At 71.4% G+C, this 56,157-nt stretch carries 53 protein-coding genes and 1 riboswitch (1 of these 54 cut by a window edge); of the genes, 32 read left to right on the top strand and 21 right to left on the bottom strand.

The features are described from left to right. The 7 genes from ACFU9P_RS24110 to ACFU9P_RS24080 form a co-directional block, all read left to right on the top strand. On the top strand, window positions 1-73 hold the final stretch of the coding sequence (locus ACFU9P_RS24110) for a small basic family protein (protein ID WP_023543062.1). The gene continues 260 nt to the left of window position 1, outside the view; only the last 73 of its 333 coding nucleotides appear in the window; its start codon lies beyond the left edge, outside the window; the stop codon is at window positions 71-73. A 56-nt stretch (window positions 74-129) separates the two neighbouring features. Then, entirely contained in the window at window positions 130-876 is a 747-nt protein-coding gene (locus ACFU9P_RS24105; protein WP_384084260.1) for a DUF881 domain-containing protein, read from the top strand. Between the two features lie 148 nt (window positions 877-1,024). Further along, complete coding sequence (locus ACFU9P_RS24100; RefSeq protein ID WP_376384558.1) at window positions 1,025-1,846, top strand: FHA domain-containing protein; 822 nt, start codon at window positions 1,025-1,027, stop codon at window positions 1,844-1,846. Between the two features lie 16 nt (window positions 1,847-1,862). Then, on the top strand, window positions 1,863-2,600 hold the full coding sequence (locus ACFU9P_RS24095; protein WP_376384429.1) for a MerR family transcriptional regulator: 738 nt from the start codon (window positions 1,863-1,865) through the stop codon (window positions 2,598-2,600). Between the two features lie 53 nt (window positions 2,601-2,653). Then, window positions 2,654-3,127 carry a bifunctional nuclease family protein gene (locus tag ACFU9P_RS24090; RefSeq protein WP_006123076.1) on the top strand — a complete coding sequence of 158 codons (474 nt, stop codon included), beginning with the start codon at window positions 2,654-2,656 and terminating at the stop codon, window positions 3,125-3,127. 182 nt (window positions 3,128-3,309) lie between these two features. Next, window positions 3,310-3,879, top strand: a complete 570-nt coding sequence (locus ACFU9P_RS24085) for a MerR family transcriptional regulator (protein ID WP_376384432.1) — start codon at window positions 3,310-3,312, stop codon at window positions 3,877-3,879. Window positions 3,880-3,928: 49 nt separating this feature from the next. Next, on the top strand, window positions 3,929-5,413 hold the full coding sequence (locus ACFU9P_RS24080; protein WP_376384434.1) for a DNA polymerase IV: 1,485 nt from the start codon (window positions 3,929-3,931) through the stop codon (window positions 5,411-5,413). Here the strand turns inward: ACFU9P_RS24080 and ACFU9P_RS24075 are convergent. Continuing rightward, window positions 5,302-5,706 carry a PRC-barrel domain-containing protein gene (locus ACFU9P_RS24075; protein WP_376384437.1) on the bottom strand — a complete coding sequence of 135 codons (405 nt, stop codon included), beginning with the start codon at window positions 5,704-5,706 and terminating at the stop codon, window positions 5,302-5,304. The genes ACFU9P_RS24080 and ACFU9P_RS24075 overlap by 112 nt on opposite strands. A gap of 111 nt (window positions 5,707-5,817) precedes the next feature. Next, window positions 5,818-5,916, top strand: a riboswitch (glycine riboswitch). A 176-nt stretch (window positions 5,917-6,092) separates the two neighbouring features. Between ACFU9P_RS24075 and gcvP the strand changes: the two genes are divergently transcribed. Beyond that, on the top strand, window positions 6,093-8,978 hold the full coding sequence (gene gcvP, locus ACFU9P_RS24070) for an aminomethyl-transferring glycine dehydrogenase (protein WP_384084221.1): 2,886 nt from the start codon (window positions 6,093-6,095) through the stop codon (window positions 8,976-8,978). Between the two features lie 134 nt (window positions 8,979-9,112). Here the strand turns inward: gcvP and ACFU9P_RS24065 are convergent, their stop codons facing one another. Together ACFU9P_RS24065 and ACFU9P_RS24060 are read right to left on the bottom strand one after the other, a co-directional pair. Beyond that, window positions 9,113-9,319, bottom strand: coding sequence for a DUF5999 family protein (locus ACFU9P_RS24065; RefSeq protein ID WP_376384443.1), 207 nt, complete (start codon window positions 9,317-9,319; stop codon window positions 9,113-9,115). Window positions 9,320-9,646: 327 nt separating this feature from the next. Beyond that, window positions 9,647-10,255, bottom strand: coding sequence for a hypothetical protein (locus tag ACFU9P_RS24060; RefSeq protein ID WP_046508511.1), 609 nt, complete (start codon window positions 10,253-10,255; stop codon window positions 9,647-9,649). 501 nt (window positions 10,256-10,756) lie between these two features. On the opposite strand from ACFU9P_RS24060, the gene ACFU9P_RS24055 reads away from it, so the two are divergent. Next, window positions 10,757-12,292 (top strand): glutamate--cysteine ligase, encoded by a 1,536-nt coding sequence (locus ACFU9P_RS24055; protein WP_376384448.1) that lies wholly within the window; start codon window positions 10,757-10,759, stop codon window positions 12,290-12,292. Window positions 12,293-12,436: 144 nt separating this feature from the next. Here ACFU9P_RS24055 and ACFU9P_RS24050 read toward each other — a convergent pair whose 3' ends face one another. Then, the gene (locus ACFU9P_RS24050) at window positions 12,437-14,206 is read right to left on the bottom strand and encodes a substrate-binding domain-containing protein (protein ID WP_384084216.1); all 1,770 of its coding nucleotides are present in this window, start codon (window positions 14,204-14,206) and stop codon (window positions 12,437-12,439) included. A gap of 97 nt (window positions 14,207-14,303) precedes the next feature. Here ACFU9P_RS24050 and ACFU9P_RS24045 point away from each other — a divergent pair, with 97 nt between their 5' ends. Then, window positions 14,304-15,116 carry a CPBP family intramembrane glutamic endopeptidase gene (locus ACFU9P_RS24045; RefSeq protein WP_376384561.1) on the top strand — a complete coding sequence of 271 codons (813 nt, stop codon included), beginning with the start codon at window positions 14,304-14,306 and terminating at the stop codon, window positions 15,114-15,116. Window positions 15,117-15,168: 52 nt separating this feature from the next. Here the strand turns inward: ACFU9P_RS24045 and ACFU9P_RS24040 are convergent, their stop codons facing one another. From ACFU9P_RS24040 to ACFU9P_RS24030, 3 genes are all read right to left on the bottom strand, one after another. Beyond that, entirely contained in the window at window positions 15,169-15,993 is an 825-nt protein-coding gene (locus ACFU9P_RS24040; RefSeq protein WP_384084213.1) for a PhzF family phenazine biosynthesis protein, read from the bottom strand. Between the two features lie 160 nt (window positions 15,994-16,153). Beyond that, complete coding sequence (locus tag ACFU9P_RS24035) at window positions 16,154-18,565, bottom strand: AAA family ATPase (RefSeq protein ID WP_384084211.1); 2,412 nt, start codon at window positions 18,563-18,565, stop codon at window positions 16,154-16,156. Window positions 18,566-18,570: 5 nt separating this feature from the next. Next, complete coding sequence (locus ACFU9P_RS24030; protein WP_376384458.1) at window positions 18,571-19,023, bottom strand: hypothetical protein; 453 nt, start codon at window positions 19,021-19,023, stop codon at window positions 18,571-18,573. 360 nt (window positions 19,024-19,383) lie between these two features. Here ACFU9P_RS24030 and ACFU9P_RS24025 point away from each other — a divergent pair, with 360 nt between their 5' ends. Beyond that, a complete protein-coding gene (locus ACFU9P_RS24025) occupies window positions 19,384-19,806 on the top strand; it encodes a PadR family transcriptional regulator (protein ID WP_384084207.1) in 423 nt (140 codons plus the stop codon). A 130-nt stretch (window positions 19,807-19,936) separates the two neighbouring features. On the opposite strand, the gene ACFU9P_RS24020 is transcribed toward ACFU9P_RS24025, so the two are convergent. Next, complete coding sequence (locus ACFU9P_RS24020; RefSeq protein ID WP_384084257.1) at window positions 19,937-20,131, bottom strand: hypothetical protein; 195 nt, start codon at window positions 20,129-20,131, stop codon at window positions 19,937-19,939. A gap of 291 nt (window positions 20,132-20,422) precedes the next feature. Here ACFU9P_RS24020 and ACFU9P_RS24015 point away from each other — a divergent pair, with 291 nt between their 5' ends. From ACFU9P_RS24015 to ACFU9P_RS24005, 3 genes are all read left to right on the top strand, one after another. Further along, window positions 20,423-20,974, top strand: a complete 552-nt coding sequence (locus tag ACFU9P_RS24015) for a Clp protease N-terminal domain-containing protein (protein WP_384084204.1) — start codon at window positions 20,423-20,425, stop codon at window positions 20,972-20,974. A gap of 196 nt (window positions 20,975-21,170) precedes the next feature. After that, window positions 21,171-22,247, top strand: coding sequence for a DMT family transporter (locus tag ACFU9P_RS24010; protein WP_384084201.1), 1,077 nt, complete (start codon window positions 21,171-21,173; stop codon window positions 22,245-22,247). Between the two features lie 256 nt (window positions 22,248-22,503). After that, on the top strand, window positions 22,504-23,439 hold the full coding sequence (locus tag ACFU9P_RS24005; RefSeq protein ID WP_384084254.1) for a DMT family transporter: 936 nt from the start codon (window positions 22,504-22,506) through the stop codon (window positions 23,437-23,439). Window positions 23,440-23,580: 141 nt separating this feature from the next. Here the strand turns inward: ACFU9P_RS24005 and ACFU9P_RS24000 are convergent, their stop codons facing one another. Beyond that, a complete protein-coding gene (locus ACFU9P_RS24000; protein ID WP_384084198.1) occupies window positions 23,581-24,327 on the bottom strand; it encodes a pyridoxamine 5'-phosphate oxidase family protein in 747 nt (248 codons plus the stop codon). 35 nt (window positions 24,328-24,362) lie between these two features. Here ACFU9P_RS24000 and ACFU9P_RS23995 point away from each other — a divergent pair, with 35 nt between their 5' ends. Next, entirely contained in the window at window positions 24,363-25,694 is a 1,332-nt protein-coding gene (locus ACFU9P_RS23995) for an aminotransferase class I/II-fold pyridoxal phosphate-dependent enzyme (RefSeq protein WP_384084195.1), read from the top strand. Between the two features lie 30 nt (window positions 25,695-25,724). Here the strand turns inward: ACFU9P_RS23995 and ACFU9P_RS23990 are convergent, their stop codons facing one another. After that, complete coding sequence (locus ACFU9P_RS23990) at window positions 25,725-26,756, bottom strand: DMT family transporter (protein WP_384084192.1); 1,032 nt, start codon at window positions 26,754-26,756, stop codon at window positions 25,725-25,727. 73 nt (window positions 26,757-26,829) lie between these two features. On the opposite strand from ACFU9P_RS23990, the gene ACFU9P_RS23985 reads away from it, so the two are divergent. Further along, a complete protein-coding gene (locus tag ACFU9P_RS23985; protein WP_384084189.1) occupies window positions 26,830-27,735 on the top strand; it encodes a LysR substrate-binding domain-containing protein in 906 nt (301 codons plus the stop codon). A 105-nt stretch (window positions 27,736-27,840) separates the two neighbouring features. Here the strand turns inward: ACFU9P_RS23985 and ACFU9P_RS23980 are convergent, their stop codons facing one another. Beyond that, entirely contained in the window at window positions 27,841-28,344 is a 504-nt protein-coding gene (locus tag ACFU9P_RS23980) for a Rieske (2Fe-2S) protein (protein ID WP_384084186.1), read from the bottom strand. 74 nt (window positions 28,345-28,418) lie between these two features. Next, window positions 28,419-30,602: a prolyl oligopeptidase family serine peptidase gene (locus tag ACFU9P_RS23975; protein WP_384084183.1), complete on the bottom strand. Its 2,184-nt coding sequence runs from the start codon at window positions 30,600-30,602 to the stop codon at window positions 28,419-28,421. A 221-nt stretch (window positions 30,603-30,823) separates the two neighbouring features. Between ACFU9P_RS23975 and ACFU9P_RS23970 the strand changes: the two genes are divergently transcribed. From ACFU9P_RS23970 to ACFU9P_RS23940, 7 genes are all read left to right on the top strand, one after another. Then, complete coding sequence (locus tag ACFU9P_RS23970; protein ID WP_384084180.1) at window positions 30,824-31,684, top strand: HipA family kinase; 861 nt, start codon at window positions 30,824-30,826, stop codon at window positions 31,682-31,684. After that, window positions 31,681-32,064, top strand: a complete 384-nt coding sequence (locus ACFU9P_RS23965; protein ID WP_217309819.1) for a DUF3037 domain-containing protein — start codon at window positions 31,681-31,683, stop codon at window positions 32,062-32,064. The genes ACFU9P_RS23970 and ACFU9P_RS23965 overlap by 4 nt, the downstream gene beginning before the upstream one ends. Window positions 32,065-32,384: 320 nt before the next feature. Then, complete coding sequence (fabG, locus tag ACFU9P_RS23960) at window positions 32,385-33,146, top strand: 3-oxoacyl-ACP reductase FabG (RefSeq protein WP_376384489.1); 762 nt, start codon at window positions 32,385-32,387, stop codon at window positions 33,144-33,146. 17 nt (window positions 33,147-33,163) lie between these two features. Continuing rightward, window positions 33,164-33,988 (top strand): SDR family oxidoreductase, encoded by an 825-nt coding sequence (locus ACFU9P_RS23955; protein ID WP_384084176.1) that lies wholly within the window; start codon window positions 33,164-33,166, stop codon window positions 33,986-33,988. Between the two features lie 171 nt (window positions 33,989-34,159). Continuing rightward, window positions 34,160-35,740 (top strand): ABC transporter substrate-binding protein, encoded by a 1,581-nt coding sequence (locus ACFU9P_RS23950; protein ID WP_376384495.1) that lies wholly within the window; start codon window positions 34,160-34,162, stop codon window positions 35,738-35,740. Window positions 35,741-35,831: 91 nt separating this feature from the next. Beyond that, a complete protein-coding gene (locus ACFU9P_RS23945) occupies window positions 35,832-36,515 on the top strand; it encodes a uracil-DNA glycosylase (RefSeq protein ID WP_376384498.1) in 684 nt (227 codons plus the stop codon). Between the two features lie 178 nt (window positions 36,516-36,693). Continuing rightward, window positions 36,694-37,134 carry a hypothetical protein gene (locus tag ACFU9P_RS23940; protein WP_376384564.1) on the top strand — a complete coding sequence of 147 codons (441 nt, stop codon included), beginning with the start codon at window positions 36,694-36,696 and terminating at the stop codon, window positions 37,132-37,134. Between the two features lie 118 nt (window positions 37,135-37,252). On the opposite strand, the gene ACFU9P_RS23935 is transcribed toward ACFU9P_RS23940, so the two are convergent. From ACFU9P_RS23935 to ACFU9P_RS23925, 3 genes are all read right to left on the bottom strand, one after another. Further along, on the bottom strand, window positions 37,253-37,759 hold the full coding sequence (locus tag ACFU9P_RS23935) for a hypothetical protein (protein ID WP_384084171.1): 507 nt from the start codon (window positions 37,757-37,759) through the stop codon (window positions 37,253-37,255). 207 nt (window positions 37,760-37,966) lie between these two features. Next, a complete protein-coding gene (locus ACFU9P_RS23930) occupies window positions 37,967-38,503 on the bottom strand; it encodes a DinB family protein (RefSeq protein WP_384084168.1) in 537 nt (178 codons plus the stop codon). A gap of 32 nt (window positions 38,504-38,535) precedes the next feature. Further along, complete coding sequence (locus ACFU9P_RS23925; RefSeq protein WP_384084165.1) at window positions 38,536-39,198, bottom strand: TetR/AcrR family transcriptional regulator; 663 nt, start codon at window positions 39,196-39,198, stop codon at window positions 38,536-38,538. A gap of 116 nt (window positions 39,199-39,314) precedes the next feature. Here ACFU9P_RS23925 and ACFU9P_RS23920 point away from each other — a divergent pair, with 116 nt between their 5' ends. Together ACFU9P_RS23920 and ACFU9P_RS23915 are read left to right on the top strand one after the other, a co-directional pair. Next, window positions 39,315-40,565: an FAD-dependent monooxygenase gene (locus ACFU9P_RS23920; protein ID WP_384084162.1), complete on the top strand. Its 1,251-nt coding sequence runs from the start codon at window positions 39,315-39,317 to the stop codon at window positions 40,563-40,565. A gap of 27 nt (window positions 40,566-40,592) precedes the next feature. Then, the gene (locus ACFU9P_RS23915) at window positions 40,593-41,510 is read left to right on the top strand and encodes a Gfo/Idh/MocA family protein (protein WP_376384513.1); all 918 of its coding nucleotides are present in this window, start codon (window positions 40,593-40,595) and stop codon (window positions 41,508-41,510) included. On the opposite strand, the gene lnt is transcribed toward ACFU9P_RS23915, so the two are convergent. Together lnt and ACFU9P_RS23905 are read right to left on the bottom strand one after the other, a co-directional pair. Continuing rightward, entirely contained in the window at window positions 41,422-43,050 is a 1,629-nt protein-coding gene (lnt, locus tag ACFU9P_RS23910; RefSeq protein WP_384084158.1) for an apolipoprotein N-acyltransferase, read from the bottom strand. The two genes, ACFU9P_RS23915 and lnt, sit on opposite strands and share 89 nt — an antisense overlap. Window positions 43,051-43,205: 155 nt before the next feature. Beyond that, window positions 43,206-43,643 (bottom strand): nuclear transport factor 2 family protein, encoded by a 438-nt coding sequence (locus tag ACFU9P_RS23905; RefSeq protein ID WP_376384520.1) that lies wholly within the window; start codon window positions 43,641-43,643, stop codon window positions 43,206-43,208. Between the two features lie 191 nt (window positions 43,644-43,834). Here ACFU9P_RS23905 and ACFU9P_RS23900 point away from each other — a divergent pair, with 191 nt between their 5' ends. The 3 genes from ACFU9P_RS23900 to ACFU9P_RS23890 all read left to right on the top strand — a co-directional run bounded on the left by ACFU9P_RS23900 (window position 43,835) and on the right by ACFU9P_RS23890 (window position 46,320). After that, window positions 43,835-44,767 (top strand): RimK family alpha-L-glutamate ligase, encoded by a 933-nt coding sequence (locus ACFU9P_RS23900; RefSeq protein ID WP_384084155.1) that lies wholly within the window; start codon window positions 43,835-43,837, stop codon window positions 44,765-44,767. Next, window positions 44,764-45,621, top strand: a complete 858-nt coding sequence (locus ACFU9P_RS23895; protein WP_384084152.1) for a RimK family alpha-L-glutamate ligase — start codon at window positions 44,764-44,766, stop codon at window positions 45,619-45,621. The genes ACFU9P_RS23900 and ACFU9P_RS23895 overlap by 4 nt, the downstream gene beginning before the upstream one ends. A gap of 75 nt (window positions 45,622-45,696) precedes the next feature. Next, window positions 45,697-46,320, top strand: coding sequence for a GNAT family N-acetyltransferase (locus ACFU9P_RS23890; RefSeq protein ID WP_384084149.1), 624 nt, complete (start codon window positions 45,697-45,699; stop codon window positions 46,318-46,320). A 2-nt stretch (window positions 46,321-46,322) separates the two neighbouring features. Here ACFU9P_RS23890 and ACFU9P_RS23885 read toward each other — a convergent pair whose 3' ends face one another. Together ACFU9P_RS23885 and ACFU9P_RS23880 are read right to left on the bottom strand one after the other, a co-directional pair. Further along, window positions 46,323-46,505 (bottom strand): hypothetical protein, encoded by a 183-nt coding sequence (locus tag ACFU9P_RS23885; RefSeq protein WP_376384532.1) that lies wholly within the window; start codon window positions 46,503-46,505, stop codon window positions 46,323-46,325. Window positions 46,506-46,689: 184 nt separating this feature from the next. Beyond that, complete coding sequence (locus tag ACFU9P_RS23880) at window positions 46,690-47,565, bottom strand: undecaprenyl-diphosphate phosphatase (RefSeq protein ID WP_376384535.1); 876 nt, start codon at window positions 47,563-47,565, stop codon at window positions 46,690-46,692. Window positions 47,566-47,891: 326 nt separating this feature from the next. Between ACFU9P_RS23880 and ACFU9P_RS23875 the strand changes: the two genes are divergently transcribed. The 3 genes from ACFU9P_RS23875 to meaB are packed head-to-tail and all read left to right on the top strand — an operon-like array spanning window position 47,892 to window position 53,018. Beyond that, the gene (locus ACFU9P_RS23875) at window positions 47,892-49,766 is read left to right on the top strand and encodes a methylmalonyl-CoA mutase family protein (protein ID WP_384084144.1); all 1,875 of its coding nucleotides are present in this window, start codon (window positions 47,892-47,894) and stop codon (window positions 49,764-49,766) included. Beyond that, a complete protein-coding gene (scpA, locus tag ACFU9P_RS23870; protein WP_384084142.1) occupies window positions 49,766-52,012 on the top strand; it encodes a methylmalonyl-CoA mutase in 2,247 nt (748 codons plus the stop codon). The genes ACFU9P_RS23875 and scpA overlap by 1 nt, the downstream gene beginning before the upstream one ends. Window positions 52,013-52,016: 4 nt before the next feature. Then, window positions 52,017-53,018 (top strand): methylmalonyl Co-A mutase-associated GTPase MeaB, encoded by a 1,002-nt coding sequence (gene meaB, locus ACFU9P_RS23865; RefSeq protein WP_384084250.1) that lies wholly within the window; start codon window positions 52,017-52,019, stop codon window positions 53,016-53,018. Window positions 53,019-53,100: 82 nt separating this feature from the next. Here the strand turns inward: meaB and ACFU9P_RS23860 are convergent, their stop codons facing one another. After that, window positions 53,101-54,141, bottom strand: a complete 1,041-nt coding sequence (locus ACFU9P_RS23860; RefSeq protein ID WP_384084139.1) for an alcohol dehydrogenase catalytic domain-containing protein — start codon at window positions 54,139-54,141, stop codon at window positions 53,101-53,103. Between the two features lie 258 nt (window positions 54,142-54,399). Here ACFU9P_RS23860 and ACFU9P_RS23855 point away from each other — a divergent pair, with 258 nt between their 5' ends. Continuing rightward, a complete protein-coding gene (locus ACFU9P_RS23855; protein ID WP_384084136.1) occupies window positions 54,400-55,107 on the top strand; it encodes an RraA family protein in 708 nt (235 codons plus the stop codon). A 35-nt stretch (window positions 55,108-55,142) separates the two neighbouring features. On the opposite strand, the gene ACFU9P_RS23850 is transcribed toward ACFU9P_RS23855, so the two are convergent. Further along, window positions 55,143-56,006: a spermidine synthase gene (locus ACFU9P_RS23850; protein ID WP_384084133.1), complete on the bottom strand. Its 864-nt coding sequence runs from the start codon at window positions 56,004-56,006 to the stop codon at window positions 55,143-55,145. Window positions 56,007-56,157 lie beyond the last annotated feature (151 nt).

Here is a 56,157-nt window from a genome sequence, read left to right as displayed (position 1 = left end):
GGTGGTCGTCGTGTTCGGTATCCGGATCTTCTCCAACGCTGCCGCGATCCGCCGGCATGTCTTCCGGGCGTGACGCCAATGACCAGTGTGGAGACACCCAAGGACGCGAACGGTACGGCCGGTACGGGCATGCCGCCGGTGCCGGAGCCCGAACAGCTCACCGGCCGTCAGCGGTTGGCGGCGGGGCTGTGGCCGCCCCGGGTCACCCGGGCCCAACTGACCGTCGCGGGCCTGCTGTTCGTGCTCGGACTCGGGCTCGCGATCCAGGTCACGTCCAACAACGACGACAGCGCGCTGCGCGGCGCCCGCCAGGAGGACCTGGTCCGCATCCTCGACGAACTGGACGACCGCACCCAGCGGCTGGAGGACGAGAAGCAACGGCTCGACGACCAGCGCACCGAGCTGGAGAACAGCTCGGACCAGGCCGAGGAGGCCCGTAGACAGACGCTGGAGAAGGCCCAGCAGCTCGGTGTCCTGGCCGGTACGGTCGCCGCCCAGGGACCCGGTATCAGCCTGACGATCAGCGATCCGAACAGCGCGGTCGAGCCGGACATGCTGCTCGACACGATCCAGGAGCTGCGGGCGGCCGGCGCAGAAGCCATCCAGGTGGACGGCGTCCGGGTGGTCGCGGACACCTACTTCTCGGGTGCGGGCGGCGATGTCGAGGTGGACGGACGGCCGGTGACGGCGCCGTACGAGTTCAAGGTCATCGGCCGGCCGCAGGATCTGGAGCCCGCCCTCAACATTCCCGGCGGAGTGGTCCAGACGCTGGAGAAGGAGCAGGCCACGGCCACGGTGACACGGGCTGAGAAGATCGTTGTGGATGCCTTGCGACCGGCGGAGCGGCCTGACTACGCTCGGTCGTCGTCGGGGTGAGCCGGCGGGGCATGGCGGCAGTCGGACGCGGGCATGAGCTTGCGGGGGGTCGGCGCACGATCAGCGTGGTGTGTGGTGGAAACTGTCCGGTGGATACGGACGTTGTCAAGATGTCCGGGTCGGCAGGTGTGTTCATTCAGGGTTCGTCCTGCCCCACGGGCGGGTCTGTTTCGGTCAAGGGGAATCGCCCGTGAAGTTGTTTGGGAAGTTGTTCGGCAAGAGCGCCCGCGAGGAAGGCGGCGGCTCGGCCCGCCACCGCGCGTCGCGCCATGGTCAGAGCGAGGAGCAGAGCGGCGAGCGTCCGCTCTTCCGCGACCAGGTGGGCGGCGACGCCTCCGGCGCGTCGTCTGTTGACCCTGCAGGCCCCGGCCGCATAGGTTTCGGGGAATCATCTGCCCCGGCGGGGCAGTCGCGGCAGGAGGATCCCACTATGGCGGGCTTGCCGGTCTGTACGAGGTGCGGACACCGGAACGCGGAATCGAGCCGGTTCTGCTCCAACTGCGGTGCGCCGCTGCGGGGCGGGGCGCCTGCCGAGCGTGCCTCGGAGACGACGTCGACGATCTCCATCTCGGGTCTTGAGGCGTACGACTCCGAAGTGACCGGCCAGACGGCGCTTCCCTCGCTCACGCCGGAGGCGCAGGCCGCCGTCGACGCGCTGCCGCCGGGCTCCGCGCTGCTGGTGGTGCGCCGTGGTCCGAACTCGGGCAGCCGCTTCCTCCTGGACAGCGAGCTGACCACGGCCGGCCGCCATCCGCAGAGCGACATCTTCCTTGACGACGTGACCGTGTCGCGCCGCCATGTGGAGTTCCGCCGGGGCGCGGACGGGCGCTTCACCGTCTCGGACGTCGGCAGCCTGAACGGTACGTACGTCAATCGTGAGCGGATCGATTCGGTCCTGCTGGCGAACGGCGACGAGGTCCAGATCGGCAAGTACCGGCTGGTCTTCTACGCGAGCCAGCGGGGCGTGTGACCCTCAGGGAAGGTCCATGCTGCGACCACCTACGGGCGGTGCCGGTCACGGCACCGCCCCCACGGGCGAGCTGATGAGTATCGGCGCGGTGCTCGGCCGTCTCCGGGAGGAGTTTCCCGGGATCTCCGTCTCCACAATCCGTTTCCTGGAGTCGGAGGGGCTGGTCGAGCCGCGCAGAACCCCCTCCGGTTACCGGAAATTCAGTCCCGAGGACGTCGAGCGACTGACCGACGTCCTGCGGATGCGGCGGGACCACTGTCTTCCGCTGAAGGCCGTCCGGGAGAAGCTCGACGCCCGTGCCCGCGGCGAGCAGCCGGAGCTGCCGGCCCCGGAACGCGGGTCTCTGCCGACCGGCGCCGGGGAGCCGGAGCCCGAGGATTCCACTGCGGCCAGGATCGGGCGCGAGGAGCTGCTGGCCGCCGCCGAGGTCGGCGAGGGCACGCTCGACGAGTGGGAGGCGTACGGCCTCATCACTCCGATGCCGGACGGCGGGTACGACGCGGAGTCCGTCACGGTCGCGAGACTTGTCTCGGATCTGGGGAGATTCGGTCTTGAGCCACGGCATCTCCGGGCGATGAAAGCCGCCGCCGAGCGCGAGGCGGGACTGGTCGAACAGGTGGTGGCGCCGCTGCGCAGACACCGTAATCCGCAGACCAGGGCCCATGCCGAGGCCACCACGAAGGAGCTGGCGGCGCTGTCCGTACGGCTGCACGCGGCGCTGGTACGGACGGCCCTCGGGGTCCGGCAGCACTGATCGCGGGGGAGCCCGACTACCCAAACCTGCCGGGCACGTCCTAGGGTTGCTGTGTGAACGAGCTCGACGTTGTGGGTGTCCGGGTGGAAATGCCCTCCAACCAACCGATCGTGCTCCTGCGTGAAGTGGGAGGCGACCGGTACCTCCCCATCTGGATCGGACCGGGGGAGGCGACCGCCATTGCCTTCGCACAGCAGGGCATGGCTCCGGCGAGGCCGCTGACCCATGATCTCTTCAAGGATGTCCTTGAGGCGGTGGGCCAGGAGCTGACCGAGGTCCGGATCACGGACCTGCGCGAAGGGGTCTTCTACGCGGAGCTGGTCTTCGCCAGCGGCGTGGAGGTGAGCGCCCGGCCGTCCGACGCCATAGCGCTGGCGCTGCGCACGGGCACGCCGATCTACGGCAGTGACGGGGTGCTCGACGACGCGGGTATCGCGATCCCGGACGAGCAGGAGGACGAGGTGGAGAAGTTCCGCGAGTTCCTCGACCAGATCTCGCCGGAGGACTTCGGAACCAACAGCCAGTGAGCGGCCGCCGGTGAGCGCCGATCCGGGCTCCGTCAGCGCATCCGGCCATCCTTTCCCCGGAACGGGGCACGGGAAACCACTCTCAGGGTGATTATCACTCGGCGTGGCGAGTGTGGCGATCGTTGACGCACCCCGGGTGACTGCCTACCTTCGACAAGGCAGGTCTAGGACGGAGGGTCGGCGTGAGAAGCAGCGGCGACAGTACGGCGGCGGGCGGTCCGTATCCGCCTCACGGCAGTGCGCACGACCCCGGGGCGGAGACGGTCGGATACCGCGGTCCGACCGCGTGCGCGGCGGCCGGGATCACCTACCGCCAGTTGGACTACTGGGCCCGGACGGGGCTGGTCGAGCCGAGCGTGCGGCCGGCGTACGGATCGGGCACACAGCGGCTCTACAGCTTCCGCGATGTGGTTGTCCTCAAGATCGTGAAGCGGTTCCTGGACACCGGGGTCGCGCTGCAGAACATCCGGGCGGCGGTCCAGCACCTGCGGGCCCGCGGGTTCCGGGACCTGGAGCGCATGACGCTCATGAGCGACGGTGCGACCGTCCATGAGTGCACCTCGCCCGACGAGGTCGTGACCCTGCTCCAGGGCGGGCAGGGCGTCTTCGGGATCGCCGTGGGGGTGGTGTGGCGGGACGTCGAGGCGGCCCTGTCGCAGCTCCACGGGGAGCGGATCGACACCGGCGAGACCCTGGTCGGGCACAACCCGGCCGACGAGCTGGCGCGCCGGCGCCGGGACCGGGCGGTCTGACCGCCGGACACCGGGCCGATTGTCAGTGGTGTGAGGCAGCATCGGTCCTGTGAGATCCGCGCCGACGATCCTGCATCTGGACATGGATGCCTTCTTCGCCGCCGCCGAGCAGGCGGCGAAGCCGAGTCTGCGCGGAAAACCGGTGGTCGTGGGCGGGCTGGGGCCGCGCGGGGTGGTGTCGACGGCGTCGTACGAGGCGCGGCCCTTCGGGGTGCACTCCGCGATGCCGATGGCCCAGGCGAGACGGCTGGCGCCGAACGCGGCGTATCTGGTGCCGCGCTTCTCGCTCTACCGCGCGGTGAGCGAGCAGGTCATGGAGCTGCTCGCGCGGCTCTCGCCGCTGGTGGAGCCGCTGAGCCTGGACGAGGCCTTCGTGGACCTGGAGGCGGGCGGCTCGGCCCATGACACGGCGTCGGCGCGCGCGGCCGGCGAGCGGCTGCGGGCGGACATCAGGGCTGTCACCGGGCTGACCGGGTCGGTGGGGCTCGCCGGGTCCAAGATGCTCGCGAAGATCGGCTCGGAGCAGGCCAAGCCCGACGGGCTGGTCGTCATCGAGCCCGGCACGGAGCGGGAGCTGCTGGGGCCGATGCCGGTGCGCACCCTGCCCGGGGTGGGGCCCGCGACCGGGGAGCATCTGCGCCGGGCCGGGATGACCACGGTCGCCGAGCTGGCCGAGGCGGGCGAGGACGAACTCGTACGGCTGCTGGGGAAGGCGCACGGCGCCTCGCTGTACCGGATGGCGCTGGGGCACGACGACCGGCCTGTGGTGTCGGAGCGGGAGACCAAGTCCGTGTCGGTCGAGGACACCTTCGATGTCGATCTGCACGACCGGGTACGGGTGCGCACGGAGGTGGACCGGCTCGCGGACCGCTGTGTGGAGCGGCTGCGGGCCGGCGGGCACTCCGGGCGGACGGTGGTGCTGAAGGTGCGGCGGTACGACTTCTCGACACTGACCCGGTCGGAGACGCTGCGCGGGCCCACGGACGATCCGGGAGTGGTGCGGGAGGCGGCGGGGCGGTTGCTGGAGTCGGTGGACACGACGGGCGGGGTGCGGCTGCTGGGGGTGGGGGTGACGGGGCTCGCGGACTTCACGCAGGAGGATCTGTTCGCGCAGGCCGCGGCCGACCGGCCCGTACCGGCACCCGCCGCCGCGCCCGCGCCCGAGCCCGCACCGGCGCGGCCCGACGGGAGTGCCCAGGAGCCGGAGGCGCCCGCCGAGCGGCGCTTCCCGGCCGGACACGATGTGCGGCACACCGAGTACGGAGCGGGCTGGGTGCAGGGCAGCGGGCTGCGGCGGGTGACCGTACGGTTCGAGGAGCCCGGGTCCGTGCCGGGGCGGGTGCGGACCTTCTGGGTCGACGACCCCGATCTGACGCTCTCCGAACCGCTGCCCCTGGTGCCCGGGCCGGAGGCGGACCCCGGTCAGTCGTCCTGGCCGGCCAGCCGGCCGAAGTCGCGTTCGGAGTCCCGGTCGGACAGGGAGGCGGACCCCTCCGGCGGCTCGGGCTCAGGATCGGGGAGGGCGATGCCGTAGTGGTGGTAGAGCTGGAGTTCCTGCTCCGGCGAGAGATGGCGGCCGACACCGAAATCGGGGGCGTCCTTGATCAGCGCGCGCTCGAAGGGGACCTGGAGCGCGTCGTTCACCAGAGTGCTGGGGGCGAGCGGGACAAAGGCATCACGGCTGAACAGCCCGGTGCGGACCGCGGCCCACTCCGGGATCCCCGTGGCGTCGTCGAGGTACACCTCGTCCACCGTGCCGAGCCGGTGGCCGTCGCGGTCGAACGCCTTGCGGCCTATCAGGCTGCGCGGATCGATATCAGTCTCCACGGTCCCTCCAACGGGTCGCACATGCTCGTACCACTACAAAAATGCAGATCCGGGGTGTCGGCCACTCGAACGTCACGCTCAAGTCCTCGCTGGTACGCTGGCAGCGGCTGCTGACCCCGTGCGGGAGAGTCCTCCGGTCGAGAAGTCCGGAGGCGCCGAAGGAGCAAATCCTCCCCGGAATCTCTCAGGCCCCCGTACCGCGCGGACGAGGTCACTCTGGAAAGCAGGGCGGGCGTCGGACGGCATCCGCTCTCACCGACGGTGAAAGCCGGCCCGCCTCAGGCGGACCGGTGAAGCTCTCAGGTCGAGATGACAGAGGGGGAGGCCGTCCGGGCACCCGTGCCGTGGTGCCCCTCGCAGGTCGTGTCAGACCAGGAGGCCTCCCAATGACCGCCCACCGCATACCCCTCGCCCAGCTGGAGCGCGGTACCCCCTTCGAACAGCGCCACATCGGGCCCGACACGGGGGCGCAGGCGAAGATGCTGGCGCAGGTCGGGTACGGCTCGCTCGACGAGCTGACGGCCGCCGCGGTGCCCGAGGTGATCAGGAGCGCGGAGGCGCTGGACCTGCCGGGCGCGCGCACCGAGGCCGAGGTCCTCGCCGAGCTGCGGTCGCTCGCCTCGCGCAATCAGGTGCTGGCGCCGATGATCGGCCTCGGCTACTACGGCACGTTCACCCCGCCGGTGATCCTGCGCAACGTCATGGAGAACCCGGCCTGGTACACCGCGTACACGCCGTACCAGCCGGAGATCTCCCAGGGGCGCCTCGAAGCGCTGCTCAACTTCCAGACCGTCGTGGCCGACCTGACCGGCCTGCCCACTTCGGGCGCGTCCCTGCTCGACGAGGGCACCGCCGCCGCCGAGGCGATGGCGCTGTCCCGCCGGGTCGGCAAGGTCAAGGGCGGGGTCTTCCTGGTGGACGCCGACGCGCTGCCGCAGACCATCGCCGTGATCGAGACCCGCGCGGAGCCGACCGGGGTCGAGGTGGTGGTCGCCGATCTGAGTGAGGGCATCCCGTCCGAGGCCGCCGAGCGCGGGGTCTTCGGGGTGCTGGTCCAGTACCCGGGCGCCTCCGGTGCCGTACGGGACATCAGGCCCGTCGTCGAGCAGGCGCACGCCCTCGGCGCGATCGTCACCGTTGCCGCCGATCTGCTCGCGCTGACCCTCCTCACCCCGCCCGGCGAGCTGGGCGCGGACATCGCGGTCGGCAGCAGCCAGCGGTTCGGGGTGCCGATGGGCTTCGGCGGACCGCACGCCGGGTTCATGGCCGTACGGGAGAAATTCGCGCGCAGCCTGCCGGGCCGGCTCGTCGGGGTCTCCGTGGACGCCGACGGGAACAAGGCGTACCGGCTGGCGCTCCAGACCCGCGAGCAGCACATCCGCCGCGAGAAGGCCACCAGCAATATCTGCACCGCTCAGGTGCTGCTCGCCGTGATGGCGGGGATGTACGCGGTCTACCACGGCCCGGAGGGGCTGCGCGGGATCGCCAGGCGCACCCACCGGTACGCGGCGATCCTGGCCGCCGGGCTGTGCGCGGGCGGGGCGGAGACCGTGCACGGCGCGTACTTCGACACCGTGACCGTCCGGGTGCCGGGGCGGGCCGCCGAAGTGGTCGCCGCCGCCCGCGAGGACGGCGTCAACCTGCGCCTCGTCGACACCGACACCGTCTCCGTCGCCTGCGACGAGACCACGGGCCGCGCCCAGGTGACCGCCGTATGGACCGCTTTCGGGGTCACGGGCGACCTCGACGCGCTGGACGAGACGACGGACGACGCCCTGCCCGGGGCGCTGCTGCGCACCGACGACTATCTGACGCACCCGGTCTTCCACCAGTACCGCTCGGAGACGGCGATGCTGCGCTATCTGCGCCGGCTCGCCGACCGTGACTACGCGCTGGACCGCGGCATGATCCCGCTCGGCTCCTGCACCATGAAGCTCAACGCGACGACCGAGATGGAGCCGGTCACCTGGCCCGAGTTCGGGGCGCTGCACCCCTTCGCGCCGGCCGAGCAGGCGCAGGGCTACCTCACCCTGATCAGGGAGCTGGAGGAGCGGCTCGCCGAGGTCACCGGTTATGACGCGGTGTCGCTCCAGCCCAACGCCGGTTCGCAGGGCGAACTGGCCGGGCTGCTGGCCGTACGGGCGTACCACCGGGCCAACGGCGACACGGGCCGTACCGTCTGTCTGATCCCGTCGTCCGCGCACGGCACGAACGCGGCGAGCGCGGTGATGGCCGGGATGAAGGTCGTTGTCGTCAAGACCCGCGAGGACGGCGACGTCGATGTCGAGGACCTGCACGCCAAGATCGCGCAGTACGGCCCCGAACTGGCCGTCCTGATGGTCACCTACCCGTCCACGCACGGGGTGTTCGAGGAGCACATCGGCGACATCTGCGCGGCCGTGCACGACGCGGGCGGCCAGGTGTACGTCGACGGCGCGAACCTCAACGCGCTGGTGGGGCTGGCCAAGCCGGGCCGGTTCGGCTCGGACGTGTCCCATCTCAATCTGCACAAGACCTTCTGCATCCCGCACGGCGGCGGCGGTCCGGGTGTCGGTCCCGTCGGGGTACGGGCGCACCTCGCCCCGTATCTGCCCAACCACCCGCTCCAGCCCGCGGCGGGACCCGCGACGGGCGTCGGGCCGGTCTCGGCGGCGCCGTGGGGCTCGGCCGGCATTCTGCCGATCTCCTGGGCGTACGTACGGCTGATGGGCGGCGAGGGGCTCAAGCGCGCGACCCAGGTCGCCGTGCTCGCCGCCAACTACATCGCCAAGCGCCTTGAGCCGCACTACCCGGTGCTCTACACGGGCCCCAACGGGCTGGTGGCGCACGAGTGCATCGTGGATCTGCGGCCGCTGTCCAAGGCCACCGGGGTGAGCGTCGACGACATCGCCAAGCGCCTGATCGACTACGGCTTCCACGCGCCGACGATGTCGTTCCCGGTGGCCGGCACGCTGATGATCGAGCCCACCGAGAGCGAGGACCTGAACGAGATCGACCGCTTCTGCGAGGCGATGATCGCCATCCGTCAGGAGATCGAGAGGGTCGCGTCGGGCGAGTGGCCCGCGGACGACAACCCGCTGCGCAACGCCCCGCACACGGCGGCCACGCTGGGCGGGGAGTGGGAGCACCCGTACAGCCGCGCCGAGGCGGTCTTCCCGGCCGGGGTGCCGGCGGCGGACAAGTACTGGCCGCCGGTCCGCCGTATCGACGGTGCGTATGGCGACCGCAATCTGGTCTGCTCCTGCCCGCCGTTGGACTCGTACGACCACTGACGGACACGGCCGCTGACCGGCTCGTACGGTCACTGCCGGGCGGCAGGGCACGGCACGCGTCGGGGCCGGTGCGGAGGAAGCTCTCCGGGCCGGCCCCAGTCAATTCCGGCGGCCCCCCGGGACCGCCGACGGCATCAGGCCGCCGTCACCACCTGCTCGGTGCCCAGCGGGCGGTGCGGGGCGATGATCTTTCCGTCCGGCAGCAGTTCACCGGTGTCCTCGAAGACCAGGACGCCATTGCACAGCAGACTCCAGCCCTGCTCCGGGTGGTGTGCCATCAGTCGTGCGGCGTCGCGGGCGGCGGAGTCGGCTGTCGGGCAGGCTGGTTGATGCTGGCACATGGGCGAGTTCTTTCGCTGTGTCGTGGTGAGAGTCCTGCGGCTCGATGTGGTCAAGGCCGCCCCCCGTATCTGTTTGGTCCAGTCCTAGTGTTGCCCTACAGATGGCAATCCGCAGGGATTTCGCGGCAGCTCTTCCTTTTGCTTAAGGACGTGTCACCCGCCCGGACGGTTCAGTTCAACTGGACTGTCCTTTCGGGTGGTTCAGGGTGACCTGAGAGGACTACTCCGCATGGGCAAAAGAGTGCCCCGCGGCCGGAGTGGCCGCGGGGCACAGAAGGGGTACGGAAGAAGACGCGACAGTGAAAGGCCCGAACCGCCGGAGGCGCTTCAGGCCGTAGTGCTCAGCAGCGGAGCGGGAGCGAGCCGCAGTCCGATCATGGGCAGCAACTCGGCCACCCGGTGCGGACGGTGGGCCGCGAAGCCCGGCGGCGCGGGTGCGAGCGGCACCAGGATGTCGGCGGGCGCGGGCGCCCCCGTGGAGGCGTCGGCCTCCGTGTCCCCGTGCAGCCAGAGCGTGAGCATGTACAGCTCGGGAACCGACAGCAGCCGCGGCTGGAAGTCGGTGCCCAGGGTCTCCGCCTGGCGGAGCGCACGCTCCGTGGCGGTGATGTACGGGCCTTCGAAAAAGCGCGAGAAGGCCCAGCCGTCCGCGGTGAGCATGGTGTCGGCGGCGGCCACGGCACGGTCGCCGCTGTGGATCAGGAACCGCCAGCCGACCAGCCTGGTCTGTGGTGTGCGGGCCTCGGCGGTACCGGTCAGGCTTGCCGGGGTGACATGACTGAGCACATGGACGGGAAGCGGCAGTTCGGGGCTCAGCGGTCCCTGGACGGACTGCAGAGCGGGGGTGCGGGCATCGCGCACGGCGGTAGGGGAACCGAGTGCCGCGAGAACGCTGCGCAGCGCGGGCGCGGGAGCCGGGGGAACATGCAGCGGCATGGTGGGTTGCCTCTCACTTCTGGAGACAGGGTGATGCGTGAGGTGGAGCGCGGGCGAGTGCCGACGTCACTGTCAGCATCGGGTCAGAGGCCGGCCCAGGGCCGTGGAACGACCGGACGCCGGCTCTCTGCCTCGTGGGCGCAGTTTATACGACACGTGTTCACGGCATGTTTCTGCTAGCTCTCGCGGATATTGCCCGCAAGACATATTCCGGTCCGTCTTCTGCGGACTTTCTGTTGATAAACAGTGAAGGCAGGCGTCTGGCCTGGGCTTGTCCGTCCGGACGGGTCGGCTGAAACTCGCCGTCGTTTCCCAGGGGCCATCGGACGCCGGAAACGGAACCCGCCGTCATGCCAAAGGAATGTGCCGTACGACCGTTGTGGACACTCTACCCCCGACCGGGCGACCACGGGGACGTTACGGATCACCCAGTCTGGGCATTATCGATCGTGACGCGAGCGGCCGACGCCGCGGGCTGCCCACTCGAGGAGGGACACTTCGATGGGGGAGAAGGTCGAGGCGGACGGGTCCGAGCTGTCCGATCGGCGGAAATACCGCAGGAAGCTGCAGCAGTGCCTCGCGGTGCTGGGGCGGCTCCTGGCCGAGGAGAGGTTCGACCGGCCCAAGAATCTGATGGGTCTGGAGATCGAGCTGAATCTCGTCGGCTCGGACGGGATGCCCCGCATGCTGAATGCGGAGGTGCTCAGGCGTATCGCGAGCGGTGATTTCCAGACCGAACTTGGAATGTTCAACATGGAAGTGAATGTGGCTCCGCACCGGCTGAGCGGACGCGTTCTCGACCAGCTTGCCGAGGAACTGCGCGCGGGTCTCGGATATGCCCACAGGAAAGCGTGCGAGGTCGATGCGGGAATCATGATGATCGGTATTCTGCCGACTCTCGGACGGCATGATGTGGTCCCCGACAATCTCTCGGACGTCCACCGTTACACCCTGCTCAACGATCAGATGGCGGCGGCCAGGGGCGAGGACTTCACCCTGGACATCGAGGGGGTCGAGCGGCTCACCTGCACATCGGCGTCCATCACGCCCGAAGCCGCCTGCACCTCCGTACAGTTGCACCTCCAGGTCACCCCCGACCGGTTCGCGGATGTGTGGAACGCGGCCCAGGCGATGGCATCGGTGCAGGTGGCACTTGGTGCCAACGCGCCGTTCCTGTTCGGCAGGGAGCTGTGGCGCGAGTCCAGACCGCCGCTGTTCGAGCAGGCCACCGACACCCGGCCGCCGGAGCTGAAGGCCCAGGGGGTACGCCCCAGGACCTGGTTCGGCGAGCGCTGGATCGAGTCCGCGTACGACCTGTTCGACGAGAATCTGCGCTATTTCCCACCCCTGCTGCCGATCTGTGACGACGAGGACCCGCTGCGGGTGCTCGACGAAGGGGGCGCGCCGCAACTCCAGGAACTGGCGCTGCACAACGGCACCGTCTACCGCTGGAACCGCCCGGTGTACGAAGTGGCCGGCGGCGTACCGCATCTGCGGGTGGAGAACCGGGTTCTGCCCGCGGGCCCCACCGTCACCGATGTGATCGCCAACGCCGCCTTCTACTACGGACTGGTGCGGGCGCTCGCCGAGGACGCCCGGCCGGTGTGGAGCCGACTGCCCTTCGCCGAGGCCGCCGCGAACTTCGACGCCGCCTGCCGCCATGGCATCGACGCCGAGCTGCGCTGGCCGCGGCCGGGGCGGGCCGCCGGAATCACCTCGGTGCCGGTGGTCAAGCTCGTACGGGACGAACTGCTGCCGCTGGCCGCGGCGGGGCTCGACGCGTGGCAGGTCGAGCCCGCCGACCGGGACTTCTATCTCGGAGTGATCGAGGGGCGGTGCCAGCGGCGGATGAACGGGGCGTCCTGGCAGGTGGACACCTTCCACCGGGCGCTGGAGGCCGGTCTGGAGCGGGATGCCGCGCTGGCGGCCACCACGCGGCGGTACGCCGAGCTGATGCACCGGGGGGACCCGGTGCACACCTGGCCGCTGGGGCTGCCGACGCTGTCCCTGAGGGAGGAGACCGGGGCTGGGAGCTGAGAGGGCGAGGGGTGGCCGGGAGCGGCCGGGGTTCGAGCAGGCGGCCGGGAGCGGACGGGGCCAGGGATGGTGCGCGTGGCCGGGTCTACGATGCGTGCGCGTGGCGGGAGCGGCCGGGGTCGGGGATCGCGTGCGTGGCCGGGTCTACGATGCGTGCGTGTGGCCGACCGCCATGATCGCCCGCAGGATCACGGCCTGGATGTCGGCGGGGTCGCTCACCTCGTACCCCGCCCCCTCCGTCGCCTCGGCGATCTGGTCGACCTCACGCCGGTCCGCGTCCGGCCCCACGGCGATCGCCACCAGGGACACCGGGCGCGCGGGATCCACGAGTTCCTTGAGCTGCTTGATGAGTTCGGCGCGGGAGATGCCGTCGTCGTCCTGGTTCGAGCCGTCGGTGAGCAGGATGACCGCGTTGAACTTGCCTCGTACGTAACCGGCTTGGGCTTCGCGGTAGGCAGCCAGCGCCGTGTCGTACAGCCCGGTATCGCCGTCCGGGATGGGCTTGAGCGCGGTGATGGCGCCGGACAGCCGCTCGCGGTGCGTGCCACCGCCCTTCACCGGGTCGCCGAGCCGGACCGTCTCCTGAAGCTTGCGGTAGTCCTTGGCGCCGTCGAGCCGGGTGCTGAACTCCCACAGCCCGATCTCGTCCTCGGGCGTGAAGGTGTTGAGGGCCCGGAGGAGCGAGGCCTTGGTGATGTCCATCCTGCTCTGCCCGTTCCGCCCCGGTACGGGCGCGGTCATCGAGGCCGAGGCGTCCACGACCGTCGTCAGCCGGGCGCTCTGCACGGTCACCGTCCACAGCCCGAGGGCCTGCTGGACCGCCTCGGACGACGGCGAGCCCGAGTCGCGGTCCTCGTACGGCTGCGGGGAGCGGCCGCCCGCCGTGCTGACCAGCGTGGGCGCCACCGGGGAGTCCGCGACCCGGAAGCCGTGCTGTTGCAGGGTGCGGTACGCGGGCTTCTCGCCGAGCAGCAGCATGAAACGCATGGCGGCGCGGCTCTGGTCGGTGGTGAGGCGGGTGACGTTGACGAGGTTGTACGGGTAGTCGAGCGCGGGCGCGCCGTCCGTCGGGTAGAAGAGGCTGAGGTTCGCGGTGCTGGTGCCGGCCGCGTTGTGCGCGTACGCGGCCTGCTCGGAGAGCAGCACCGCCTCATTGGCTCCGTCCGTGTCCTGGCCGTCCGCTGCCAGGGTCCGGAGTGCCTGGGTGTCGGAGTCGGAGACGCGGCGGGTGAGCAGCTCGGCGGTGGCGGCGGTGAGTGTGGTGTCCTTCGGCGCCTCCCGCCGGGAGGACTCGGAGATGCTGCTGAGCGCGAGCAGGCCGGTGGCGCTGCGGGCGGGATCGGCGGCGCCCAGGAGCAGGCGGTCCTTGCCGGTCGCCAGGGCGGCGAGCCCGGCCCAGGTGTAGGTCTTCCCGGGCCAGCCCAGGGCCCTGGCGGACTCCGGCACCGTGGCCAGTGTCACCGGCGAGAGGGCCACATTGCCCGCCGGGGTCAGCGGGATGCCGTCGCGCCCCGCCCCTTCGGCGCGGTCCACCCAGACTCCGGAGTCGGGCACCCAGATCTGGAAGTCCGGGGTGGTGGCGCCGGCGGCGAGCAGGTCCGCGACCTTGTCGTTCTCGCGGGCCTCGACCCGTACGTCGAGACAGCGGCCGTCGGAGGTGATCCGGTCCCGGCGGGCGCGGTCGGCCACGGAGCGCAGGGCGGGGGCGATGTCGGGCGAGGCCACCAGGTTCACCCGTATCGGAGCGGGGTCGCACGGACCGCCGAACGAGAGCAGCCCGCTGCCCACCGCGACCCCCGCCCCCGTCGTCACGGCGAGGACGATCGAGACGGCGATGGCCACGCGGCGGCGGCGCGGCGAACCGGCCCTGCCCGCGCTCCTTGAGGGCTTGTGGGGCAAGCTGTGACGTCCCATGGTCCCCGGCCTGTCGTACGCGATCTTCGTACCTGCATTCGAGACCCTAGCGGCACCGCGCACGGCATGGGACGGGAATAGTCAACTGGAGGCGGGCGTGCAGGCGGAGGCGGGACGGGTGGCCGGTTCTTACCCCGAGGAGGTTCCCGAGGGGGCCGTTCAACGGCGGACCCTGCGGTCCGAGACGGTGCTCGTACTGGCGCTTTCACTGGGTGCGAGCGGGGTGTCGGCGCTGATCAGCTTTGTCGGTTCGCTGACAAAGCCGGGCGCGCTCAGTGACCAGGCGGCTTCGCTCAATTCGTCGGCGGCCCCCGGGCGGCCGTGGCTCGATCTGGCCTGGCAGCTCTTCGGGATCACGACCGCCCTGGTGCCGGTCGCGCTGGTCGCGCATCTCCTGATCAGGGAGGGCAGCGGGCTGCGCGCCATCGGCTTCGACGGGCGTCGGCCCTGGTCGGACCTGGGGCGCGGCGCGCTGGTGGCGGCGGGGATCGGCAGCACGGGCCTGGCCTTCTATCTGGCGGTGCAGGCGGCCGGTTTCAATCTGACGGTCGTGCCGGAGTCGCTGCCCGAGGTGTGGTGGAAGTTCCCGGTGCTGATCCTCTCGGCGGTGCAGAACGCCGTACTGGAGGAGGTCATCGTCGTCGGATATCTGCTGCGCAGGCTCGGGCAGCTCGGGTGGACACCGATGGCGGCGCTGGTGGGCAGCTCGGTGCTGCGCGGCTCGTACCACCTGTACCAGGGGGTCGGCGGCTTCCTGGGCAACATGGTGATGGGCGTGGTGTTCGTGCTGCTCTACCGGCGATGGGGGCGGGTGGGGCCGCTGGTGGCGGCGCACGCGCTGCTCGACATCGGGGCGTTCGTGGGGTACGCGCTGCTGGCGGGGAAGGTGGGCTGGCTGCCCACGGTGTAGTGGCGCTGTGGCAGCGCTGGGATCCGCGGCGGTTCAGGGGGAGCGGGGGCCTTCAGGGGGAGCTGAGGAGTTCACCGTCGATGACGGTGACCGCGCGGCCGGTGAGCAGGGTCCGGTCGCCGCGCAGTGCCGTACGGACGAGTCCGGTACGGGCGGAGGCCTGGAGGCCGGTCAGTTCCGTACGGCCGAGCCGCTCGGACCAGAACGGCGCGAGCGCGGTGTGGGCGCTGCCGGTCACCGGGTCCTCGTCGATACCGGCCCCCGGGTAGAAGCACCGCGAGACGAAGTCATAGCCGCCCCGGCCCGGGTCCTCGGCGGCCGCGGTGACGATGACGCCGCGCCGGGAGAGGCCGACGAGCGCGGCGAAGCCGGGGGCGAGTGCGCGTACGGTCGCCTCGTCGGCCAGCTCGACCAGCAGGTCCCCGACATGCGCCGCGGTGTCGTGCACCGAGACCGGCCGCGCGCCGAGCGCCTCCGCCATGCCGTCCGGGATCCGCGCGGGCGTCAGCGACGAGGTCGGAAAGTCGAGGGTGAGGGTGCCGTCCTCGGCCGCGGTGGCCCCGAGGACCCCGGGGCGGGCGGCAAACCGTACGGCACCTGTCGCGCGCCCCGTGGAGCGCAGCACATGCGCGGTGGCCAGCGTGGCATGCCCGCACAGATCCACCTCGGTGACGGGCGTGAACCAGCGCAGCGCCCAGTCCGCGTCCCCGCCGGGCGGCAGGGGGTGCGCGAAGGCGGTCTCCGAGAGATTCACCTCGGCCGCCACCCGCTGGAGCCAGCCGTCGTCGGGAAAGGCGTCGGAATCCAGGAGCACCACGCCGGCGGGGTTGCCCGCGAAGGGCCGGTCGGTGAAGGCGTCGACGATTCGAATCCGCATGCACTGAGCGTAGGAGACGGGGCCCGTGGGGCCGCGCCTGGGACGTCCCGTCTCAATGATCTGGTGTGTTGACGGTGCTGTGACCTGCGGCGACCAGATCAGTTGAGACGCCGGATTGCCGGAAATCCGGCCGCGACGGGACGGTGCCGAGGTCTGTTGTTCAGGGACGGCGTCGGCGGGCGAAGCGGTGGCGCTGGGCCCACCAGTCCTGGCCAGTTGCCGGCGTCGGGTCGGCCAGCAACCGCCGCACCCGCTCCGAGGGCTCCGCTGCCCAGGTCGCGTCGATGAAGCGGACGAAGAGCTTGTCCGCCCGTCGCAGGGTTATGGCCGCCTCGTCGTGGCGGCCCAGGTGACGCAGAGCCAGACCCAGGTTGATGAGCGCGAACCCCTGCTTGTAGACCTCGCCGGCGCGACCGAAGATATCGGTGGCCTTGCCAAGCACCGACGCGGCAAGGGCGGGCTCGGTCACGCTGTCCAGCAGCTCCGCGAGGGCTTCGAGGGCGTAGTCCTCGCCCTGGAGGGAGCGGTTGCTTTCGAAGACACTGACCGCCAGGCCGAACGCGTCGACGGCGTCCTCAATCCGCCCGGCCGCACGCAGGGAGACCCCCCGTTGGACCAGTTGCTCGCCCAGACCGTTCGGGCTTCCGGCCTGGTGAAACTTGTCGGCGGCCAGCCGCCGTGCTGCGGCGGCCCCCTCGTAGTGGCCCAGCAAGTGGAGGGCGGTGCCGAGGTTGGCGAGGGCTTTCGCATGAGCGACGAGGTCCCCGAGCTCCTCGAAGAGTTCGACGGCCCTCGCCTGCCGTTCCAAGCTCTGTCTGCCCGGCCGCTCGGCCATGACGGCACTGTTGTTGAGGTGCACCGCCTCCGCACGCTGATCAGCGAGGCCCCGGTGAAGTGCGGCCGCCTGCCAGTGGGCCTCGGAGGCCATCGCCCCGATCTCCGAATCCCATCGCATGGCCTCCGCGACATCTCGCAGCAAACTGGCCAGCGACGCCAGCAGTCCGGTGAGACCAACCCCCTCGTTCGACAATGTGGTGTGGGCGGCGGTCGCCAGTAGGTTCGCGCGCTCGGATTCGAGCCAGGTGAGGACCCCCGCCACCTCGGAACGCCGGGCCTCGCCAAGGGAGTCACGGCGCAGCAGGCGCTCCGGATCCGACCCGGCGGCGTCCCGGGACGGCAGCAGGTCGGGCATCTGCTCGCTGAGGACTTCGACAGCCATCCGGGCGGTCGAGCGGAAGTGCTCCCAGAACCGCTCGGTCGCGGTGTCGTCCGGATCCGAGCGAGGGTCGAAGTAGATCTCCTCGTCGCGCATCACCGGTGAGTCCAGCCGCAGAATGTCCGCGGCTCGGCGTATTCCGTTCAGATAGAACGTCACCAGCCGCACCCCGGCCGCCTTGCGCTGCTCAGGCGGGGTGTCGGACGCCAGGCGCTCACTGGAGAAGAGCCGCACCAGATCGTGGAGTCGCCAGCGACCTCGTGTGTCGCCATGGTGCAGCAGGTGGGCCCGGGCCAGAGATTCCAATACCCGGCGCGACTCCCTCTCGTCCGTGTGGCCGAGTACCGCGGCCGCTTCGGTCGAGATGTCAGGCCCATGGTGGAGTGCCAGCAGCCGGAACATCTCGGCGACGGGGCCCGTCAGGCTCCGGTAGGACAGGTCGAAGGCTGAACGGATCGACAGGTCCTCCACCTCCAGCTCCGCGAGCCGGGCCCGCTCGTCCTCAAGGTCCCGCGCCAGCTCCGCCAGTGGACGAGAAGGTTCCTCGGCGAGCAACGCCCCGACGATCCGCAACGCCAGGGGGAGGTACGCGCAGAGTCGGGCGATCGCACGGGCAGTCTGCGGGTCGCGGACGGTGCGGTAGTCGGTACCGCGGGCACGTCGCAGAATGCCCGCGAGCAGCCCTACCGAGGTCTCCTCGTCCAGCACATCCAAATCGAGCAGCCGGGCGTCCAGGGTGGCCAGGCTGTTCCGGGAGGTGACGATCGCACGCGTCCTGTCATCGACCGGCAGGAGGAGGCGAACTTGTTCGACGCTCGACGCGTTGTCCAGCACTACGGCCAGCGCCTGGCCGTCCCGCGCGTAGGCCGTCAGAATGGAGGCGTACAGGCGTGAGCGGTCGTCGGGACGTGGCGGGATGTGCTCGGCCGGTACGCCGAGCGCCCGCAGTATGCCGTCGAGGGCTTGACCCGGCGTCAGCCGTCGTGGCCCGTCGTAGCCGTGCAGATCGACGAAGAGTACGCCCCCTGGGCACCAGCCACGATGCTGGGCCGCGCGCACCGCCTGGACGGCCAGTTCCGTCTTACCCACGCCCGGCAGGCCCGTGACCACGGACAGCGCCGTCCGGCCCGTCGAAGAAGGGTCGAGGACGTCCAGCAGGACGCTCAACTCGGTTTCCCGGCCCATGAACTCCGAACTGCCGGCAGGCAGCGCCGACAGCGCCGGGGTGACCTCAGGGGGCAGTTGCACCGTGATGTCTCGACCCTGGATCACCGTATGGAAGAAGACACCGCCGCTGATCCTGTTCGATATCGACCCGCTCGCGCCGTCCTCACCGAACGCGTCCGCCCCGGCCATACCGGTCAGTCTCCTACTGGCGGCGTGCTGGCGCCGGGGGCAGCCGGGGGCGGGGGCAGGGTGGTGGAGGAGACTCCGGAGAAATCCCGGCCCTGCTGCACCGGACCGGAAAAGGTGCCACCGCTGATCGTGTTGTGCACCTCACCGTCACCGGTGCGCACCAGCCGTGCCTGCTCGTGCCATCGCTGCAAACCGGCAGAGAAATCCCCGTCCAGCACGGCCCGCACTGCCAAGGCGGTGCTCAGGGCCTGCGCGCGGGCCGGGTCTGTTGGCGCCTGAGCCAGCCTGGTCAGCTCGGCCTCTCCGGAACTGACCGCCGGAGCATCGGGGGAATCTCCCTGAGCACACCGGAACGGACGCCGCACCAAGGCACTCAGCCCTGTCCAGGCCTGCCGTCCGGCCTCACTGCCGGCGCCGCCGGCCAGCGCCGCCAGCAGCGCCACCGAGACTGGATCCACCGCACACCACCCTCCGCGCCTACACCCTCACCGAGAGTGGACGCGCTACGAGAACACACGGTTGCGCGGAAGGCCAATCGAAAATTCCTTGCCGAGCGAGCAGTTCCGATATATCGTTGAAGCATCGCGACAGATCAACGATGAAACGATGAGAGGAGCGTAGCGATGCGTTCACATGGACATGAGCACGGTCACGGTCCGCAGGGACCGGGGGCTGAGCACTGCGGGCCCGGGCGGCCGGGGTGGGGCGGTTTTGAGGGGCGGCGGGGGGCTTTCGGGCCGTTCGGGCCGCCGTTCGGCGGTCCTTTCGGTGGCGGCCGGGGGCGTGGCGGTGGCCGGGGGAGGGCGCGGCGCGGTGATGTGCGGGCGTCGATCCTGGCGCTGCTGAAGGACCGGCCGATGCACGGTTACGAGATGATCCAGGAGATCGGCGAGCGCAGCGGCGGGGCCTGGCGGCCCAGCCCGGGCTCGGTGTACCCGACACTCCAGTTGCTGGAGGACGAGGGGCTGATCAGCAGTCGGAGCGAGGGCGGCAAGAACCTGTTCACGCTCACCGACAGCGGGCGCGCGGAGGCCGAGTCGGGGCCCGAGGCGCCCTGGGAAGAGGCCGGGCGCACCTTCGACTGGGACACCATGAACGAGATCCGGCAGGCCGGCTTCGGGCTGATGGAGGCGTTCGGACAGGTCTGGAAGACCGGTACGCCCGAGCAGCGCCAGAAGGCCCTGGGGGTCATCAACGAGACCCGCAAGAAGCTGTATCTGATCCTCGCCGACGACGAGTGACCGCCTTGACGGTACGCGTACAAGTGCGCGTACGGGCACAGGTACGGGTACGGGTACGGGTGTGAGGGCCCCGCGGCTTCGGTTGCGGGGCTCTCGTACGTCCTGCGTCCCGTACGCCCGCGTCCCGGCCTCAGACCTGGTCCACCGGGCCGAGCCGCCAGAGCACCGCCGAGTCGAACCGGTCGGAGGCCCGGGGATGCGGCCCTTCGTCATGGCAGTGGAACGCGGCCCAGAAGACATCCCCGCGCAGCGCCTCGGGCGGCGCGTACACGCGGTAGACGTACTGCCGCCCGTCCATGGCGAGCAGGGCGACCATCCAGTACAACGGCCCCTCCTCCCGGCGGCGGTGTCCGCCCCTGCCCCTGTCCATGCGCGTCCATGCGCGTCCGTACGTCGGACGCGCGGGCGCTCCGCGCCGGTTGCGCACCGGCGGCTCCGGCGCCGAAGGCAAGACGGCGCGACGCCCCCGGGGGAGAACCGGGGCGATCTCATTCGTAAGGAGGAGAACCCGCGTCGGCACGCCCACCCTCCGGCGGACGTGTGAATGCTTCCCGCCGGGGATGCCCGGCCCGAAACGGACTGATGGGGTGAGAGGGTGCAGAGCCCTCCTCCGCGGGTGCCGGAACAGAACGCACCCACCCGAACGGACCGCGCCGCACCGGCGCGCGCCGGATCGAGGCAGGCCGAGGCCAGGGCCGAGGCCGAGTCTCGGCTCACCGTGGAGCTGGCCACGGCGCTCTCCCGCGCGCGCCGCAGGGCGCTGCGCGACGGTGACAAGCAGATCGACACGGCGCATCTGCTGCACTCGCTGCTGGAAGCGGACCCGGAGGTACGGGCGGCCTTCGACAGCGGCGCCCAGACGACCAGGGTGCTCGGCTATCTCGTACAGCGCAGCATCGGCTACGGACTGCGCTGGCAGGGGACGGTGGAGGACTCCGGAACCCTCCCCGTGGTGCGGGGCCGCGCCCTGAACGGCTGGTCGCCGCAGGCCGTCACTGCCATGAGGGGAGCCCTGGAGCGCGCCGCGCTGCGCGGTGACCCGCGCGCTCGCGGGCTCGATCTGCTCGCCGCGCTCGCCTCCGACCGGGAGTGCCGGGCGGTGGATGTCCTCGTACGGGCCGGGGTGGACGCCGAGTCACTGGCCGGGCGGCTGTCCCGCCAGGCGTGAACGGGTGGGTGTGATCCGGTGCGTGTGATCCGCTGCGTGTGATCCGGCGGGTGCGACCCGGCGGGTGTGGTGCCCAAGACTTGCGGTGCCCGGGAGATGTGGTGCCCGAGAGGCGTGGCCAAGCCGCGTCGTGCCCCAGGTGTCCGACAGGTGTAATGGGGCTGTGGCTCCTGACGGGAGCTGACATGATGACGCCATGCACGCGTCTCAGGGGAGGAGCGTCGGCCTGGGCATCGCCCTGGTCTCGGCGTTCGCGTTCGGCGGTTCGGGTGTCGCGGCCAAGCCGCTCATCGAAGCGGGGCTCGACCCGCTCCATGTGGTCTGGCTACGGGTCACCGGCGCCGCGCTGGTCATGCTCCCGCTGGCCTGGCGCCACCGGTCGCTCCTGCGGCGCAGGCCCGCGCTGCTCGCGGGATTCGGGCTGTTCGCGGTGGCCGGGGTGCAGGCCTTCTACTTCGCCTCGATCTCCCGTATCCCCGTCGGGGTCGCGCTGCTCATCGAGTACTTCGGCCCGGCGCTGGTCCTGCTCTGGGTACGTTTCGTCCAGCGCCGCCATGTGACACGCTCCGCCGCGGTCGGGGTGGTGCTCGCGGTGGGCGGGCTGGCCTGTGTGGTGGAGGTCTGGTCGGGGCTCAGCTTCGACCCCGTCGGGGTGCTGCTCGGGCTCGGCGCCGCCTGCTGCCAGGCGTTCTACTTCATCCTGGCCGACCAGGGCAGCGGTGGTGCGGACGCGCCGGATCCGCTGGGAGTGATCGCGTACGGGCTGCTCGTCGGGGCCGTCGTACTGACCGTGATCGCGCGGCCCTGGGGCATGGACTGGTCGCTGCTCGGCGGGAGTGCCGACATGAGCGGTACGGACGTGCCCGCCGCTCTGCTGCTCGGCTGGGTCGTACTGATCGCGACCGTGCTCGCCTATGTGACCGGCGTGGTCTCGGTGCGCAGGCTCTCCCCGCAGGTGGCCGGTGTGGTCGCCTTCCTGGAGGCGGTCGTCGCGACCGTACTGGCCTGGGTGCTGCTGCGGGAGCACCTGTCGACGCCTCAGATCATCGGCGGCGCGGTAGTGCTCGCCGGTGCCTTTATCGCCCAGTCGACAACTCCGGCGGCGCAGAAGCCGCCCGCCGGGCCGGTGGCGGGCGGGCCGGGCGGTGCGCGTACGGCGGACGGCGCGACGGATGCCGAGGTCGAAGCCCCGATGGGAGCGGCGGTGGATGGAGCGGTGGATGTGGGCAGCGCGCGTGAGACGCGGTTGTCCGCCGAGGGCACCGCACCGTAAGGTGCCGATCATGCATTCGACCGTGCTGCCGCCTCCCGCCGCTTAGCGCGGGCGGCCATCCGCTGACGAAGACCGGGTTCGGGCCGGGCTGTCCACAGGACAGGACCGGGTCCCGTGCGGTTCGTCGCTGCCCGCGTGACGGAGCTGAGCGACCATCCACCCGTTCTTCACACGGAGACGTCACGTGTCGATTCCCTCTGCCACTTCTGCCCCCACGCCTTCGGAGCCGGGATCCGCCTCCGCTGCGGCCTCCGGCCTGCCCGTCGGGCGGGGCCTGTTCTTCCTGATCGTCGCCGGGGTCGCCTGGGGGACCGCCGGAGCCGCCGGCTCCCTGGTCTACCGGATCAGCGATCTCGGCCCCCTCGCGCTCTCCTTCTGGCGCTCGGCCGGCGGGCTCGTCCTGCTGCTGGGCGTTCTTGCGCTCCGGCGCCGCCGCCGGGAACCCGCGCCCGTCGAGCCGGTCCGCCGGCGGCTGCTCCGTATCGCCGCGACCGGAGTCGGGCTGACCGTCTTTCAGAGCGCCTACTTCGCGGCCGTCGAGGCGACGGGACTCGCGGTCGGCACCGTGGTCACCCTGGGCGCGGGACCTGTCCTCATCGCCCTCGGGGCGCGTCTCACCATGGGGGAGCGGCTGGGCGGCGGCGGGTTCGCCGCGGTGGCCGGTGCCCTGGCCGGTCTCGGGGTGCTGGTCCTGGGCGGCGGGAGCGGCTCCGTACACCCCGCCGGGGTGGCCTTCGCGCTCCTTTCCGCGGCCGGATACGCGGCGATCACCCTGCTCACCCGGAGGCTGGGGCGCGACGGCGGCGGCGCCGACTCCGTGTCCACCACGGCCTGGGCCTTCGCCATCGGCGCGGTCCTGCTGCTGCCGCTCGCCGCGGGCGAGGGACTGGTGCCGGGGACCGCGGAACCGGTGCGGGTGATCTGGCTGCTGGTGTACGTCGCGGCCGTGCCCACCGCGCTCGCCTACGCCCTCTACTTCGCCGGGGCCGCGGTGGTGCGCGCCGCGACCGTCTCCGTGATCATGCTGCTGGAGCCGGTGAGCGCGGCGGTGATCGCGGTCGTCCTGCTCGGTGAGCGGCTGACCGTGGCCACCGTGGCGGGCACGCTGCTGCTGCTCGCGGCGGTCGCGGGGCTGGCACTGGCCGAGGCCAGGGGCGCTGCGGTACGGCGCAGGGCGGCGGCGCCGGCGTGACGGCAGGGGGCGCGGGACCTGTGCCCGCGCCCCCGTCCCCGTACACCTTCCGCGCGACCGGCGCCTTTCCGTGCGACCGGCCTCGACCAGAGCCCCGAAGCCCAGAGCCCCGAAGCCCAGAGCCTCTGAGCGCCCAGAGCCTCAGAGCACGGACAGATAGTCGGGCAGGGTGATCGACGGGTCGAGGTCGTCCGCCGGTACGGGCGCGCCGTAGCCGTGTGTGAGCGGCACCACCCCGGCCCAGTGCGGCAGTCCCGTGTCCTCGGGATCGTCGCCGGGCCCGCCCGTACGGACCTTCGCGGAGACCTCGTCCAGATCGAGCCGGATCACGGCGGTCGCGGCCAGTTCGCGGTCATTGGCGGGGCGCGAGTCGTACGAGCGGCCGGGGACCACATGGTCGACGATCGCGTCGAGCGCGCCGCGCCGCTCGTCGGCGTCGGTGACCGGGCGGGCGATGCCGTGGACCACCACGGAGCGGTAGTTGATGGAGTGGTGGAAGGCGGAGCGCGCCAGCACCAGCCCGTCGACATGGGTCACGGTCAGACAGACGGCCAGCCCCGGGTCTTCCTGGCCTGTCGCCTCCTGGCCCGTCGCGTCCTGGCGTGCCGCGTCTTCCTGGCGTGCCGCGCGCGGTCCGCCCGCCATGCGCAGCGGGCGCGAGCCGGTCGAGCCATGGACGTACAGCCGCTCGTCCACCCGGCCGTAGAGCGTCGGGAGGACCACCGGAGCGCCGTCGCGGACAAAACCGAGATGGCAGATGTACGCCTCGTCGAGTATGGCGTGCACCAGCTCGCGGTCGTACGCCGCGCGCTCCCGGGCGCGGGTGGGGACGGTGCGCGGGGTGGGCCGGTAGGCGGCGGTGGCGTCCGGCGGCGCGGTCTCCGACATTGCGTCCTCCATTGCACTAGTGCATAGTGTTCTTTGTGCTAGGAGAGTATCGGATTACGGGTCGGGGTGCGGCGGAGATTTCCGCCGACGTGGAGCGGGCGGTGGGTACGGGCAAGCTGGTTCCGGGCCAACTGCTGCCCCCGATGCGGGAGTTGGCGGCCGAGCTGGGTGTCAATCCGAATACCGTCGCGGCGGCGTACCGGACCCTGCGCGAGCGCGGGGTGATCGAGACGGCGGGGCGCAGGGGCAGCCGGATCCGGCCGCGTCCCGCCAGTACGGCCCGGGGCTCGATCCGGGTCGAGGCGCCTCCGGGCGTACGGGACGCGTCGGAGGGCAACCCCGATCCGGCCCTGCTGCCCCCGCTGCACGACGCCCTCGCCGCCGCCGCGCGCCACCATGCCCGGCAGCCCATGCTGTACGGACATGCGCCCGTCGACCCCGATCTGGCGAAGCTGGCCCGCGCCGATCTTGATGCCGACGGGGTGCCGCCCGGCCCCGTCGCCGTCACCTCGGGGTCGCTGGACGCCATCGAACGCGTGCTGGCCGCCCATCTCCGCCCCGGTGACGCGGTCGCCGTCGAGGACCCGGGCTGGGGCGGTCTGCTGGACCTCGTGCCCGCGCTCGGACTGCGGCCCGTACCGGTCGGGCTCGACGACGAAGGCCCCCTCCCCGCCGATCTGGACCGTGCGCTGCGGTCCGGAGTCCGCGCGGTCGTCGTCACCGACCGTGCGCAGAACCCGACCGGCGCCGTGGTGAGCGCGGCCCGCGCGCAGGAGTTGCGTGCCCTGCTCGCGGCCAGGCCCGAGGTGCTGCTGATCGAGGACGACCACGGCCACCGCATCGTGGACGTACCGCTGCACCCGCTCGCCGGGGTCACCGACGCCTGGGTGCTCGTACGCTCCACCGCCAAGGCGTACGGGCCCGATCTGCGGCTCGCCGTGCTGACCGGGGACGCGGTGACCGTGGACCGGGTGCTGGGACGCCAGCAGCTCGGCCCCGGCTGGGTCAGCGGACTGCTCCAGCGGGCCGTCGTACACCTCTGGACCTCGGGCGCCGTGGACGCGCGGGCCGTGGCACGGTCGTACGGGCGGCGGCGCGACGGACTCGTACGGGCGCTGGCCGACCGGGGCGTCGAGGCGCAGGGGCGCAGCGGCATGAACGTCTGGGTGCCGGTCGCCGACGAGACCGGCGCGGTGGCGCGGATGCTGCACGCGGGCTGGGCGGTCGCGCCGGGCGCGCGCTTCCGGATGGCCGCGCCCCCGGCCGTACGGCTGACCGTGTCGTCCCTGACGGACGCCGACATCGGCCCCGTTGCCGACGCGCTGGCGGAAGCCGCGGGACTCGCGCCCGCGCGCGCCTACGGCTGACCGCTCCTGCGCGCCTGGGTCGGACAGGGCCTACGGCTTGCGGCCCGCCGGTTTCCCGGCCCGGCTCTGGGTGAGCGCGGCTCCGGCGAGGATGACCAGGGCGCCGACGGGCGTGTTCCAGGTCAGTTCCTCACCGAGGATCGTGACCCCGGCCGCGGTCGCGATGACCGGGATGAAGTACGTGACCATCGTGCCGGTCGTCGGGCCGACCTCGGCGACCACTCCGTACTGGAGCAGGATCGCCAGCCCGGTGCCCAGCGCGCCGAGTACGAGGACGGAGAGCAGCGGGCCGACCGGGAACGAGGTCGGCAGGGTGGTGAACAGCGGGGTGACCAGCGCCAGTTGGAGCAGGGCGAGGAAGAGCTGCGCGCCGGTCAGGGAGAGATGGGAACTGCTGCTGCCCGCCAGGGTGCGGCGTACGTAGATCCAGCCGACCGGGTAGCTCAGCGACGCCAGCAGGGCCATCGCCGTACCCGTGAGGTCGAGGCCCGAGAAGCCCTGCCAGGCGCCGAGCACGGTCAGTACCCCGAGGAAGCCGATGCCCAGACCGGCGACCCGGCGGCGGGTGGGCCGGTCCTCGGAGAGCGCGACGAGGGAGAGCGCCATGCCCCACAGCGGCGAGGTGGCGTTGCAGATGCCCGCGAGTGTCGAGGGGATCGTCAGTTCGGCGTAGGCGAACAGCGAGAACGGCAGCGCGTTCAGGAGAAAGGCCGCCACCGCGAGATGGACCCAGGTGCGCGAGCCCCGGGGGAGCCGCTCGCGCCGGACCGCCATCGCGACGGCCAGCACCGCCGTACCGAAGAACAGTCGGCCGAAGGTCACCTGGAACGGCGCGAAGCCGTGCGTACCGACCTTGATCAGCAGAAAGCTGAAGCCCCAGATGACCGCGAGCGCCGCGAACCGGATGCGCCAGTCGAACCGGATACGCCCGCCGAAGGAGAAGCGGGTACGGGCCGGAGCCGGCCCCGGAGCCGGGGGCGGCGGTGCGGTGGCTGTGGCGGGGGACGGCGTGATCGACGGGGCTGAGGACGGTCCTGGGCCGGGCGGGGTCGCGGTGCTCATACGGCCACGATGTCGTGAACCACCTCGTAGAACAAGCGAGAATATCTCGGCGCTTCTGATTAGTATCGCTTACATGTTGAATCTGGAGAGGCTGCGGACCCTGGACGCCCTGGCCCGCCATGGCTCGGTGAGCGCCGCCGCCGAGGGACTGCATGTGACGACCTCGGCCGTCTCCCAGCAGCTCGCCAAACTGGAGCGCGAGGTGGGCCAGCAGCTCCTGGCCAGGAACGGGCGCGGGGTGCGGCTCACCGACGCGGGACGGCTGCTCGCCGATCACGCGGCGCGCATCATCTCGCAGGTGGAGGTCGCGCAGTCGGACATCGAGGCGCAGCGCGGCCGGGTGGTCGGAGAGGTGCGGATCTCGGCCTTCCCGACAGCCGCGCGCGGGCTCTTCCCGGCGGCGATCAGCGCCCTGCACGAGAGCCACCCCGAACTGCGCGTGACATCCCGCGAGTTGGAGCCCGAGGCAGGGATACGAGGGGTCAGCAGAGGCGATGTCGATCTCGGGGTGGTGCTGGACTGGAGCAACAAGCGGCTGCCCGTACCCGGCGGACTGGCCACCGCGCATCTCCTCGACGACGCGGCCGATGTGGCCATGCCCGCAGGCCACCCACACGCGGACCGTACGGAAGTGGACCTGGAGGAGTTCGCCGACGACCCCTGGGTGTCCTGGCCGGAAGGCGAATTCTGTTACGACTGGCTGATGTTCACGCTCCGGTCCAAGGGGATCGAGCCGCGCATCGCCCATCTCGCGGGGGAGCACCACACCCAACTCGCCCTGATCGCGGCCGGACTCGGCGTCTGTGTCGCGCCGAGGCTGGGCCGCGGGCCCGTACCGGAGGGCGTGGCGGTCGTTCCCGTGCGGCAGAAGATGCGCCGCCATATCTACGCGGTGTGGCGGACCGACGCGGACCGCCGCCCGTCGATCAGGGCGGCGGTCGAGGCCCTGCGCGAAGCGGCCCGGCTGGTGGAGGGCTGACCACGTCGGTGGAGGGCCGACAACGCCCGTACGAGTGACGGCCGGCGGGCTCCACTCCCTGCCGACGAAGAGTGGAGCCTGCCGGCCGCCGGTCTGCGGCCGCTGTCAGGCGAGCGTGATCGAGTCCCCGGTGACAGTGATCGACGCGGCGGGCAGCGGCTGGGTCGCGGGCCCGGACTTCACACTGCCGTCCGCCGCGCTGAACTGGCTGCCGTGGCACGGGCAGTGGATGATCCCGTCGGAGATGTCCTTCACCGCGCAGCCCTGGTGGGTGCACTTGGACGAGAAGGCCTTGAACTCGCCCGCCGCGGGCTGCGTGACGACCACGCCCTTGTCGGCGAAGACCATGCCGCCGCCCTCGGGGATTTCGCTGGTCTTCGCGAGGACATCGCCCCCGCCGGCGCCGTCCGAGCTGCCCGCGCCGGACGTGCCGCCGGCGCTGTCCGTGGCGTCACCGCCGCCCGCCGGAGCCTCGCCCGCGGAGTCCGCGGGCGCGTCCGATCCGCTGTCGCCGCACGCGACGAGCGCCGCGCCCAGTCCCACCGCTCCGGCTGCCGCCACCACCGTCCTGCGCGTCACGACCCGTGCGGACCCCTGCCATCCCGTCATACCCAAGCTCCGTTCGACGGCCGGCTCTCGGTCGGCCGGTTCACCGGAAGATACGCAGCGGAGTACTGCGATGTTCAAGCACCGGGGGACGAATCGAGGGATTTTTTCAGAAAGCCGAGTTCGTGCAGGAGCAGACCGTCCGCCACCCCTTCCCGGGCGACGAGATGGCCCGCACCGGGCAGCGGCAGTACGGAGTGTGGGTGGCCGGCGGCGAGGAGCGCCGCCGAGAGCCGGAGCGTATGGGCCGGGACCACATTGTCGTCGGCGAGTCCATGGATGAGCAGCAGGGGGCGGACCGGGACTGTCGCGCTCTTGACGTACGAGAGCGGGGAACTGCGCTCGTAGCCCTCGGGCTGGACCTCCGGGTGGCCGAGGTAGCGCTCCTCCCAGTACGTGTCGTACAGCCGCCGGTCGGTGGGCGGAGCGCCCGCGACCGCCGCGTGGAACACATCGGGGTGGCGCAGCACCGCGCCCGCCGCCAGACAGCCGCTGAACGACCAGCCCCGGATGCCGACCCGCGCCAGGTCGAGCGCGTCGTACCGCTCGGCCGCCGCGTGCAGCGCGTCGATCTGGTCCGTGAGAACGGGCGCCAGCCGGTCGCCGACGATGGCGCGCTGCCACTCCACCCCGCGCCCGGGAGTGCCGCGCCCGTCCGTGGCGAGCACGGCGAAGCCGTGCTCGGCGAACCACTGGCACACCGCCGTGTACCAGGCGCGCGCCTGTGTCACCACCTGCATACCGGGCCCGGCGTAGGGACTGAGCAGCACCGGCAGCTTGCGGCCCGAGCCCTCCTCGTACCAGGAGGGCAGATGGAGCCGGGAGCGCAACTCCCGCCTGCCGAGGGTGAGATGCACCGGGCGTGGGGTGACCAGCGGCTCCTCGGCGAGCACCGCGATCCGGCCCACGGGCTTTCCGCCGCGCAGGACGGTCACCCGCCGGCCGTCCGGTGTCGCGCTGTCGAGGACAAGGGTGTCGCCGCCGACGGCGCCCGAGTGCACCCCGGGCTCGTCGGTCAGCCGCACGAAACCCCTCTCCCCCTCATCCGCCCCTTCGTACGACCCTCCATACGACGCCTCGTACGACCAGACATGGACCTCCGTCGGCTCCTCGCTCGCCGTGAAGTACACCCGCTCGCCGACCGCGCCCAGCACCTCGCGGATCTGGAGTCCGGCAGGGGAGAGGACCTCCCCGATCCGGATCGAGCGGGTGTCGCCCTGGACACAGGGCAGTACCAGCACACCGGAGGCGGTGCGGAGCGGCGCGCCCGGCGGGAACTCCACCCAGTGGTCGTCCGTCTGCCGGGACAGCGGTTCGACCGCGCCGGTCGCCGGATCGGCCCGCAGCACCCACATCGTCCGCTGGTCCCGGGTCTGGACACTGATCAGCGGACCCGCACTCTCCCACTCTGCGCTGACGACATACTCGAAGGCGAGGTCCTGCCACCGGCCCTCGGGAGCCTCGTCCTCGGGCGCCCGGGCGGGCAGTTGCACGGGGGTGTGGACGCCGTCGACCGTGACCAGGCGGAGCGAGGTCTCCGCGTTGGCCGTCCCCGCCGCCGGATAGCGGATCGCACGCGGCGGCCGGGCCGGGTCCGCCGGATCCCCGATGTACCAGCGCGTCACCATCGAGGCGTCGACCCGGGCCACCAGCAGGGCATCGCCCGCCGGCGACCACCAGTAGCCGCGCGATCTGCCGATGGATTCGGCAGCGACATGATCGGCCAGGCCGTAGGTCACATCCGCGGTCTCGGGCCGCGCCAGCGCCCGGTCCCGGGTCCCGTCCGTCCGTACGGTACGCAGGGCGCCCCCGGTCACATAGGCGATCAGGGTGCCGTCCGGGGAGGGGCGCGGGTCGGTCGCCGGTCCCGCGGTGGGGATGTGCCAGGGGTCGCCGCCGTCCGTCCGTACCGCCCAGAGCGCGCCTCCCAGCGCGAACGCCACCAGCCGGGCGGCACGGTCGGTCGCGTATGCCACCACCCCGGCGGCGGTCACCCGGTCCCGCTCGCGCCGCGTCCGTTCCTCGTCGGACAGCAGTTCCTCGGGCCCGGGCCCGGTCAGCGTCGCCGGGTCGGCGAGGATCCGTTCCTCGCCGTTCTCGTACAGCCACAGCGGGGTACGCGGATCGGAGCCGGAGACGGACCGTACGAACAGCACCCGCTCACCGTCCGGGGAGACGGTGAAGCGGCTGGGGACACCGAGCGAGAAGCGGCGGGTACGGGCGAACTGGCGCGGGAACGCAGTGAGATCGGCGGGCTGCATGGGCGGGTGTGGCCTCCGGGCTTCTGTACGAGTTTCTGGACGGGCTTCTGTATCTACGGGCACGGCAACGAGCATGTACGAGGCACCACATGTATGGGGCACATGTACGGGGCGCATGTACGGGGCGCATGTACGGGCACGGCAGACGGGCGCAGATCATAGGCACAGGCCGGGCCGTCAATGGACCGGGCGGCCCTCACCCCCGGCAGTAACCTGGCGCAATGCTCACCGAAGTCACAGCGACCCGCTATGTCACGCCCTTGCGTGAGGGCGGATCGCTCCCGGGGATCGTCGAGGCCGACGATCTCGGTACGTACGTCATGAAGTTCACCGGCGCGGGACAGGGCAGGAAGACCCTGGTCGCCGAGGTGATCTGCGGGGAACTCGGCCGCAGACTGGGCCTGCGCGTCCCCACGCTGGTGCGGATGCAGCTCGACCCGGTCATCGGGCTCTCCGAGCCGGACCAGGAGGTGCAGGAGCTGCTCAAGGCGAGCGGCGGACTGAACCTCGGCATGGACTATCTGCCGGGATCGATCGGCTTCGACCCGCTGGCTTATCAAGTGGGTCCGGAGGAGGCCGGGCGGGTCGTCTGGTTCGACGCGGTCATCAACAATGTCGACCGCTCCTGGCGCAACCCCAACATGCTGGTCTGGCACGGCGATCTGTGGCTGATCGACCATGGCGCCACCATGATCTGGCACCACAACTGGCCGGGCGCGGCGGCCTCCGCGGCGAAACCGTACAACGCGTCCGACCACGCGCTGGCACCCTTCGGACCCGATCTCGCGTCCGCCGCGGCGGAGTTGGCGCCCCTGGTCACCGAGGAGCTGCTGACCGCGATCGCCGCCGACGTACCCGACGAGTGGCTCGTCGACGAGCCCGGCTTCGACTCGACGGACGCGCTGCGCCGCGCGTATGTGGAACCGCTGCTGGCGCGCGCCGCCACCGTCCACGAACGGATCGTCCTCGACGCGCCCACGAAGAGCCGGCCCTCCGGGGCGCCCGGCTGGCTGGCCGCCCGGCTGGCCCCCACGCCCCGCACGACGCGGCAGCCGAACAACGAGAAGGACAGCGGCCAGTGAGCGACAAGGACGTCTACGAGTACGCGCTGCTGCGCGTGGTGCCCCGCGTCGAGCGCGGCGAGTGTTTCAACGCGGGCGTGCTGGTCTACTGCCGCGCCCGGTCCTATGTCGCCGCGCGGACCCATCTCGACGAGGCCAAGCTGACGGCCCTCGACCCGCGCGCCGATGTGGTGGGGGTACGGGCGGCCCTGCGCGCGGTCGAGAGCGTCTGCCGGGGCGGGGATCTGGCGGGACAGGCCGCCGGGGACGATCCGGGCCGGCGGTTCCGCTGGCTGATCGCGCCGCGCTCGACGGTCGTACAGCCCGGTCCCGTACACACCGGGCTGACGGCCGACCCGAGTGCGGAGACGGAACGGCTGCTGGATCTGCTGGTGCGGTGACGGCCGGTGCGACGGTGCGATGACAGGGTCGGCGATGGGCCGCCGATGACTGGCTGATTACCGACGGGTGGGCGCCGGAGACCGTTTGGTGGGTGGTCGATTACCGGCCAATGGGCGGCCGTGCGTGACGGCGCTCCGGTGTGACTTCGGCTGCCCGTACCTCTGTCGGTCCCGTGGGCCGTTGACACCGGGTGCCGTCCCTTCTAGCGTCTCGAATACTGGAGCGACTAAGCGGTCGCTCAGCGTTTGCGGGCCTGTTGACGGGTCTGTTCGCGGATCTGATGAGAGCCGCGGGTTCCCAGAGCGAGGAGAAACAAGGGATGTCCACCACCGAACGGCGCGTAGCCGTCGTGACCGGGGCGGCACGCGGCATCGGCGCCGCCACCGCCGTACGGCTGGCCGCCGACGGCCGCGCCGTCGCCGTGCTCGACCTCGACGAGGCGGCCTGCGCGGACACCGTCGGGAAGATCACCGAGGCGGGCGGCAGCGCGCTCGCCGTCGGCTGCGACGTCTCCGACAGCGCGCAGGTGGAGGCCGCCGTCGGGCGGGTCGCCGCCGAGCTGGGCGCGCCGACGGTCCTCGTCAACAACGCGGGAGTCCTGCGCGACAACCTGCTCTTCAAGATGAGCGAGTCCGACTGGGACACCGTGGTGAACGTGCACCTCAAGGGCGCGTTCCTGATGGCGCGCGCCTGCCAGAAGTACATGGTGGACGCCCAGTTCGGCCGTATCGTCAGCCTCTCCTCCAGCTCCGCGCTGGGCAACCGCGGCCAGGCCAACTACGCCGCCGTCAAGGCCGGTCTGCAGGGCTTCACCAAGACGCTGGCCAAGGAACTGGGCAAGTTCGGCGTCACCGCGAACGCCGTGGCTCCCGGCTTCATCGTCACCGAGATGACCGCCCAGACCGCTGCCCGGGTCGGCATGGGATTCGAGGAGTTCCAGGCCGCCGCCGCGACCCAGATCCCGGTCCAGCGCGTCGGTCGGCCGGAGGACGTCGCCAACGCCATCGCCTTCTTCGCCGGGGACGACGCGGGCTTTGTGTCGGGACAGGTCCTGTACGTGGCCGGCGGACCCCTCAACTGAGCACGGGAGACAGGGACATGACCGAAGGCACGGAGCAGACGGGGCAGGCGCCGCACACCGAGCAGTCCGAGCGGGCCGGGCAGGCCGGCCTCGCGCCCGACAGCGGCAAGGTCGCGCTGGTCACGGGCGCGAGCCGGGGTATCGGATACGGCATCGCCGAGGCGTTCGTCGCCCGCGGCGACCGGGTGTGCATCACCGGCCGGGGCGAGGACGCGCTCAAGGAGGCGGTGGAACGGCTCGGTTCCGACCGGGTGATCGGGGTGGCCGGCAAGGCGCATGACGAGGCGCACCAGGCGGTCGCGGTCGAGCGCACCATGGAGGCGTTCGGCCGGGTCGACTTCCTGGTCAACAACGCCGGTACGAACCCGGTTCTGGGCCCGATGGCCGAGCTGGACCTCAACGTCGCGCGCAAGGTGTTCGAGACGAACGTGGTCTCGGCGCTCGGCTTCGCGCAGCGGACCTGGCGCGCCTGGCAGCGGGAGAACGGCGGAGCGATTGTGAACATCGCGTCGGTCGCCGGGATTTCGGCGTCCCCGTTCATCGGCGCGTACGGCATGAGCAAGGCGGCGATGGTCAATCTGACCCTTCAGCTCGCCCACGAGTTCGCGCCCGCCGTACGGGTCAACGCGATCGCGCCCGCCGTGGTCAAGACCCGCTTCGCGCAGGCCCTTTATGAAGGCAGAGAGGCCGAGGCGGCGGCCGCGTATCCGCTGGGCAGGCTCGGGGTGCCCGAGGACATCGGCGGCGCCGCCGCGTTCCTCACCTCCGACCAGTCGGACTGGATCACCGGTCAGACACTGGTCGTTGATGGAGGCATCTTCCTGAACGCCGGGGTGGGGTGAGGAGGGGGCCGGAGCGAGTCGGGAGCGGGTGACGGCAGGGTGAGGTGCGGGCCTCCGCGGGGTGAACGGAGCGCTCGACGACCTTTCCAAAAGCCCCACCGGATCACCGTACGAATCCGGCCAATGCTGCGGTATGGTCTGCCGATCCATGGCTGAACAAGGAGCGTGAACGTGTTCAACCGGACCAGTCGGCGGGCCACCGCGGCCCTCGCGTCCATATCCCTGCTCTCGGGATGCGGCTTGTTCTCGGATGACGAGGCGAGCGGGGCACAGAAGATAACCGTCGGTACGACGAGCGAGCCGCCCACCCTCGATCCGGCGGCCTCCTGGGACAACGGCTGGGAGATGTTCCGCAATGTGTTCCAGACTCTGGTGGCCTTCCCCACCGGCAGCTCGTATCCGCAGCCGGACGCGGCGCGCCAGTGCGAGTTCGCCGACGAGTCCAATCAGGTCTTCGAGTGCGTCTTAAGGGAGAAGCTGAAGTTCTCCGACGGCACCAATCTCGACGCGGCGGCCGTCAAGCACTCCTTCGACCGCATTCTGAAGATCAATGTCCAGGGCGGTCCCGCCGGGCTCCTGGAGTCCCTGGCGAAGGTCGAGACCCGCGGTGACAGCACGGTCGTCTTCCGGCTGAAGAAGCCGGACGCCACCTTCCCGTTCATCCTGGCCACGCCCGCCATGTCCATCGTGAATCCGGCGGAGTACCCGCTGGACAAGCTCAGACAGGACGGCAAGGTCAACGGCTCGGGGCCGTACACCCTCGCCTCGTACACCCCCGGCGACAGCGCGGAGCTGGTACGGAACGAGCTGTACGCCGGCTTCGCCGACCGCAGGAACAAGGGCGTCACGATCCAGTACTTCAAGGAGTCAGGACCCCTCTTCGCGGCGCTGAAGAACAAGGAGATCGACGCCATCTACCGGGGGCTCACCTCGGAGCAGGTCGTCGAACTCGAAGAGAAGAAGCCGCAGAACGAGCATCTCCAGCTTGTCGAGACCGTCGGCGCCGACATCCGCTATCTGGTGTTCAACCCCGCCGACCCGGCCGCCGGGAAGCTGTCCGTACGGCAGGCCGTCGCCCAGGTCGTGGACCGCGACGAGCTGGTCGCCAAGGTCTACCAGGGCACCGCCGAGCCGCTGTACTCGATGGTCCCCAAGGGCATCGCAGGCCACGCCACCAGCTTCTTCGACCAGTACGGCGCCCCCGATGTGGACAAGGCGCGGACCATCCTCGAAGAGGACGGCGTCGAGACGCCCGTACCGCTCACCCTCTGGTACACGACGGACCGGTACGGATCGGGTACGGCGGCCGAGTTCGGCGAGCTGAAGCGCCAGCTCGAAGCGTCGGAGCTGTTCGACATTACGCTGCGCGCCAAGCCGTGGAAGCAGTTCCAGGCGGGCTACCAGAAGGGCGAGTACCCGGTCTTCGGGCGCGGATGGTTCCCCGACTTCCCGGACCCCGACAACTTCATCGCGCCCTTCGTCGGCAAGCACAACGCGCTGAGCACACCGTACGAGAGCCCCGAGATCACCGGGACGCTGCTGCCGGAGTCGCGCAGGGTCAGCGACCGGGCGGCGGTCAGCCGCCAGTTCGTGCGCGCGCAGGAGATCTTCGTGGGCGATGTACGGCTGCTGCCGCTCTGGCAGGGCAAGTTGTACGTGGCCTCGACCGATGACATCGCGGGCGGTGAGCGGGCGCTCGACCCGCAGACGGTGATGCAGATGTGGGAGCTGTACCGCAAGGCGAGCTGGTAGGCGGGGGTCCGGGGCGAGGCAGGGGGCCATTGTCAGTGGCCACCGGTAGGTTCAGTGATGCACAAGTGATCGCTTACCGGAGGTTGTTGACGTGACCGACACCGACATGCTGCCCGAGTCCTGGCGTGGCGTCCTCGGCGAAGAGCTGGGCAAGCCCTACTTCAAGGAGCTGGCCGACTTCGTCGAGGAGGAGCGGGCGAAGGGGCCGGTCTATCCGCCGCGCGACGAGGTCTTCGCCGCCCTCGCCGCCACGCCGTACGAGAGCGTGAAGGTCCTGGTCCTCGGCCAGGACCCGTACCACGGGGCGGGGCAGGGGCACGGGCTGTGCTTCTCCGTCCGGCCGGGGGTCAGGACGCCCCCCTCGCTGCGGAACATCTACAAGGAGATGAAGGAGGAGCTGGGCCACCCGGTGCCCGACAACGGCTATCTGATGCCGTGGGCCGAGCAGGGGGTCCTGCTGCTCAACGCGGTGCTGACGGTCCGCGAGGGCGAGGCCAACTCCCACAAGGGCAAGGGCTGGGAGAAGGTGACGGACGCGGTGATCCGCGCGGTCGCCGAGCGGCCCGACCCGGCGGTCTTCGTCCTCTGGGGCGCCTATGCGCAGAAGAAGCTGCCGCTGATCGACCAGGAGCGGCATGTGGTGGTGAAGGGGGCGCACCCCTCGCCGCTCTCGGCGAAGAAGTTCTTCGGGTCGCGCCCGTTCACGCAGATAAACGAGGCGGTCGCGGCGCAGGGGCACGACCCCATCGACTGGCGCATCCCGGACCTCGGCTGACCTCGGTGGCTGCTCGACAGGACCGACGGGACCGACAGGACCGACAGGCTCGGGCCGTTCGCCCGAGCCTGAAGGGGATTGGTCGCTACGGGGGCTAGCGTCATGTTTGTCGGATTTATCGGACGGGCATGCGGAGGCGGCTGTGCGGGAGCGGCGGGAGGCGTCGGAGGACGCCGTGATGACCAGGATCGGGCAGGCGGTCATGCTCCTCCACGGCGGTGACCGCGAGGAGGCACGGAACCGGTTCGGCGTGCTCTGGACGGAGATCGGGGAGACGGGGGACCCCCTCCACCGCTGCACGCTCGCGCACTACATGGCGGACACGCAGGACGATCCGGGCGATGAACTGGCCTGGGATCTGCGGGCGCTGACCGTGGCGGACGGGATCGGGGGCGGTGAGCGGTCGGTACGGGGCGGGGGCGGGCCGGCCGTGCGGGCCTTCTATCCGGCGCTCCATCTCAATCTCGCCGCCGACTATGTGAAGCTCCAGCGGCCGGACGCGGCGCGCCTCCATCTCGACCGGGCGCGCGAGGCGGCGGACGTGCTGGGGGAGTGCGGGTACGGACAGGGGGTGCGGGCGGGGATCGACCGGCTGGAGCGCCGGCTGAGAGAGGGGTGAGCGGGGGGCGGGGGCTGGTAGGGGGGTCGTCTGCCGGGTCGTGTGCGCGGCTGGGGCGGGTGGGTGCCGGGCCCGGGCGGGCGGCGTCGGGATACGGCAGGGGCGTGGCCGGGTGCGGTCAATTCCGGTAGGTCCGGGCGCAGATACGGGCCTGCGGGCTGTCCGGGGCCCAGCGGCCGTAGGTCTCGCCGAGCGCGCACACATCGGCGAGAGCGGGGGCCGGAGCGTCGGCGGGCGGCGCGGGGGAGCGCTTGCGCTCCGGCTGCTCCCGGGGGCGCTCGCGCGGTGGAAGTACGGGTGCGGGGCCGCCCCGGGGGCGGTCGGTGCGGGGTGCCTGCTCGGGGGCGGCATCGGCGGTGGGGTCGGCGTCGGCGGGCGGCCGGGGTTCGGGGGAGGACAGAGGGGCCGGTTCGGGGCTGCGGTCGGGGACGATCGCCTCCAGCGCCTCCCTGGCCGGAGCCTGGACGATCTGCGGCCGGGCGCCCCCCGCCCCCGGCGCCCCGCTGCTCGCCCCCGGCCACGGTACGGACACGGACGCGGGCCGTGGCTCCACGGACACACACCCGGAGACGGCCGTGACCACCATGCCCATCAGGACCATCGCTGCGCTTCTCGTTCGGTGCACTCGGACAACTCTGCTGGTCGGAGCGGCCGTTGGAGTGCGTTCGGGCGCGGATTGGCCCGGACGGGTGATGTGCGCTGTATCTCGACCGGCTGGTTGCGGTAGGTCGGCCCCTCCGGGCGGGCATGTGGGCGCGGTGCCGACGGCGGGCGGACCGGGCCGGATGGGGGGTACGGGCCGGTGGCGGCGCGGGTCCGGGGAGTTTCCGGGTCAGTCGCCGGTCGCGCCGTCGATCCGTTCGCGGAGGAGGTCCGCATGGCCGTTGTGGCGGGCGTACTCCTCGATCATGTGGGTGTAGATCCAGCGCAGGTTGTACGGCTCGCCGGTGGTGCGGGTCCGCCGTCCCGCGCCGAAGTCGTCGAGGGAGTGCGGTGCGGCCAGTTCCCTGGCCCGGGCGATCTCGGCCTGCCAGGTGGCGTAGGCCTCGTCCCAGGTGTCGTCGGGGCCGGGATGGAAGTCCCCGTCCTGGTCGGCGTCGGTGTAATAGATCGGCCCGGCCTTCTCGTCGGCCAGCGTGTTGCGGAACCAGCCGCGCTCCACCTCGGCCATGTGCCGTACGAGACCCAGCAGGTTCAGATCGGAGGGCGGTACGGAGGCCTCCCGGAGCCGGGCGTCGTCCAGCCCCGCGCATTTCACCGCCAGGGTCTCGCGGTGGTACTCAAGCCAGCCCTCCAGCATCTCGCGTTCGCCAGCGACGGTGGAGGGTTCGGTGCGCTCGGCGCGCTCAGTCGTTGTCATGGCGGCCATCCTCACGTACGGACCGGCGCGCCGGCCACGCGTTATTCATCCAGGTCGCGCCGGTCGCCCGGGTCGCCAGGGCCGTCGCTGCGCCCCAGCATCCCGCGGAGCAGTTCGTCGAAGCCGCGGCGCAGCGTGTCCAGGGACGGTACGGCGTCGTGGTACGACCCCACCGCGCAGGAGAACATCAGCCCCTCGCACCAGGCCACCAGCGAGAGCGCGTGCCGCTCGGGCTCGGCGGAGCCCGCCGCCGTCATCATCGCCACCAGCGGTTCGCGGAACTGCCGGCCCGCCGCGTCGTAGTAGGCGCGCAGCTCCGGCCGGCGGGTGGCCTCCAGGGCCAGTTCGTAACGGCAGACGAGCAGTTCGGGGTGGCGGGTCAGATAACGGTGCAGGGCGAGCGCCAGCGCATCGGCCGGCCCGCCCGGTGTGCTCGGGCCGCCGGGACCGCCCATGGCCGCGGGCATCTCGTCGGGCGCGAGCACCTGCGCCTCGCGCTCGGCCAGCCGTCGTACCGCCGCTTCGAGCAACGCCTGCCGGGTCCGCGCGTGATTGGACGTCGAACCCTGCGGCAGCCCCGCCAGCTCGTCGACCGCCCGGTGGGTGAGCCCGCGCATCCCCCGCTCGGCGAGCAGGGCGAGTGCGGTGTCGGCGATCAGCCGGGCCCGGGTGGAGGGCGGGGCGCCGGTGGTGCGAGTGGCCATGCGGCCAATGTATCGCTGCCCGCTGACACCCCCACTACACCTGTAGTACGCTACTCGAATCACTACACCTGTAGTTAGGTTGCGCCCCCTGCCGCCCCAGCAGAATCGAGAACGCCATGGACCAGCACCGCGCCGTCGTCATCGGCGGCGGAATCGGCGGACTGACCGCGGCCGTCGCCCTGCACCAGCGGGGCTGGGCGGTCACCGTCCTGGAACGCGCCCCCGCCCTCAGCCCTGTCGGCGCGGGTCTCGGCCTCACCCCCAACGCGCAGCGTGCCCTTGACGTCATCGGGCTCGGCGACACGGTCCGGTCGCTCTCGGCCTGGCAGGGCGACGGCGGTCTGCGCGCCCCCGGTGGCCGCTGGCTCTCCCGTACGAGCGGGGAAGCCGCGGCCGACCGCTTCGGCGGCCCCGTCGTCCTCGTCCACCGCGCCACGCTGATCTCCCTGCTCGCCTCCGCGCTCCCCGAAGGCGTGGTGTGCACCGGCACCGCGGCCACCCTCACCGATCCGGGTGGGGACGGCCGCAGGGCCCAGGTCACCGCACCCGACGGCGGCGCGTGGGAGGCCGATCTCGTCGTCGGCGCCGACGGCATCAACTCCTCCGTACGACGGGCGCTGTTCCCCGGCCATCCCGGGCCGCGGTACTCCGGATTCACCACCTGGCGACTGGTCGTACCGGCCCCGGAACGGCCGTTCGCACCGCACGAGACCTGGGGCCGGGGGCGGCTCTGGGGTACGCAGCCGCTCAAGGACGGCCGGGTCTACGCGTACGCCATGGCCCTGGCGCCCGCCGACGCGCACGCCCCCGACGACGAGCAGGCGGAACTGCTCCGGCTGTTCGGGGACTGGCACGAGCCCGTGCCGCGGATCATCCGGGCCGCTGAGCCGGGCCGGATCCTGCGCCATGACGTCCATGAGATGCGCGTGCCGCTGCCCGCCCACCACCACGGCCGGACCGCTCTGCTCGGCGATGCCGCCCATGCCATGCAGCCCACCGTGGGCCAGGGCGGCAACCAGGCCATCGAGGACGCCGTCGTCCTCGCCCATCACGCGGGACCGGGACACGCAGGACCGGGACATGCCACCCCTGCCACCCCCGACCCCCCTACCACCCCCGGCATCCCGGCCGCCCTCGCCGCGTACTCGGCCGCGAGGCTCCCCCGTACCACCGCCATCGCCCGCCAGGCCGCGCGGACCGGCCGGATGATCGCGGTCACCTCGCCGGCCGCCGCCGTCCTGCGCGACTCCGCGATCGCCACCGTCTCCCGGCTGGTCCCCGGCCTGCTCCTGCGCGGCTTCGCGGGGATCGCCGACTGGCGCCCGCCCGCGCGCACGTATGCTGCCGGGACAGCACACCCGTCATAACAGCACGTCAGGCAGAGGGAGGCCCCCGTGAAGGTCGGCATCATCGGGCTCGGCGACATCGCGCGGAAGGCCTATCTGCCGGTGCTCACCACCCTGCCCGGGGTCGAGCCGCATCTCCACACGCGCACCCCGGCCACCCTGGTGAGGACCGCCGAGACCTACCGGATTCCGGCCGCGCACTGCCATGCCGACCTGGACTCTCTCCTCGCACAGGACCTCGACGCCGCGTTCGTCCACGCGCCGACAGCCGTGCACGCCGAGATCACCGTCCGGCTGCTGGAGGCCGGCGTACCGACCTTTGTCGACAAGCCGATCGCGTACGAACTCGCCGACTCGGAGCGGGTGGTGGCCCTGGCCGAGGAGCGGGGCGTCAGCCTCGCCGTCGGCTTCAACCGCCGCTTCGCGCCCGGCTACGCCCAGTGCCTGGAGCATCCGCGCGATCTGATCCTGATGCAGAAGAACCGGGTCGGTCTGCCGGAGGATCCGCGCACCTTTGTCCTCGACGACTTCATCCATGTCGTCGACACCCTGCGGTTTCTGCTCCCCGGACCCGTCGAGCACACCGACGTACAGGCCCGGGTCCGCGACGGCCTGCTGCACCATGTCGTCCTCCAGCTCTCCGGCGACGGCTTCACCGCGCTCGGGGTGATGAACCGGATGAGCGGCTCCAGCGAAGAGATCCTCGAAGTGTCCGGTCAGGACACCAAGCGGACCGTCCACGATCTCGCGACGGTCGTCGACCACAAGGGACAGCCGAGCGTGCGGCGGCGCGGCGACTGGGTGCCGGTGGCCAGGCAGCGCGGGATCGAGCAGTGCGTACTCGCCTTCCTCGACGCCGTACGGGCCGGAACGCTGCTCAGCGCACAGGATGCGCTGCGGACCCATGAGCTGTGCGAGCGGGTGGTACGAGCGGCATCGGAGCAGTCGGAGCGGGCGGCGTCCTGAACGAGCGCGCGCCGTCCGAGGCGCAGAGCGCGGCCAGTACGGCGAGGGCGGCGTAGACCGCCCAGTCGCCCAGCTCGGTGTACGGGGTCGTGCCCCGGGCCAGCGGAACGTCGAACACGCCGGCGGTGCTCCGGTCCGTACCGATCCCCTCGCCGATCTGCTCCCCGCCGGGCCCGAACACCGCACTCGCGCCCGTCAGGGTGGCGTGCACCATCGGGCGGCCGGTCTCCGCCGACCGCAGCGCCGCCAGCGAGGCATGCTGCTCCGGCGCCCAGCTTCCCTGGAAGGTCGAGGTCGAGGACTGCGCGACCAGCATCTGCGCGCCGTCCCTCACCAGCCGTCTGCTCATGTCGGGGAACGCCGACTCGAAGCAGACGAGCGGACCGAACCGCAGCGCGCCCCTGTCCGCGCTCTCCCCTTTTTCATGGTCGGGCAGCACCATCACCACCGGCCGGGTGCCGCGCTCGCGGTCCTCGCCCGCCGCCTTGCCCACCGAGGTGGCCCAGCCCAGCGCGGCGCGGGCCGGTATGTACTCGCCGAACGGCACGAGCCGCATCTTGTCGTACGTATCGCCCGTCGGGCCGTCCGGACCGACCAGTACGGCGCGCTTGAATATCCCGTCCGTCCCTGCCGCGTCCGTGCTGCGCGCGTCGACATTGACAAGGATCTCGGCGCCGACCGCGCGGGACAGCACGGCGAGCCGCGCCGCCAGATCGGGTCTGGTCGCCAGGTCGGCGGACACACTGCTCTCGCCCCAGACCACCAGATCGACATCCTGTCCGGCCAGGGTGCGGGTCAGGTTCTCGCCCTGCGCGAACCGGCGCTCGCGGGCGTCCGCGCCGTCCACGACGCCCGGCTGGACCACCGCGATCCGCGCCGTACCTGACCGCTCCGGCTCCGGCGCCCAGGCCCACACCGAGACCAGGGTGACCGCGCACAGTACGAGCGACACGGCACCGGTGAGCCTCGGCCGTAGCCGTGGGACGGCGATCAGCACGGTCAGCGCGGTGTTGACCGCGACCACCAGCAGGCTGACCAGCCACACCCCGCCCACCGAGGCGAGCCGCAGTGCGGGGGAGACCTCCCACTGGCTGGCGCCCAGCAGACCCCAGGGACCGCCCAGCCCCTGCCAGGACCTGGCCAGCTCCGCCACCAGCCAGCCCGAGGGCACCACGGCGACGGCCGCCAGAGCCCGGCCCGCGGACGGCGACCCGCCGAGCATCGACCGCACCAGCCACCCCCAGGGCGCCCACAGCAGTCCGAGCAGCGCGGCCAGCAGCACAAGGAACACATGGAGGCTCGGTGCCAGCCAGTGATGTACGGCGATCATGAAGCCGATACCGCCCAGCCAGCCCTCCAGCGCCGCGCGCCGACCGGTGGGAGCCGACCGTACGAGCAGCATCCAGGGCACCAGCGCGGCATACGCGAACCACCACAGGGACGGTTCGGGAAACGCGAGGGCAGGCAGCGAGCCCGCCACGACCGCGGCGGCACCGCGCCACCACGGCGACGCCAGGCTCCGCCCGACCGGGCCTCGCATCCCAAGCGCCTCCTCGCCCCACCGACTCAAGGCCCCCGCCCCCTCCAGGTTGTCTTCCCCTGATGAACGGCACCGAAGCGGGAGGGACGCGAGAGAAAGCCGGGTCCCGCGAGGTCAGCCGGTGCGGGCGGGCGGCGCTGCCTCAGGAACACGCCCTACTGGCGCCGCCACTTCTCGTGCACGGACACCGTCCGCAGCAGCCATCCCGTATCCCCGCGCAGCAGCCCGAACGAGCACCGCCCGCCGCTCATCAGCTCCTCGCCCGACTCGTGCCGCCGCGGACTCAGATAGTCAGCCCGCACCTCGGCGCGGTCGCCCGGATACCCGTCGGGACCCTGTATCCGCAGCCGCCGGTTGACGATCAGAAGCTGATGCACGCTGTACGGCCGCAGCGTTCCGGCCAGCCAGTCGGCGACCTCCGAGGCCGACCCCTCGATACCGCCCTCGGCCGTGTAGTCGGCCCGCCCGTCCGGCGTGAACAGGGCCCGGTACCCGGGCCAGTCGGCCTCGTCCACGGCCACCGCGTAATTCGTGATCACTTCATCGATGGCGAGACGCCCCATCACGGTCGCGAGATCCACGCGCTGTGTCATCGGCTCAGTCTCCGGCAGGAAACCCCTACGGCCAAGAGCCGCGCACACCCGTCACCCATCGGGCGGGTCCGTTCATCCTCGCTCCTGGGGTGTCCTCCCTCTTGGCCGCGTCTTGGGGCGACCCGCGCGGTTGTGTTGCGGGGGAGGGGCGGATTATGGCCTCTCGGCTGTCCGAGATGACGGGAAGGTCAATGAGGCTCTGCTTTCTGGTGGAGGAGCAGTACCGGTACGACGGCATGCCCGTGGAGGTGGTGCGGCGGCTGAGCTCGTGGGGGCACCGGGTGGATGTGCTGCGGCCCGGTAGTTCGCTGGTGCGACTGGCGGAGGCGGTGCGGGCGGGGAGTCATGACGCGTGGGTGCTCAAGACGGTGTCCGGGGGGCCGGGGCTGACGCTGCTCGAAGCGGCGGCGGCCGTCGGGCTGACCACGGTCAATGACGCGCGGTCGATCCGCGGAGTGCGGGACAAGGCGCTCGCCGCGGTGATCGGGCGCAGCCGGGGGCTCCCGATGCCGCTGACCTACGCGGCGGCACGGCCGGAGTCGCTGGCCGAACTGCCGGACACGGAGTACCCGTTGGTCGTGAAGCCCGCCGACGGGAGTTCGGGGCGGGCCGTACGGCTGGTGCCCACGCCCGAGCGGCTGGCCGAGCTGAGGCCCGAACTGGCCGCCGAGGGAATGCTGATCGCCCAGCCGTATGTGCCCAACTCGGGGGTCGACCTCAAGGTGTACTGCGTCGGCGGCGAGTTGTACGCCACGGAGCGCTGCTCGCCCCTGCACCCCGACCGTCCGAAGCGCGAGCGGCGCGTACCGCTCTCGGCCGAGGTGGCGGGGCTGGCGGCGGAGGTCGGGGCGGTGTACGGGCTCGATCTGTACGGCCTGGACGTGCTGTTGGGCCCGGACGGCCCGGTGATCGTCGATGTCAACGACTTCCCGAGCTTCCGGCTGGTCCCGGACGCGGTGGACCGGGTGGCGCGGGCCGTCCTTCAACTGGCGCGTACGGGCGGGGCCGTACCAGGTACGGAAGAGGCCGCGGCCGGTACGGCTGACGTCATCCCGCTCCCCAAGCGGCGTGCCTTCAGGGCCGGTTCGCCGCTGCGTCCGACCAGAGCCGACGAGGGCCGATGAGAATCTGTCTGATCACGCCCCGGCCCGGTCATCCTCTGCTGGCCGCCACGACCGCGCTGCTGACGCCTCGTCACCGGATCGACTGGATCGATCCCGGCGCACGGCACGCCGTACCGCACGATGCTCCCCTGGCCGATGTCTATCTCCTCAAGGCGCGGACACCGCGGGCCTTGGCGCTGGCCAGGTCCTTCGAGGAGCGCGGGGCTCCGGTGGTGAACTCGGCGGCGGCGACCGGGTTCTGCCAGGACCGTACGGCGATGGCCGCGCTGGCGGGGTCGGCGGGGCTGCCGTTCGCGAGGACGCGGACCGTGGGCGCCCTGCGGGACCTTGCGGCCGAGGCCGGCCTTCCGTACCCGCTCGTCATCAAGAGCAGGCACAGCCGACGGCACGATCTGGTCGCCCGGGTACACGATGCCGGGGCGCTGCACGCGCTGTGCGGGAGCGCGGAGTGGGCCGACGAGCCGGTGGTGGTGCAGCCGTTCACCGCGAACAGCGGCTGGGACCACAAGGTGTGGGTGATCGCCGGGCAGGCCTTCGCCGCCCTGCGCCGCTCGGAGCTGGCGGACTCCGGGGCGGATTCCGAAGCGGATTCTGCGGGCGTGGGCCATGAGCCGGCCGTCCCGCTGGCGCTGGGCGAACTCCCCGCTGGATGGCTCGACCTCGTCCTCCGCGCCGGTTCCGTCTTCGCGCTCGATGTGTACGGCGTCGATCTCATCGACGCGGGCCATGGCGCTCCTCTGATCGTGGACATAAACGCCTTCCCCGGCGTCAGGGGACAGGCAGGCGCCCCGGAGGCGCTCGCGGCCCTGGCACTGCGGACCGCGGCAGGCGGTTCCGCCGTATTACCCAGGTGAGGTAGGGGGAGCCTCGGGTGGCGTCCGGCGCCCCTCCGGTCTCAGGCGCCCCAGGGGATACGTAATACTCACCCCATGGCTTCGCGGGTTACGAGAAGAAGTGGCGCCCGGTTCGGCGGCGAGGCCGTACGGATCAGACGGGCGACCGCCCGGGACGCCAAACGGCTCACGGCGCTGGTCCGCCGCTCGCGTGCCTACGAGGGGCCGTACGCGCCGATGATCGCCGGATACCGGGTGGGGCCCGACTACATCGAGGCCCATGAGGTCTTTGTGGCCGTCGATTCCGAGGACCGGATCCTGGGCTTCTACGCCCTCGTCCTGCCGGCTGCCGGACCCGGTCGTACTGCCGTCCCGACTTCGATCCCGACTTCCGTCCCGCCTTGGGCCCCGACTTTGGTCCCGGCGGAACTCGACCTGATGTTCGTGGCCGATCACGCTCAGGGGCTGGGCCTCGGCCGCCGGCTCATCGAGCATCTGAAGGGGCGGGCGGGCGAGGCCGGGCTCGACCGTGTCCGTATCGTCTCGCACCCGCCCGCCGAGGGCTTCTACCGCAGTGTGGGCGCCCGGCGCACCGGAACCGAAGCCGCGAATCCGCCCGCCGTGATGTGGGACCGCCCCGAACTGGTGCTCGTCATCCCGGGGGTCGCCCCCGGAGTCGTCCCGGGGTCTTCACCGGTGCCCACGGACCGAGGCCGCTGAACCTACGCGGCCTCGTCCACCTGGTCGGAGTCGCCGCGGTGTACGGCGGCGGCCCACTCCTGGAGCAACACTTCGTACGCCTCCGAGGGCCAGGTCCCGTCGGCGGCGTCGACCAGCGCGCGAATCCGCTCATTGGCCGCGACGGCGTCGGCAGCCGAGGAGCCAGTGGCACGAGTGGAGGACATATGACAAGCGTAGGGGCAAGTGCGGTACCAGGGCACCGATGAGGGCGCGTCTTTGCTCACACTGTCCGATATCGCACCCGGAACGTGGCCCGAAATCCCGCCTTGCCCGGCTCCGCCCGATCTGCCTGCGCCTGCGCCTGTACCCGGATGCCGGTCAGTCGGCCAACGCTCAGTCCGCTGCCGCTCAGCCCGCCGACTCGCCCGCGTGCGGGCTCAGCGTGTCCGTACCGACCAGCGCGAGCAGCGCGATACCGAGCAGCACCCGGTAGATGACGAACGGCATGAAGCTCTTGGTCGTAATGAACTTCATGAACCAGGCGATAACGGCATATCCCACTACGAACGCAATGATCGTGGCGAAAATCGTGGGGCCCCATGACACATGCCCGCCGTTGCCCGCGTCCTTCAGTTCGAATGCGCCGGAGGCGAGGACCGCGGGGATCGCGAGCAGGAACGAATAGCGCGCCGCCGCCTCGCGGGTGTACCCCATCAGCAGACCACCGCTGATCGTCGCGCCCGAGCGCGAGACACCGGGCACCAGCGCCATCGCCTGGCAGAAGCCGAAGATCAGACCGTCCCTGACGCCCAGCTCCTTGAGCGACTTCCGCTCCTTGATGGCGCGGTGCTTGCCGCCGACCTCGTCACGGGCCGCGAGCCGGTCCGCCACACCGAGGATGATGCCCATCACGATCAGCGTGGTCGCGATCAGCCGCAGATCACGGAACGGGCCCTCGATCTGGTCCTTGAAGGTCACCCCGAGCACACCGATCGGGATCGAACCCACGATGACCAGCCAGCCCATCTGGGCGTCATGGTCGCTGCGCATCGCCTTGTTCACCAGCGAGCGGAACCATGCGGAAACGATACGGGCGATGTCCTTGCGGAAGTAGATCAGGACGGCCGCCTCCGTACCGATCTGGGTGATGGCGGTGAACGCCGCTCCCGGGTCGTGCCAGCCCGCGAAGGCCGCCGTCAGCCGCAGATGCGCGCTGGAGGAGATGGGCAGGAACTCGGTCAGCCCCTGGATGAGCCCGAGAACGAAAGATTCGAACCATGACATGAGGTACTACGCCATCCAAGAATGAATTGGGCACGCGGCAGGCGGCATCCGGTGGCATGACAATCACACAGTGGGCTTGGTGATCTCATACCGGTTCGGGGCAGCGTAGCGTCTGCGCGGGACAGGACCGCTGGCAGCCCCCGGTGTGAGCCGCCCGGCCCTCGCTGTGCGGGCCGTTCGGCAGCCGCCCATGACCCCGTGAGAACCGGCCACCGCCATACGGCATTCCGCACAGTGAAAGGCCTACACATGGCGTCTCACGGAGAGGGATAGCTCACAGGCGCGCGCTCTGCTGCTCGTTCGGCGCGCTGTCCTAACATCTGGGCATGACGGTCCTGCCTGACGACGGGCTTTCCCTGGCCGCCGAGTTCCCCGACGCGACCCGCGAGCAGTGGCAGAGCCTGGTGGAGGGCGTACTGCGCAAAACGGGTCGTGATGTCACGGGACCGGCCGCCGAGGAGGCACTGGCCACAACGCTCCAGGACGGGCTCACCACCCGTCCGCTCTACACCGCGGAGGACACGCCCGGCGACAGCGGCTATCCGGGTTTCGCGCCGTTCACCCGCGGCGGCCGGCCGGAGGGCGGTGCCGTCGCCGGCTGGGACGTACGGCAGCGCCATACGCGGCCCGATCCCGCGCGTACCAACGAGGCCGTGCTCGCCGACCTGGAGAACGGGGCCACCTCGCTCTGGCTGGGTGTGGGAGCCGCGGGAGTGCCGGTGAGCGGGCTGGCCACCGCGCTCGACGGGGTCCTGCTCGACCTGGCGCCCGTCGCGCTGGACGCGGGCGACGAATTCGCGCCCGCCACACGCGAGTTGCTGAAGCTGTACGACGAACGCGGCGTGGCACGCGACCAGGCGCGCGGCACCCTCGGCGCCGACCCGGTCGCTCAACTCGCCCGTACGGGACGGGAGACGGACGGCGCGACCGAGGAGGCGGCCGGACTCGCCTCGCTCTGCCACCGCGACTACCCCGGTCTGCGCGCGATCTGCGTCGACGCCCTGCCGTACCACGAGGCCGGCGCCTCGGACGCGCAGGAGCTGGGCTGTTCGCTCGCCACCGGGGTGGGCTGGCTTCGTGAACTCACCGCGGCCGGACTCTCCGTCGAAGCGGCCTGCGGGCAGCTCGAATTCCGGTACGCGGCCACCGCCGACCAGTTCCTCACGATCGCCAAACTGCGCGCGGCGCGCAGGCTCTGGGGCCGGGTGGCCGAGGTCTGCGGCGCGCCCGCCGCCGGGGCGCAGCGCCAGCACGCCGTGACCTCATCGGTGATGATGACCCGCCGCGACCCCTGGGTGAACATGCTGCGGACCACCGTCGCCGCGCTGGCCGCCGGTCTCGGCGGCGCCGACGCCGTGACCGTACTGCCCTTCGACCACGCCCTCGGACTGCCCGACGACTTCTCCCGCAGGATCGCCCGCAACACGTCGACGATCCTGCTGGAGGAGTCGTACCTCGGGCGGGTCATCGACCCCGCGGGCGGCTCCTGGTACGTGGAGCGGCTCACCGACGACCTCGCGCACGCGGCCTGGGCGTGGTTCCAGGAGATCGAGCGCGCCGGAGGCCAACGTGCCGCCCTGCGCGACGGGTTGATCGGCGAGCGGATCTCCGCCACCTGGCGGGAGCGCTCGGAGAGGCTCGCCAAGCGGCGCGAACCCATCACCGGCGTCAGCGAGTTCCCGCAGCTCGCGCAGGTCCCGGTGGAGCGCGACCCGGCGCCCGAGTCGCCCGCCGGCGGACTGCCGGTCGTACGTCGTGACGAGGCGTACGAGGCGCTCCGCGCCCGCTCCGACGCGCATCTCGCCGCCACCGGCGCCCGCCCCCGGGTCTTCCTGGCGGCCCTCGGACCGGCCGCCGCGCACACCGCGCGCGCCACCTTCGCCGCCAGCCTCTTCCAGGCCGGCGGGATCGAACCGGTCCACGACCCGGTGTCGGTCGACGCGGACACCGCGGCCGAGGCCTTCACCCGCAGCGGCGCGGCCGTCGCCTGCCTCTGCTCCAGCGACGCGCTCTACACCGAGCAGGCCGCGCCCGTCGCGGCGGCGCTGAAGTCCGCCGGCGCGCCGCGGGTCTTCCTCGCCGGCCGCCCCGGCGAGCACCGTGACACATATCTGGAGGCCGGAGTGGACGAGTTCGTCGTCGCGGGCGGTGACGCGGTGGCCGTCCTCACCTCCGTACTCGACCGGATGGGAGTGGCGTGATGGTGATCCCCGACTTCTCCGGGATCGGCCTGGGACCCGGTGACGGCGCCGCGGTCACCGAGGACCAGTGGCGTACGGCCGTCAAGGAGCACACCGGCCGGGCGGACGGCGAACTCGGCTGGGACACCCCCGAGGGCATCGCCGTCAAACCCCTCTACACCGCACAGGACCTGACGGGCCTCGACTTCCTCGGTACGTACCCCGGCATCGCGCCGTTCCTGCGCGGCCCGTACCCGACGATGTACGTCAACCAGCCCTGGACGATCAGGCAGTACGCCGGGTTCTCCACGGCCGAGGAGTCCAACGCCTTCTACCGGCGCAATCTCGCCGCCGGGCAGAAGGGACTCTCCGTCGCCTTCGACCTGCCGACCCACCGCGGTTACGACAGCGACCACCCACGGGTGACCGGCGATGTCGGGATGGCGGGCGTGGCCATCGATTCCATCTACGACATGAGGCAGCTCTTCGACGGCATCCCGCTGGACCGGATGAGCGTGTCGATGACGATGAACGGCGCGGTCCTGCCCGTACTCGCGCTCTACATCGTGGCCGCCGAGGAGCAGGGCGTACCGCCCGAGAAGCTGGCCGGGACCATTCAGAACGACATTCTCAAGGAGTTCATGGTCCGCAACACCTATATCTATCCGCCGAAACCCTCGATGCGGATCATCTCCGACATCTTCGCGTACACCTCGCGGAAGATGCCCCGCTACAACTCGATCTCCATCTCCGGCTATCACATCCAGGAAGCGGGCGCGACCGCCGACCTGGAGCTGGCGTACACCCTCGCCGACGGGGTCGAGTATCTGCGCGCCGGACTCGGCGCCGGGCTCGATGTGGACGCGTTCGCGCCCCGGCTCTCCTTCTTCTGGGCCATCGGCATGAACTTCTTCATGGAGATCGCCAAGCTGCGGGCGGCGCGGCTGCTGTGGGCCAGGCTGGTCAAGAAGTTCGACCCGAAGAACCCCAAGTCGCTGTCCCTGCGCACCCATTCGCAGACGTCGGGCTGGTCGCTCACCGCGCAGGACGTCTTCAACAACGTCACCCGCACCTGTGTGGAGGCGATGGCCGCGACCCAGGGCCACACCCAGTCGCTGCACACCAACGCGCTGGACGAGGCGCTGGCGCTGCCCACCGACTTCTCGGCCCGTATCGCCCGCAACACACAGCTGCTGCTCCAGCAGGAGTCCGGGACCTGCCGGGTGACGGACCCCTGGGGCGGCAGCGCGTACGTCGAGAAGCTGACGTACGACCTGGCGCGGCGCGCGTGGCAGCACATCGAGGAGGTCGAGGCGGCGGGCGGCATGGCGCAGGCCATCGACGCCGGGATCCCCAAACTGCGGGTGGAGGAGGCGGCGGCCCGTACGCAGGCGCGGATCGACTCGGGGCGGCAGCCGGTCATCGGCGTCAACAAGTACCGGGTGGAGAGCGGCTCGGACGAGCAGATCGACGTCCTCAAGGTCGACAACTCGTCGGTGCGGACCCAGCAGATCGAGAAGCTGCGGCGGCTGCGCGACGAGCGTGACGAGTCGGCGTGCCAGGACGTGCTGCGGGCGCTCACGGCGGCGGCGGACGCGGGTTCTGGGGGTGCCGGTGCCGGTGCCGGCCTTGAGGGGAATCTGCTGGCGCTCGCGGTGAATGCGGCCCGTGCGATGGCCACGGTCGGTGAGATCTCCGACGCCCTGGAGAAGGTGTACGGGCGGCACTCGGGTCAGATCCGTACGATTTCCGGTGTGTACCGGAACGAGGCAGGCGCCTCCCCGGCCGTGGAGCGCACCCGCGCCGCGGTCGAGGATTTCGCGGCGGCCGAGGGGCGCCGTCCGCGCATCCTGGTCGCCAAGATGGGCCAGGACGGGCATGACCGCGGCCAGAAGGTGATCGCCACGGCCTTCGCCGACCTGGGCTTCGACGTCGATGTCGGCCCGCTGTTCCAGACGCCGGCGGAGGTGGCGCGGCAGGCGGTCGAGGCGGACGCGCACATCGTCGGCGTCTCGTCGCTGGCCGCCGGGCACCTCACGCTCGTACCGGCGCTGCGCGAGGAACTCGCGGCGGAGGGGCGGGAGGACATCATGATCGTCGTGGGCGGGGTGATTCCGCCGCAGGACATCGAGGAGCTGCGGCGGGCGGGGGCCGCGGCGGTCTTTCCGCCGGGGACGGTGATTCCGGACGCGGCGGGGGATCTGCTGAGGGCGCTGGCGGGGGCGCTGGGGCATGAGGCCGGCGCCGGCTCCGCTGGTGAGCGGTGAGCGTGTGGCGCCGCGGATCGACATCGACAGCTATGTCAAGGGCGTTCTGGACGGCTCCCGTTCGTACATCGCCCGTGCCGTCACCCTGGTCGAGTCCACCAGGCCCGACCACCGCAGGCTGGCCCAGCAGCTTCTGACTGAGCTGCTGCCGCACTCCGGGAAGGCGCGGCGGATCGGGATTAGCGGGGTGCCCGGCGTCGGCAAGTCAACTTTTATCGACGCGCTGGGAACGCTGCTCACGGGGCTCGGCCACCGGGTCGCGGTGCTGGCCGTCGATCCGTCCTCCACCAGGACGGGCGGATCCATTCTGGGCGACAAGACGCGCATGGAACGGCTGGCGGTGGACCCGGCGGCGTTCGTACGCCCGTCCCCCACGGCGGGCACGCTCGGCGGCGTCGCGAAGGCGACCAGGGAGACCATCATCGTGATGGAGGCGGCGGGGTACGACGTCGTGCTGGTGGAAACGGTGGGGGTGGGCCAGTCCGAGACGACCGTCGCGCAGATGGTCGACTCGTTCCTGCTGCTGAGCCTCGCCCGTACCGGCGACCAGCTCCAGGGCATCAAGAAGGGCGTGCTGGAACTGGCGGACGTCATCGCCGTCAACAAGGCGGACGGCCCGCACGAGCGCGACGCGCGCTCCGCCGCGCGTGAACTGGCGGGCGCGCTGCGGCTGATGCACCCGCCGGACGCGGCCTGGACCCCGCCGGTCCTGAGCTGCAGCGCGCGCGAGGGCACGGGCCTGGAGGCGGTCTGGGACCGTCTCGAACAGCACCGCGCGGTCCTGGCGTCGGCCGGCCGCCTCGCGAGCAAACGCAGCGACCAGCAGGTCGACTGGACCTGGTCCATGGTCCGCGACCACCTGCTGGACCGGTTGCGTGAGCATCCGGGGGTACGGGAGGTGGCGCCGGCGGTGGAACGGGAGGTACGGGAGGGCCGGCTGACGGCGACGTCGGCGGCGGAACGGATCATCGAGGCGCTGCGCCTCCCGGCGGGGGGCCGTGGTTGAGGGGGCCGGTGCGGTGTCGGGCGGGCCGTCGAGCGGCCGGGGCACTGGACTTCGCCCGTGTGACGGCTTTCCGCGTGGCGTCTCAGTGGCCCGGGCCCGAGGTCAGGACCATGCGGAAGCGGGCCTTGCTCGCGAGCATCTTGTCCAGCGCCGGGCCGGCCTCGGTGAGTGGTACTTCCTCGGTCATGGGCCGGACACCGGTGAGGGCGGCGAAGCGCAGGGTCTCCTCGACCTCGCGTGAGGTGCCGGAGGCATGGCCGTACACCTTGCGCGTACCGGTGATCAACTGGAGCGTTCTGATCTGGAGCGGTTCCGGATGGAGTGCGATGACGATCAGTTCGCCGCGGTGGCTCAGCCCGTCCAGGGTGTCGGTCGCCGCCTCGCTGTTGGTCGCGGTGTTGAGGACCACCTTGGCGCCGCCGAGGGCCCTCAGCTCCGCCGCGACGTCCTGGCTCCGGTTGTCGATGTAGTGGCGCGCCCCCAGCTCGCGCGCGAGCGGCTCCTTGTCCTTTCCGCGTGCGATGGCGACCGTCTCGAATCCCATCTTGTCCGCGAACTGCACGCCGAGATGGCCGAGTCCGCCGACGCCGATGATGGCGACCAGATCGCCGGGGCGGGCGGCGCTGCGGCTGAGCGCGCTGCACACGGTGACACCGGCGCAGCCCATCGGCGCCGCGTCCACGAAGCTGAAGCCGTCCGGGATACGGGCCAGGGCCGAGGCGGGCACCACGACCGTGTCGGCGTAGCCGCCGGGATAGGCCAGGCCCGGCGTCTGGAGAGTGGCGCAGTTGATGGCGTCACCGTCACGACACGCCACGCAGTGGCCGCAGTTGCCGCCGAACCAGCCGACGGCGACACGCTGTCCCTTCGTGAACTCCTCGACACCGTCCCCGATGGCGTCGATGCGTCCGGCGATCTCATGGCCCGGGACCATCGGGAACGGCGCTTCGGGGAATCCGCCCTCGATCATCACGGCATCGGTGTGGCAGACGCCGCAGGCCTCGACGGCGATCCGCACCTGGCCGGGACCGGGCTCGCGGAACTCCTTCTCGACGAGATGCGGGGCCGCGCCCGGCCGGTCGACCTGCATGGCGCGGTAGGTACGAGTCTTGGTGCTGGTCATCACTGGCCCCCATTACGTGTGGGCATGCGTTACGTGCAGGCATGCCGGTGGGCATGTCGATGTGCGCGCTGTGTGTCTGCTCGCGGGCGCGGACCGGTCATTCCAGTCTCCGTCCCGGTGGCTCCCGCCGCATTCCAGGCCGTGCCCCACCGGTGTCCGGCCAGGTCACGCCGTGAAAGGCTGGGAGCCGCCGCCGAGGGCCACGGCACCAGGGATTCGAGGGCCACGGACATGCGCATATGCCAGAAGGGACACCGTATGGATCACCAGAAGCTCCGGCAGCGGTTCGCGACGCTGACCACCGCCCATGTCGCGGACGCCTGCATCCGGGCGCGGGTTCCCGTGCGCTGTGCGCCGCCGGCGGTACGGCCCGTCGTACCCGGTGGCCGGCTCGCGGGACGGGTGTCACCGGCCCGGCATGCCGGCAGTGTGGACATCTTCCTGGAGGCCTTCGAAGAGGCCGCGCCCGGCGATGTGCTCGTGGTCGACAACGGCGGACGGACCGATGAGGCGTGTGTCGGCGATCTTGTGGTGCTGGAGGCACGGGCGGCCGGGCTTGCGGGCATTGTGATCTGGGGGCTGCACCGCGACACGGCCGACATCCTGGCCATCGGACTGCCGGTGTTCAGTACGGGCTCGACGCCAACGGGCCCCCAGCGTCTGGACGTTCGCCCCGAGGACGCGATCGGGTCCGCCACGGTGGGCGAGTGGACGGTGGGGCGCGAGGACCTCGTTCTGGCCGATGACGACGGGGTGCTCTTCGTACCGGCGGACCGGGCCGAGGACCTCTTCGCGCTCGCCGAGACCATCCGTGACACCGAGCGGCGCCAGGCCGAACGGATCCGCTCCGGTGACTCCCTGCGCAGCCAAGTAGGGTTCGGGAGCTATCTCGCCGCGCGCCGGCAGACGCCGTCCCTGACCTTCCGCGAGCACCTGCGGGCGGTGGGCGGCGCCATCGAGGAGTGACAGCCGCACCCGCCGCACCGCCCGGGAACTGCACCTCAGCCGATGCTGAACGCGCCCTCCGGCGGTCTCGGTGACGGCACCGCGCCGCTGTCCCGTACCACCGGCGCCGCTCCGATGAACCGCCGGAGCGACGCGCCCTCCTCCACCCGGGCGGGAAAGGCGTCGGACGCGGTACGGCGGGCCAGCGCGGCCGTGTCGAACGCGGTGTGCGAGGCGACCAGTACGGCATTGCCGAAGCGTCGCCCGCGCAGCACACCCGGCTCCGCGATCAGCGCCAGCTCCTCGAAGACCGAGGCGAACGTGGCCAGTTGGGAGCGGAGAAAGTCAAAAGGCGAGCCATCGGCGAGATTGGCGGCATAGATCCCGTCGCTCTTCAGCACCCGCTCCGCCTCCCGCGCGTACTCGACCGAGGTGAGGTGCGCGGGCACCCGCGAGCCGCCGAACACATCGGCGATCAGCACATCCGCCGACCGCGCGGGCGCCGCTTCGAGCCAGCGGCGGGCATCCGCTCTCCGTACGGTGATGCCGGTGCCGGCTGGTATCGGCAGCCGTTCCGCGACCAGTGCCAGCAGCCCCGCGTCGGCCTCCACCACACACTGCGCGGAGCCCGGCCGGGTGGCCGCCACATAGCGCGGCAGTGTGCACGCCCCGCCGCCGAGGTGGAGCACGGTCAGCGGCTCGCCGTCCCCGGCCGCGCAGTCGACGACATGGGCGAGCCGCCGTACGTACTCGAACTCCAGATGCGTCGGCTCGTCCAGATCGACATACGACTGCGGCGCCCCGTCGACCGTCAGCAGCCAGGCACGCTCCCGGTCCACATCGGGCAGCAGCTTCGCGGTCCCGCCGTCGACGGCGCGCAGCACGGGGACGGGCTCATCAGGCTCGTCGGGCTCGTTCACCCTCCCATTGTGGACGGTCCCCCTTGTGTACGGTCCGGGGGCCACCCCCCCCCCCCCACAAGGAAGGGGCCCCACAACACCCAAGACCACCCGGGACAGCTACGAAACGAAGAGCCCCGCCCCCCACCCCACACACCGCCCCCCCCCCTCC

The organism is Streptomyces sp. NPDC057617 (assembly GCF_042800555.1).
Lineage (GTDB): Bacteria > Actinomycetota > Actinomycetes > Streptomycetales > Streptomycetaceae > Streptomyces.
Note: the sequence above shows the minus strand (reverse complement) of the source record. Positions and strands in the feature narration are given on the sequence as shown.

Bases quoted from the DNA above. Each gene is read 5' to 3' on its own strand.
- ACFU9P_RS23900 (WP_384084155.1), top strand. From the start codon at position 43,835: ATGAGGCTCTGCTTTCTGGTGGAGGAGCAGTACCGGTACGACGGCATG.
- ACFU9P_RS23890 (WP_384084149.1), top strand. From the start codon at position 45,697: ATGGCTTCGCGGGTTACGAGAAGAAGTGGCGCCCGGTTCGGCGGCGAG.
- ACFU9P_RS23885 (WP_376384532.1), bottom strand. From the start codon at position 46,505: ATGTCCTCCACTCGTGCCACTGGCTCCTCGGCTGCCGACGCCGTCGCG.
- ACFU9P_RS24035 (WP_384084211.1), bottom strand. From the start codon at position 18,565: ATGGCCGGGGCGGACGCGTTCGGTGAGGACGGCGCGAGCGGGTCGATA.
- scpA (WP_384084142.1), top strand. From the start codon at position 49,766: ATGGTGATCCCCGACTTCTCCGGGATCGGCCTGGGACCCGGTGACGGC.
- ACFU9P_RS23970 (WP_384084180.1), top strand. From the start codon at position 30,824: ATGCTCACCGAAGTCACAGCGACCCGCTATGTCACGCCCTTGCGTGAG.
- ACFU9P_RS24050 (WP_384084216.1), bottom strand. From the start codon at position 14,206: ATGGGACGTCACAGCTTGCCCCACAAGCCCTCAAGGAGCGCGGGCAGG.
- ACFU9P_RS23925 (WP_384084165.1), bottom strand. From the start codon at position 39,198: ATGGCCACTCGCACCACCGGCGCCCCGCCCTCCACCCGGGCCCGGCTG.
- ACFU9P_RS24055 (WP_376384448.1), top strand. From the start codon at position 10,757: ATGGGGGAGAAGGTCGAGGCGGACGGGTCCGAGCTGTCCGATCGGCGG.
- ACFU9P_RS23855 (WP_384084136.1), top strand. From the start codon at position 54,400: ATGGATCACCAGAAGCTCCGGCAGCGGTTCGCGACGCTGACCACCGCC.
- ACFU9P_RS23990 (WP_384084192.1), bottom strand. From the start codon at position 26,756: ATGAGCACCGCGACCCCGCCCGGCCCAGGACCGTCCTCAGCCCCGTCG.
- ACFU9P_RS23940 (WP_376384564.1), top strand. From the start codon at position 36,694: ATGACCAGGATCGGGCAGGCGGTCATGCTCCTCCACGGCGGTGACCGC.
- ACFU9P_RS24065 (WP_376384443.1), bottom strand. From the start codon at position 9,319: ATGTGCCAGCATCAACCAGCCTGCCCGACAGCCGACTCCGCCGCCCGC.
- ACFU9P_RS23985 (WP_384084189.1), top strand. From the start codon at position 26,830: ATGTTGAATCTGGAGAGGCTGCGGACCCTGGACGCCCTGGCCCGCCAT.
- ACFU9P_RS23920 (WP_384084162.1), top strand. From the start codon at position 39,315: ATGGACCAGCACCGCGCCGTCGTCATCGGCGGCGGAATCGGCGGACTG.
- ACFU9P_RS23880 (WP_376384535.1), bottom strand. From the start codon at position 47,565: ATGTCATGGTTCGAATCTTTCGTTCTCGGGCTCATCCAGGGGCTGACC.
- fabG (WP_376384489.1), top strand. From the start codon at position 32,385: ATGTCCACCACCGAACGGCGCGTAGCCGTCGTGACCGGGGCGGCACGC.
- gcvP (WP_384084221.1), top strand. From the start codon at position 6,093: ATGACCGCCCACCGCATACCCCTCGCCCAGCTGGAGCGCGGTACCCCC.
- ACFU9P_RS24105 (WP_384084260.1), top strand. From the start codon at position 130: ATGCCGCCGGTGCCGGAGCCCGAACAGCTCACCGGCCGTCAGCGGTTG.
- ACFU9P_RS23905 (WP_376384520.1), bottom strand. From the start codon at position 43,643: ATGACACAGCGCGTGGATCTCGCGACCGTGATGGGGCGTCTCGCCATC.
- ACFU9P_RS23875 (WP_384084144.1), top strand. From the start codon at position 47,892: ATGACGGTCCTGCCTGACGACGGGCTTTCCCTGGCCGCCGAGTTCCCC.
- ACFU9P_RS24010 (WP_384084201.1), top strand. From the start codon at position 21,171: ATGCACGCGTCTCAGGGGAGGAGCGTCGGCCTGGGCATCGCCCTGGTC.
- ACFU9P_RS23980 (WP_384084186.1), bottom strand. From the start codon at position 28,344: ATGACGGGATGGCAGGGGTCCGCACGGGTCGTGACGCGCAGGACGGTG.
- ACFU9P_RS23860 (WP_384084139.1), bottom strand. From the start codon at position 54,141: ATGACCAGCACCAAGACTCGTACCTACCGCGCCATGCAGGTCGACCGG.
- ACFU9P_RS23975 (WP_384084183.1), bottom strand. From the start codon at position 30,602: ATGCAGCCCGCCGATCTCACTGCGTTCCCGCGCCAGTTCGCCCGTACC.
- ACFU9P_RS24000 (WP_384084198.1), bottom strand. From the start codon at position 24,327: ATGTCGGAGACCGCGCCGCCGGACGCCACCGCCGCCTACCGGCCCACC.
- ACFU9P_RS23955 (WP_384084176.1), top strand. From the start codon at position 33,164: ATGACCGAAGGCACGGAGCAGACGGGGCAGGCGCCGCACACCGAGCAG.
- ACFU9P_RS24060 (WP_046508511.1), bottom strand. From the start codon at position 10,255: ATGCCGCTGCATGTTCCCCCGGCTCCCGCGCCCGCGCTGCGCAGCGTT.
- lnt (WP_384084158.1), bottom strand. From the start codon at position 43,050: ATGCGAGGCCCGGTCGGGCGGAGCCTGGCGTCGCCGTGGTGGCGCGGT.
- ACFU9P_RS23930 (WP_384084168.1), bottom strand. From the start codon at position 38,503: ATGGCCGCCATGACAACGACTGAGCGCGCCGAGCGCACCGAACCCTCC.
- ACFU9P_RS24040 (WP_384084213.1), bottom strand. From the start codon at position 15,993: ATGCGGATTCGAATCGTCGACGCCTTCACCGACCGGCCCTTCGCGGGC.
- ACFU9P_RS24095 (WP_376384429.1), top strand. From the start codon at position 1,863: ATGCTGCGACCACCTACGGGCGGTGCCGGTCACGGCACCGCCCCCACG.
- ACFU9P_RS23895 (WP_384084152.1), top strand. From the start codon at position 44,764: ATGAGAATCTGTCTGATCACGCCCCGGCCCGGTCATCCTCTGCTGGCC.